Annotated in this window: 59 protein-coding genes, 4 tRNA genes and 1 pseudogene (1 of these 64 running past the window's edge); 34 read left to right on the top strand and 30 right to left on the bottom strand. The window is 67.8% G+C overall.

Annotated features, from left to right (window positions below; all coding sequences use genetic code 11):
• From DMB80_RS05600 to DMB80_RS05565, 9 genes are all read left to right on the top strand, one after another.
• Window positions 1-912, top strand: partial view of a DUF4032 domain-containing protein gene (locus tag DMB80_RS05600; RefSeq protein WP_111508931.1) — the 3' portion only. The gene continues 348 nt to the left of window position 1, outside the view; 912 of the gene's 1260 nt are visible here — the last part of the coding sequence; its start codon lies beyond the left edge, outside the window; the stop codon is at window positions 910-912.
• 83 nt (window positions 913-995) lie between these two features.
• The gene (locus DMB80_RS05595; RefSeq protein ID WP_048423120.1) at window positions 996-1397 is read left to right on the top strand and encodes a TOBE domain-containing protein; all 402 of its coding nucleotides are present in this window, start codon (window positions 996-998) and stop codon (window positions 1395-1397) included.
• Complete coding sequence (gene modA / locus DMB80_RS05590; RefSeq protein ID WP_111508930.1) at window positions 1394-2140, top strand: molybdate ABC transporter substrate-binding protein; 747 nt, start codon at window positions 1394-1396, stop codon at window positions 2138-2140. Before DMB80_RS05595 ends, modA begins: the two co-directional genes overlap by 4 nt.
• Entirely contained in the window at window positions 2137-2952 is an 816-nt protein-coding gene (locus tag DMB80_RS05585) for an ABC transporter permease (RefSeq protein WP_111508929.1), read from the top strand. Before modA ends, DMB80_RS05585 begins: the two co-directional genes overlap by 4 nt.
• A complete protein-coding gene (locus DMB80_RS05580) occupies window positions 2949-4064 on the top strand; it encodes a sulfate/molybdate ABC transporter ATP-binding protein (RefSeq protein ID WP_111508928.1) in 1116 nt (371 codons plus the stop codon). Before DMB80_RS05585 ends, DMB80_RS05580 begins: the two co-directional genes overlap by 4 nt.
• Before the next feature lie 86 nt (window positions 4065-4150).
• Window positions 4151-6454: a putative bifunctional diguanylate cyclase/phosphodiesterase gene (locus DMB80_RS05575; RefSeq protein ID WP_111509048.1), complete on the top strand. Its 2304-nt coding sequence runs from the start codon at window positions 4151-4153 to the stop codon at window positions 6452-6454.
• Window positions 6455-6508: 54 nt separating this feature from the next.
• Window positions 6509-6637: a hypothetical protein gene (locus tag DMB80_RS28785; RefSeq protein WP_276131521.1), complete on the top strand. Its 129-nt coding sequence runs from the start codon at window positions 6509-6511 to the stop codon at window positions 6635-6637.
• Between the two features lie 117 nt (window positions 6638-6754).
• Window positions 6755-7474, top strand: a complete 720-nt coding sequence (locus tag DMB80_RS05570) for a GAF and ANTAR domain-containing protein (protein ID WP_240431025.1) — start codon at window positions 6755-6757, stop codon at window positions 7472-7474.
• 354 nt (window positions 7475-7828) lie between these two features.
• Complete coding sequence (locus DMB80_RS05565) at window positions 7829-8626, top strand: SigB/SigF/SigG family RNA polymerase sigma factor (protein WP_111508927.1); 798 nt, start codon at window positions 7829-7831, stop codon at window positions 8624-8626.
• Window positions 8627-8719: 93 nt separating this feature from the next.
• Here the strand turns inward: DMB80_RS05565 and DMB80_RS05560 are convergent, their stop codons facing one another.
• From DMB80_RS05560 to DMB80_RS05545, 4 genes are all read right to left on the bottom strand, one after another.
• Complete coding sequence (locus DMB80_RS05560; protein ID WP_046363077.1) at window positions 8720-9085, bottom strand: STAS domain-containing protein; 366 nt, start codon at window positions 9083-9085, stop codon at window positions 8720-8722.
• Window positions 9086-9219: 134 nt separating this feature from the next.
• Window positions 9220-10116 (bottom strand): sucrase ferredoxin, encoded by an 897-nt coding sequence (locus DMB80_RS05555; protein ID WP_111508926.1) that lies wholly within the window; start codon window positions 10114-10116, stop codon window positions 9220-9222.
• Window positions 10116-11318, bottom strand: coding sequence for a cupin domain-containing protein (locus tag DMB80_RS05550; protein ID WP_111508925.1), 1203 nt, complete (start codon window positions 11316-11318; stop codon window positions 10116-10118). Before DMB80_RS05550 ends, DMB80_RS05555 begins: the two co-directional genes overlap by 1 nt.
• Window positions 11319-11327: 9 nt before the next feature.
• On the bottom strand, window positions 11328-11573 hold the full coding sequence (locus tag DMB80_RS05545) for a hypothetical protein (RefSeq protein ID WP_048423115.1): 246 nt from the start codon (window positions 11571-11573) through the stop codon (window positions 11328-11330).
• 232 nt (window positions 11574-11805) lie between these two features.
• Between DMB80_RS05545 and DMB80_RS05540 the strand changes: the two genes are divergently transcribed.
• A complete protein-coding gene (locus DMB80_RS05540) occupies window positions 11806-13077 on the top strand; it encodes a L,D-transpeptidase (protein WP_162938416.1) in 1272 nt (423 codons plus the stop codon).
• A gap of 5 nt (window positions 13078-13082) precedes the next feature.
• On the opposite strand, the gene DMB80_RS05535 is transcribed toward DMB80_RS05540, so the two are convergent.
• From DMB80_RS05535 to DMB80_RS05485, 11 genes are all read right to left on the bottom strand, one after another.
• Entirely contained in the window at window positions 13083-14771 is a 1689-nt protein-coding gene (locus DMB80_RS05535) for an FAD-dependent oxidoreductase (RefSeq protein ID WP_240431024.1), read from the bottom strand.
• Window positions 14764-15021, bottom strand: a complete 258-nt coding sequence (locus DMB80_RS05530) for a UBP-type zinc finger domain-containing protein (protein WP_111509045.1) — start codon at window positions 15019-15021, stop codon at window positions 14764-14766. The genes DMB80_RS05535 and DMB80_RS05530 overlap by 8 nt, the downstream gene beginning before the upstream one ends.
• 2 nt (window positions 15022-15023) lie before the next feature.
• Window positions 15024-15470 (bottom strand): thioredoxin, encoded by a 447-nt coding sequence (trxA, locus tag DMB80_RS05525; protein ID WP_111508923.1) that lies wholly within the window; start codon window positions 15468-15470, stop codon window positions 15024-15026.
• Window positions 15471-15483: 13 nt separating this feature from the next.
• A complete protein-coding gene (gene clpB / locus DMB80_RS05520; protein WP_111508922.1) occupies window positions 15484-18108 on the bottom strand; it encodes an ATP-dependent chaperone ClpB in 2625 nt (874 codons plus the stop codon).
• A complete protein-coding gene (locus DMB80_RS05515) occupies window positions 18090-18407 on the bottom strand; it encodes a chaperone modulator CbpM (RefSeq protein WP_111508921.1) in 318 nt (105 codons plus the stop codon). Before DMB80_RS05515 ends, clpB begins: the two co-directional genes overlap by 19 nt.
• A complete protein-coding gene (locus tag DMB80_RS05510; RefSeq protein ID WP_111508920.1) occupies window positions 18404-19333 on the bottom strand; it encodes a DnaJ C-terminal domain-containing protein in 930 nt (309 codons plus the stop codon). The genes DMB80_RS05515 and DMB80_RS05510 overlap by 4 nt, the downstream gene beginning before the upstream one ends.
• Before the next feature lie 7 nt (window positions 19334-19340).
• Window positions 19341-19865, bottom strand: coding sequence for a nucleotide exchange factor GrpE (locus DMB80_RS05505; protein ID WP_111508919.1), 525 nt, complete (start codon window positions 19863-19865; stop codon window positions 19341-19343).
• Window positions 19866-19868: 3 nt separating this feature from the next.
• Entirely contained in the window at window positions 19869-21752 is a 1884-nt protein-coding gene (gene dnaK / locus DMB80_RS05500; RefSeq protein ID WP_111508918.1) for a molecular chaperone DnaK, read from the bottom strand.
• 219 nt (window positions 21753-21971) lie between these two features.
• The gene (locus DMB80_RS05495) at window positions 21972-22268 is read right to left on the bottom strand and encodes a putative quinol monooxygenase (protein ID WP_111508917.1); all 297 of its coding nucleotides are present in this window, start codon (window positions 22266-22268) and stop codon (window positions 21972-21974) included.
• Between the two features lie 485 nt (window positions 22269-22753).
• Window positions 22754-25399 (bottom strand): DUF4236 domain-containing protein, encoded by a 2646-nt coding sequence (locus tag DMB80_RS05490; RefSeq protein ID WP_111508916.1) that lies wholly within the window; start codon window positions 25397-25399, stop codon window positions 22754-22756.
• 167 nt (window positions 25400-25566) lie between these two features.
• Window positions 25567-25641, bottom strand: a tRNA-Val gene (locus tag DMB80_RS05485).
• A gap of 106 nt (window positions 25642-25747) precedes the next feature.
• On the opposite strand from DMB80_RS05485, the gene DMB80_RS05480 reads away from it, so the two are divergent.
• The 8 genes from DMB80_RS05480 to DMB80_RS05445 all read left to right on the top strand — a co-directional run bounded on the left by DMB80_RS05480 (window position 25748) and on the right by DMB80_RS05445 (window position 28214).
• Window positions 25748-26002, top strand: coding sequence for a hypothetical protein (locus DMB80_RS05480; RefSeq protein WP_111508915.1), 255 nt, complete (start codon window positions 25748-25750; stop codon window positions 26000-26002).
• A gap of 96 nt (window positions 26003-26098) precedes the next feature.
• Window positions 26099-26171 (top strand) — tRNA-Gly (locus DMB80_RS05475).
• Window positions 26172-26199: 28 nt separating this feature from the next.
• Window positions 26200-26273, top strand: a tRNA-Cys gene (locus DMB80_RS05470).
• Between the two features lie 12 nt (window positions 26274-26285).
• Window positions 26286-26360, top strand: a tRNA-Val gene (locus DMB80_RS05465).
• Between the two features lie 201 nt (window positions 26361-26561).
• On the top strand, window positions 26562-26897 hold the full coding sequence (locus DMB80_RS05460; RefSeq protein ID WP_162938415.1) for a hypothetical protein: 336 nt from the start codon (window positions 26562-26564) through the stop codon (window positions 26895-26897).
• Window positions 26898-26946: 49 nt separating this feature from the next.
• Complete coding sequence (locus tag DMB80_RS05455; RefSeq protein WP_413783408.1) at window positions 26947-27240, top strand: hypothetical protein; 294 nt, start codon at window positions 26947-26949, stop codon at window positions 27238-27240.
• Window positions 27241-27343: 103 nt separating this feature from the next.
• Window positions 27344-27544, top strand: coding sequence for a three-helix bundle dimerization domain-containing protein (locus DMB80_RS05450; protein WP_111508913.1), 201 nt, complete (start codon window positions 27344-27346; stop codon window positions 27542-27544).
• Window positions 27545-27788: 244 nt separating this feature from the next.
• Entirely contained in the window at window positions 27789-28214 is a 426-nt protein-coding gene (locus DMB80_RS05445; RefSeq protein ID WP_111508912.1) for a hypothetical protein, read from the top strand.
• On the opposite strand, the gene DMB80_RS05440 is transcribed toward DMB80_RS05445, so the two are convergent.
• Window positions 28207-28569, bottom strand: a complete 363-nt coding sequence (locus DMB80_RS05440) for a helix-turn-helix domain-containing protein (protein WP_111508911.1) — start codon at window positions 28567-28569, stop codon at window positions 28207-28209. The genes DMB80_RS05445 and DMB80_RS05440 overlap by 8 nt on opposite strands.
• A gap of 78 nt (window positions 28570-28647) precedes the next feature.
• Between DMB80_RS05440 and DMB80_RS05435 the strand changes: the two genes are divergently transcribed.
• The 5 genes from DMB80_RS05435 to DMB80_RS05415 are packed head-to-tail and all read left to right on the top strand — an operon-like array spanning window position 28648 to window position 31446.
• Window positions 28648-29133: an SRPBCC family protein gene (locus DMB80_RS05435; protein ID WP_111508910.1), complete on the top strand. Its 486-nt coding sequence runs from the start codon at window positions 28648-28650 to the stop codon at window positions 29131-29133.
• A 31-nt stretch (window positions 29134-29164) separates the two neighbouring features.
• Entirely contained in the window at window positions 29165-29893 is a 729-nt protein-coding gene (locus DMB80_RS05430; protein ID WP_111508909.1) for a Clp protease N-terminal domain-containing protein, read from the top strand.
• A 36-nt stretch (window positions 29894-29929) separates the two neighbouring features.
• Window positions 29930-30364, top strand: coding sequence for a PPOX class F420-dependent oxidoreductase (locus DMB80_RS05425; RefSeq protein ID WP_111508908.1), 435 nt, complete (start codon window positions 29930-29932; stop codon window positions 30362-30364).
• Between the two features lie 60 nt (window positions 30365-30424).
• Window positions 30425-30919 (top strand): hypothetical protein, encoded by a 495-nt coding sequence (locus DMB80_RS05420; RefSeq protein WP_111508907.1) that lies wholly within the window; start codon window positions 30425-30427, stop codon window positions 30917-30919.
• Window positions 30904-31446 carry a GNAT family N-acetyltransferase gene (locus DMB80_RS05415; RefSeq protein WP_240431023.1) on the top strand — a complete coding sequence of 181 codons (543 nt, stop codon included), beginning with the start codon at window positions 30904-30906 and terminating at the stop codon, window positions 31444-31446. Before DMB80_RS05420 ends, DMB80_RS05415 begins: the two co-directional genes overlap by 16 nt.
• Here DMB80_RS05415 and zapE read toward each other — a convergent pair.
• On the bottom strand, window positions 31422-32471 hold the full coding sequence (gene zapE, locus DMB80_RS05410; RefSeq protein ID WP_111508906.1) for a cell division protein ZapE: 1050 nt from the start codon (window positions 32469-32471) through the stop codon (window positions 31422-31424). The genes DMB80_RS05415 and zapE overlap by 25 nt on opposite strands.
• A gap of 34 nt (window positions 32472-32505) precedes the next feature.
• On the opposite strand from zapE, the gene DMB80_RS05405 reads away from it, so the two are divergent.
• The 4 genes from DMB80_RS05405 to msrB are packed head-to-tail and all read left to right on the top strand — an operon-like array spanning window position 32506 to window position 36588.
• On the top strand, window positions 32506-33288 hold the full coding sequence (locus DMB80_RS05405; protein WP_111509043.1) for a pyrimidine reductase family protein: 783 nt from the start codon (window positions 32506-32508) through the stop codon (window positions 33286-33288).
• A 23-nt stretch (window positions 33289-33311) separates the two neighbouring features.
• Window positions 33312-34862 carry an alpha/beta fold hydrolase gene (locus tag DMB80_RS05400; RefSeq protein WP_111509042.1) on the top strand — a complete coding sequence of 517 codons (1551 nt, stop codon included), beginning with the start codon at window positions 33312-33314 and terminating at the stop codon, window positions 34860-34862.
• A 37-nt stretch (window positions 34863-34899) separates the two neighbouring features.
• Window positions 34900-36168 (top strand): arabinofuranan 3-O-arabinosyltransferase, encoded by a 1269-nt coding sequence (gene aftC / locus DMB80_RS05395; RefSeq protein WP_111509041.1) that lies wholly within the window; start codon window positions 34900-34902, stop codon window positions 36166-36168.
• Window positions 36169-36177: 9 nt separating this feature from the next.
• Window positions 36178-36588 carry a peptide-methionine (R)-S-oxide reductase MsrB gene (gene msrB, locus DMB80_RS05390; RefSeq protein ID WP_111508905.1) on the top strand — a complete coding sequence of 137 codons (411 nt, stop codon included), beginning with the start codon at window positions 36178-36180 and terminating at the stop codon, window positions 36586-36588.
• On the opposite strand, the gene DMB80_RS05385 is transcribed toward msrB, so the two are convergent.
• The 4 genes from DMB80_RS05385 to hemE all read right to left on the bottom strand — a co-directional run bounded on the left by DMB80_RS05385 (window position 36577) and on the right by hemE (window position 41655).
• Window positions 36577-38343 carry a putative bifunctional diguanylate cyclase/phosphodiesterase gene (locus DMB80_RS05385; RefSeq protein ID WP_121497466.1) on the bottom strand — a complete coding sequence of 589 codons (1767 nt, stop codon included), beginning with the start codon at window positions 38341-38343 and terminating at the stop codon, window positions 36577-36579. The two genes, msrB and DMB80_RS05385, sit on opposite strands and share 12 nt — an antisense overlap.
• A 182-nt stretch (window positions 38344-38525) precedes the next feature.
• The gene (gene hemQ / locus DMB80_RS05380) at window positions 38526-39230 is read right to left on the bottom strand and encodes a hydrogen peroxide-dependent heme synthase (RefSeq protein WP_111508903.1); all 705 of its coding nucleotides are present in this window, start codon (window positions 39228-39230) and stop codon (window positions 38526-38528) included.
• 23 nt (window positions 39231-39253) lie between these two features.
• Complete coding sequence (locus DMB80_RS05375) at window positions 39254-40594, bottom strand: protoporphyrinogen oxidase (protein ID WP_111508902.1); 1341 nt, start codon at window positions 40592-40594, stop codon at window positions 39254-39256.
• Complete coding sequence (hemE, locus tag DMB80_RS05370) at window positions 40591-41655, bottom strand: uroporphyrinogen decarboxylase (protein WP_073684558.1); 1065 nt, start codon at window positions 41653-41655, stop codon at window positions 40591-40593. Before hemE ends, DMB80_RS05375 begins: the two co-directional genes overlap by 4 nt.
• A gap of 85 nt (window positions 41656-41740) precedes the next feature.
• On the opposite strand from hemE, the gene DMB80_RS05365 reads away from it, so the two are divergent.
• Together DMB80_RS05365 and DMB80_RS05360 are read left to right on the top strand one after the other, a co-directional pair.
• Window positions 41741-42322: a DUF3000 domain-containing protein gene (locus DMB80_RS05365; protein ID WP_046366792.1), complete on the top strand. Its 582-nt coding sequence runs from the start codon at window positions 41741-41743 to the stop codon at window positions 42320-42322.
• A gap of 6 nt (window positions 42323-42328) precedes the next feature.
• Complete coding sequence (locus DMB80_RS05360; RefSeq protein WP_111508901.1) at window positions 42329-43606, top strand: HRDC domain-containing protein; 1278 nt, start codon at window positions 42329-42331, stop codon at window positions 43604-43606.
• A 14-nt stretch (window positions 43607-43620) separates the two neighbouring features.
• On the opposite strand, the gene dxs is transcribed toward DMB80_RS05360, so the two are convergent.
• The 4 genes from dxs to DMB80_RS05340 all read right to left on the bottom strand — a co-directional run bounded on the left by dxs (window position 43621) and on the right by DMB80_RS05340 (window position 50151).
• Window positions 43621-45534: a 1-deoxy-D-xylulose-5-phosphate synthase gene (gene dxs / locus DMB80_RS05355; protein WP_111508900.1), complete on the bottom strand. Its 1914-nt coding sequence runs from the start codon at window positions 45532-45534 to the stop codon at window positions 43621-43623.
• Between the two features lie 28 nt (window positions 45535-45562).
• On the bottom strand, window positions 45563-46888 hold the full coding sequence (gene nhaA, locus DMB80_RS05350; protein WP_111508899.1) for a Na+/H+ antiporter NhaA: 1326 nt from the start codon (window positions 46886-46888) through the stop codon (window positions 45563-45565).
• 63 nt (window positions 46889-46951) lie between these two features.
• A complete protein-coding gene (locus DMB80_RS05345; protein WP_111508898.1) occupies window positions 46952-48160 on the bottom strand; it encodes a class I SAM-dependent RNA methyltransferase in 1209 nt (402 codons plus the stop codon).
• On the bottom strand, window positions 48157-50151 hold the full coding sequence (locus tag DMB80_RS05340) for an APC family permease (RefSeq protein ID WP_046366317.1): 1995 nt from the start codon (window positions 50149-50151) through the stop codon (window positions 48157-48159). Before DMB80_RS05340 ends, DMB80_RS05345 begins: the two co-directional genes overlap by 4 nt.
• Before the next feature lie 119 nt (window positions 50152-50270).
• Here DMB80_RS05340 and DMB80_RS05335 point away from each other — a divergent pair, with 119 nt between their 5' ends.
• Together DMB80_RS05335 and DMB80_RS05330 are read left to right on the top strand one after the other, a co-directional pair.
• The gene (locus DMB80_RS05335; RefSeq protein WP_111508897.1) at window positions 50271-50942 is read left to right on the top strand and encodes a potassium channel family protein; all 672 of its coding nucleotides are present in this window, start codon (window positions 50271-50273) and stop codon (window positions 50940-50942) included.
• 42 nt (window positions 50943-50984) lie between these two features.
• Window positions 50985-51650 carry a potassium channel family protein gene (locus tag DMB80_RS05330; protein WP_046366315.1) on the top strand — a complete coding sequence of 222 codons (666 nt, stop codon included), beginning with the start codon at window positions 50985-50987 and terminating at the stop codon, window positions 51648-51650.
• A gap of 6 nt (window positions 51651-51656) precedes the next feature.
• On the opposite strand, the gene DMB80_RS05325 is transcribed toward DMB80_RS05330, so the two are convergent.
• Both DMB80_RS05325 and DMB80_RS05320 read right to left on the bottom strand, forming a co-directional pair.
• A complete protein-coding gene (locus DMB80_RS05325; protein WP_240431022.1) occupies window positions 51657-52361 on the bottom strand; it encodes a DUF3159 domain-containing protein in 705 nt (234 codons plus the stop codon).
• The gene (locus DMB80_RS05320; RefSeq protein ID WP_046366313.1) at window positions 52358-52729 is read right to left on the bottom strand and encodes an OB-fold nucleic acid binding domain-containing protein; all 372 of its coding nucleotides are present in this window, start codon (window positions 52727-52729) and stop codon (window positions 52358-52360) included. Before DMB80_RS05320 ends, DMB80_RS05325 begins: the two co-directional genes overlap by 4 nt.
• Window positions 52730-52864: 135 nt before the next feature.
• Here DMB80_RS05320 and DMB80_RS05315 point away from each other — a divergent pair, with 135 nt between their 5' ends.
• A complete protein-coding gene (locus DMB80_RS05315; protein WP_111508896.1) occupies window positions 52865-53581 on the top strand; it encodes an alpha/beta hydrolase in 717 nt (238 codons plus the stop codon).
• On the opposite strand, the gene DMB80_RS05310 is transcribed toward DMB80_RS05315, so the two are convergent.
• Both DMB80_RS05310 and dut read right to left on the bottom strand, forming a co-directional pair.
• The gene (locus tag DMB80_RS05310) at window positions 53578-54330 is read right to left on the bottom strand and encodes a DUF3710 domain-containing protein (RefSeq protein ID WP_111509039.1); all 753 of its coding nucleotides are present in this window, start codon (window positions 54328-54330) and stop codon (window positions 53578-53580) included. The genes DMB80_RS05315 and DMB80_RS05310 overlap by 4 nt on opposite strands.
• Window positions 54317-54781 (bottom strand): dUTP diphosphatase, encoded by a 465-nt coding sequence (gene dut / locus DMB80_RS05305; RefSeq protein ID WP_111508895.1) that lies wholly within the window; start codon window positions 54779-54781, stop codon window positions 54317-54319. The genes DMB80_RS05310 and dut overlap by 14 nt, the downstream gene beginning before the upstream one ends.
• A 25-nt stretch (window positions 54782-54806) precedes the next feature.
• Here dut and DMB80_RS05300 point away from each other — a divergent pair, with 25 nt between their 5' ends.
• Window positions 54807-55286, top strand: coding sequence for a DUF3093 domain-containing protein (locus DMB80_RS05300; RefSeq protein ID WP_111508894.1), 480 nt, complete (start codon window positions 54807-54809; stop codon window positions 55284-55286).
• An 89-nt stretch (window positions 55287-55375) separates the two neighbouring features.
• Here the strand turns inward: DMB80_RS05300 and DMB80_RS05295 are convergent, their stop codons facing one another.
• The gene (locus tag DMB80_RS05295; RefSeq protein WP_046366510.1) at window positions 55376-55678 is read right to left on the bottom strand and encodes a DUF4193 domain-containing protein; all 303 of its coding nucleotides are present in this window, start codon (window positions 55676-55678) and stop codon (window positions 55376-55378) included.
• A 179-nt stretch (window positions 55679-55857) separates the two neighbouring features.
• Between DMB80_RS05295 and DMB80_RS28490 the strand changes: the two are divergent.
• Window positions 55858-56027 (top strand): annotated as a pseudogene (locus tag DMB80_RS28490) (envelope integrity protein Cei); the annotation flags it as partial.

Below are 56027 nucleotides of genomic sequence, written 5' to 3'. Positions count from 1 at the left end.
CGTCTTCCCCCTGACGCACCGAAGCACCGGGCCAGGCTGTTCGATGCGATGGCCACGCTGTTGGTGGAACTTCACCGCCACGGCGTGTTCTGGGGCGACTGCTCGCTGGCCAACACGCTGTTCTCCCGCGACGGGCAGGTGTTGCAGGCGTTTCTGGTCGACGCCGAGACCAGCGAAGTCCATCCGAGCCTGTCGAACGGGCAACGCGCCCAAGACATCGACATCACGGTCGAGAACGTGGCCGCGGGCCTGCTCGACGTGGCGGCGCGATTGGGCCGGCCGGACCTGCAGTCGGGCTTCATCGCCGAAGCACTGGCCATCCGGGAGCGCTACGAGGGACTGTGGGAGCTGCTGCATGCGGCGCCGACGTTCGGTTTCGCCGATCGCTACCGGGTGGAGGGCACGATCCGCAAGCTCAACGAGCTGGGCTTCGCCGTCGACGAGGTGTCCCTGCAGCCGGTCACCTCGGGCGCCGACGAGTTGCGTCTGCACGTCGCCGTCGGCGATCGCCGCTACCACGCCACGCAGCTGCAGCGGCTCACCGGCTTGGACGTCGGGGAAGGGCAGGCCCGCATCCTGCTGGGCGATCTGCACGCCTATCAGGGTCAGCTGTGCCGAGAGGCCGGCCATGACGTCGACGAACGCACCGCAGGTCAGCTCTGGGCGATGGAGGTGGCGACGCCGACGATGCATCGAGCACACGCCGCGCTCGGACGGACGGGCACGCCGATTCAGGCCTATTGCGATTTGCTCGAGGTGCGGTGGCTGCTCTCCGAGCGGGCCGGCCACGACATCGGAACCGAGCGGGCGCTGCGCGCCTTGGCCGGCAAGGTGGTGCCCTCGGAGTCGGCGGCGCAGCTGGCCGTGGTCGAAACCCCAACCGAGCCGTTCTCCGTACTCGACGACGAGTAGCCCCCTGCGGCGACGACAGCCCTGAGTATCCGCAGATATGGTTCAATTCACGGAATCTGTCCGTATCTGCGAAAGAAATCCTCATGCCGGCGATCCGAATCAAGGAGGCAGCGACGCTGCTCGGCGTCAGCGATGACACGGTGCGCCGGTGGGTCGACAGCGGCGCCTTGGCCGCGACGACCGACGACGCCGGGCGCAAGGTGATCGCCGGTGCCGACCTGGCCGACTTCGCCGTCCGTCAGGCCGACCCGCCGCCCGATCCGGTGGGGGTGTCCAGCTCGGCCCGCAACCGCTTCGTCGGGCTGGTCACGAAGGTGACCTCCGACCGGGTGATGAGCGAGGTCCAGCTGCAGTGCGGGCCGTTCACGGTGGTGTCTCTGATGAGTACGGAATCGGTCACCCAGCTCGGTCTGGAGCCTGGCGTGGTCGCCGTGGCGGCGGTGAAAGCCACCACGGTGATCGTCGAGACGGCGGGCGATCGATGAGACGAATCATGACGGCCACGCTGATCGCGATGGTCGCGCTCAGCGCCGGATGCTCGTCCCCGCCGCAGAACACGGGACTCACCGTGTTCGCCGCCGCCTCCCTGAAGAACGTGTTCACCGAACTGGGCTCGGCCTTCGAGAAAGAACACGCCGGCACCACCGTCACGTTCAGCTTCGCCGGCTCGTCCGACCTGGTGACCCAGCTGACTCAGGGAGCCGCAGCCGACGTGTTCGCCTCCGCCGATACCACCAACATGACCAAGGCGGTGTCGGCGGGTGTGGTGGCCGGCGAGCCGGTCACCTTCGCAGCCAATCGGCTGACCATCGTGACGCCCCCTGGAAACCCCTCGCGTATAGGCTCTTTCGCTGATCTGGCCCGCCCAGGACAGCAGGTGGTGGTGTGTGCGCCGCAGGTTCCCTGCGGTGCGGCCGCCCAGCGGCTGGAGCAGAGCACCGGCGTCACGCTGCGGCCGGTGAGCGAAGAATCCTCCGTCACCGACGTCCTCGGCAAAGTCACCTCGGGACAGGCCGACGCGGGCCTGGTGTACACCACCGACGCGCGATCGGCCGGGGCCACAGTCGACACGATCGAGTTCCCCGAATCGGCCCGCGCCGTCAACACCTATCCGATAGCCGTGTTGAAGAGCTCCGCGAACGGTTCGGCGGCACAGCAATTCGTGGATCTGGTCACCGGTCCGCGCGGTCGCGAGGCCTTGGCGGCCGCCGGTTTCGCTGCACCATGACCGCGCGGCGGCGGCCCGGCGGCGCGGTTCCCGTCGCACTCCCCTCGTGGATCTACTGTCCGGCTCTGCTCGGCGCGGCGTTCCTGATCGTCCCGCTGCTCGCGATCGTCGCCCGGGTGGACTGGGCGCATTTCATTCCGTTGGTCACCTCCGAATCCGCCACGGCCGCACTGCTGTTGAGCATCAAGACCGCGACGGCCAGCACGGCCCTGTGCGTGGTGCTGGGCGCGCCGATGGCCCTCGCACTGGCCCGCAGCCGCCTGCGCGGCCGATCAGTGATGCGTGCGCTCATCTTGTTGCCGCTGGTGTTGCCGCCCGTGGTGGGTGGGCTCGCACTGCTCTACACCTTCGGCCGGCAGGGCCTGCTGGGCCATCAGCTCGAGGTGCTCGGAGTGCGGATCGCGTTCTCCACGACCGCGGTGGTGCTGGCACAGACGTTCGTGTCGCTGCCGTTCCTGGTCCTCAGCCTAGAAGGCTCGCTGCGCACCGCAGGACAGGGTTACGAGCAGGTGGCCGCGACCCTGGGCGCCGGGCCCACCACGGTGCTGCGCACCGTGACGGTGCCGCTGGTGTGGCCGGGCCTGATCTCGGGTGCCGTGCTCGCGTTCGCCCGGTCCCTGGGCGAGTTCGGCGCGACGCTGATGTTCGCGGGCTCGCTGCAAGGGGTCACCCGGACATTGCCGCTGGAGATCTACCTGCAGCGTGAGGCCGATGCCGACGCCGCGGTGGCGCTCTCACTGCTGCTCATCGCGGTCGCGGCGGTGATCGTGGTGGTCACCGCTGGGCGCCGAGCGGCAGGGTCCCTGCCATGAGTGGTGTGTCCGCCCGCATCGTGCTCGCGCAGCGCGGCATCGATCTCGAGGTCAGCGTGGCCGAGGGCGAGGCGGTGGCGGTGCTCGGCCCGAACGGGGTCGGCAAATCCACGGTCTTGCAGGCCATCGCCGGTCTGGTGCGTCCCGACAGCGGTCGGGTGCAGATCGGCGACGAGGTCGTCACCGATGTGCAGGCGGGGGTGTTCGTGCCCGCCCACCGGCGCGGGGTCGCGCTGCTGGCCCAGCGGCCCCTGCTGTTCCCCCATCTGAGCGTCGTCGCCAACGTCGCCTATCCGCCGAGGTGCCGCGGCCTGTCCCGCCGGGCGGCCGACGAGCGTGCGCGGCAGTGGCTCGACGCCGTCGACGCCGGTCATCTGGCCGCGCGCCGACCTGCGCACCTGTCGGGCGGCCAGGCTCAACGCGTAGCGCTGGCCCGCGCGCTGGCCGCCGAGCCGCGGGTGCTGCTGCTCGACGAGCCGTTCGCGGCACTGGACGTCGGCGCGGCGGCGGCGCTGCGAGGCACGGTGCGCGATCTGCTGCGGCGGGAATCGCGCACCGCGCTGATCGTGACCCACGACGTCCTCGACGCACTCGCCATCGCAGACGTCGCGGTGGTCATCGAGGGCGGCCGTGTCGTCGAGCACGGCCCGGTCCGGTCCGTGCTGACCGCTCCCCGCAGCGATTTCGCGGCCGGCATCGCGGGGATGAATCTGGTGTCCGGCATCGCCGGCCCCGGAACGTTGCGCACGTCCTGGGGACTGGAGCTCGCCGGCACGGGCGACGTGGCGCCCGGGACCGCGGCCGTGGCGCTCTTCTCCCCGGCCGCGGTCGCCGTCCACACGGAATCGCCGCGGGCCAGCCCACGCAACGTCATTGCGACCACGATCGCCGATGTGGTGCTGCGCGGTGACGCCATCCGCATCCGGGGCGCCGATCTGCCCGACGGCAGCCTCGGGCTGGCCGCCGATGTCACCCCGGCGGCCGTGCTGGACCTCGGCCTCGAACCCGGGCGAGACGTCTTCTTCGTCGTCAAAGCGCAGGAGGTCGGGCTTCACGCCGCGCCGCATCGGACGCCGCGAATCGCGCCCGGCGGACCCAGCGATGTGCGCTAGCGTCACATCCCGCGCCCGAGAGATCCACATTTGCTGACAAAGCACGTCGGGCACGCGATAGTAAGCACTATGGGAGCGTTGTGGACATGGGCCGGTACAACCGGCGGGTGATCGCGCTGGTCATCGCGCCGCTGGCGGGCGTGCTCGCCCTCACGGCGCTCCTTGCTGTGGGCGGCCGTGGTGTGGACGCGGGGATCGCCGACGACCTGATCAACCTTGCGCTGCTGGGGTACGCGACCGTGTGCGCGGGGTTGGCCGCCCGGTCGGCGTCCGGTCGCCTGCGGCGGGCGTGGTCGGTGATGACGGTGGCTCTGTCGGCCTGGACGTTGGGCGATGCGACCTGGTTCGTCTACGAGGTGATCCTGCGCTTGGAGGTGCCCGTCCCCTCGATCGCCGACGGCTTCTATTTGATGTTCGCTGCTCTGGCCACCGTGGCGATGACTCAGTTCGTCGCCGAGCCCATGCGCCAGTCACGCGTTCGTGTCGTGCTCGACAGCTTCACCGTGACGTCGTGCCTGTTTCTGCTGGCGTGGATCCTGGTGCTGCACGACGTCTTCGACGCGTATCGCGAGGACCGGGCCGCTGTGGTCGTGGCCTTCCTGTACCCCGTTGCCGACATCGTGATGCTGACCATCGCCGTGGTGACGCTGATGCGGACCACCGGGGGCCAGCGGGTCGCGATCAGCCTGCTCGCCGCGGCCATCGCCGTGATGGCGATCGCCGACAGCGCCTACACCGGGATGGTCGCCGCCGACAGCTACCAGTCGGGAGATCTGATCGATGCCGCGTGGGCCTGGGCCGCGGCCTTGTTCGCCGCGGCGGCGGTGGTCAGTCGCGCGGCGCCGACCCCCCGCGCGCCCGGCCTGCCGTCGCCGTCGAGGGCATCGATCTGGCTTCCCTTCGTCCCGCTGCTGCTGGCCGGAACCATCGGGCCGTTCGTCCTCCTCTCGGGCCTCGAGAGGTTCCTCGTACCGGCTCTCATGGCATCTGTCTGCGTGCGCCAAGCGGTCGCGGCGTGGGAGAACCGCCGGCTGGTGACGGCCGCCGTGGATCACGCCCTGCAGGACCCGCTGACCGGTTTGGCGAACCCGACGATGTTCGGCGAGCGGCTGGCCCACGCCATGATGCTGCGGGCCCGCATCGATCGTTCGGTCGCCGTCCTGGCTCTCGACCTCGACGATTTCCGCCTGGTCAACGAGAACCTCGGCCACGACGCCGCCGACAGCCTGCTGATCGACGTGGGCGAGCGACTCGCCGACTCAGTGCGGCCCGGCGACACCGTCGCCCGCATCGCCGGTGACGAGTTTGCGATTCTGCTCGAAGGCCCCTACGACGCGTCCGACGAGATCGCCCAGAAGGTCAGGGCCGCGTTCGACGTCCCGTTCAGGGTGGACGAGCAGGACATCCTGCTGCGGCCGAGCATCGGCGTGACGGTCGCCTCGATGACCGAGCCCGATCTGGTGCCCGCCACCGTGCAGAGGCGCGCCGTCATCGCCATGCAGGCCGCCAAACGGGTCCGTTCGCGAGACGTGCACACGTTCACCGCCGACATGCTCGCCGCCGACGGCGACCTCGCAGAACAACTCGCCGAACGGCATCAGAGCACCGGCGGCGCAGCCGAGCTGCAGCTGCTCGGCGAACTGCGCAACGCCATCGACAACGACGGGCTCGGCGTCGTCTACCAACCGAAGATCTCTCTCCGCACCGGCGAGATGGTCGGGGTGGAGGCGCTGCTCCGGTGGCCGCATCCCCGCCTCGGCACGTTGCTGCCAGACGCGTTCATCGGCTTGGTCCGCGAGCGCGGGCTCATCCAGCGAGTGACGCGGATCGTGGTGGACCTGGCCCTCGACGATGCGGCGCGGTGGCACGAGCAGGGGCTGCGCATGCCGGTCGCGGTCAACCTCTTCGCGCCGTGCCTGCGCGAGACCGATCTGCCCGAGCTGTTCGATGCCGCGCTGGCGTGCCGCGGGCTGGCCGCTGATCTGATGACCGTCGAGATCACCGAGGACGTCGTGCTCAGCGACATGCAGACCGTGACCGCGGTGCTGGGCCGGTTGCGCGCGCACGGCATCCGCGTGGCGATCGACGACTTCGGCAGCGGCTACTCGTCGCTGTCGTATCTACGGGACCTCCCGATCGACGAGGTGAAACTCGACCGCCACTTCGTCGCGCCTGTCACGACGGATGCCCGGGCCGCCGCCGTGGTCCGCGCGGTGATCGACCTGACGCACGATCTCGGTATCACCGTCGTCGCCGAAGGGATCGAGGACGAGCAGACCTCTGACTGGCTGCGGCGCCACTCCTGCGACATCGGTCAGGGTTATCTGTTCGGCAGGCCCGTCGGGGCCGCGGACATCGCCGTCATGGCCACCTCGGGCACACATGCCTGACGCCTGAGCGGGTATCCGCGCGCCGTGAGCGTGTGCGAAGGAACAGGACGATATGTGCCGGATGACCAACCCTCTGCCCAGGCGGTGACCTGCCCGGTCTGCGGACGGGAGACTCCGGTGGAACCCGAGGAGACCGAGGACGGTTTGCGGTTCACCGTCGCGCCGCACGACGCGGTCGGCTGACCCGTTTCGCATCGCGGCCTGGAAGCCGGGAAACGAAGTGCTCACCCGACCAGGTCGACACGGCGACGTCGACGGGGTACGCCACGGGTGCCTTCCCGCGACGTGAGGAGAGCAGTGGTGTCATCCGACGGTCCCGCCGAGCTGTCGCCGGAGCGGCAGCAGATCTATGAGTTCCTGCACGCTATCGACGACGTCCAGCGCAGCGGGAGCAAAGACCTCGACCCGACGCTGCGTGATGTCAACGAGGTCACCGTCGCCGCGGTACCCGGTGCGCACGCTGCCGGGCTGTCGCTGGTGGACGAGAACCGGCGTGTCACGACGCTCGGCGCGACCGAGGACTACGCCACACTGCTCGACGAGATCCAGAGTGAATACGGCGAAGGTCCCTGCCTGTCTGCGGCGTGGAACAGCGAAATCATCCACATCGACGATCTGGCCGCGGACACCCGATGGCCCCGGTACCGAAGCAACGCGTGCGAACGCACTCCGGTGCGCTCCGTCCTCTCGGTCCGGCTGCACAACGACGGCAACCGGCTGGCCGCACTCAACCTCTATGCGCCCTCCCCGGGCGTCTTCGACGAGGAATCGCTCGAGCAGGCGATGATCTACGCCGCGCACACGACCGTGACGTGGAACCTGTTGCGTCGTCAGCAACAGTTCCGTAATGCGCTCGCGAGCCGGGATCTCATCGGTCAGGCCAAGGGCGTGTTGATGGAACGCTTCGGCATCGACGCCGTCCGGGCTTTCGAGCTGCTGCGCCGGCTGTCCCAGGAGAGCAACACCAAGCTCGTCGACATCGCACACCGCGTGATCGATGCCGGTGTCGGAGGGCACTAGGGAGTCATACGCGCCTGAACTGCACCGGCGCGTTCCTGGCAGCAATTCACAGACCAATTCGCTTGCGCATCCCTTCGCACGCCGTATTGTCGTACGTACGTGCTAAACGTGTGATGTCGCCGCAGCACATCTCAGCCGGAAGCAAACCGGTACCGCGGTGACATACCTACCGCAGTAAGCGCATGTCGAGAATCCGGCGTGACCTCGTTGGTCGTATGCCAATCGCTTGCCGGCGGTCCGCAAGACTTGACGCCGGTTCCGACCGTTCACAGCTCGCCTGAAGAAGCCAGCGAGTCTCTTCGACGTCCTCGGACACCGGACGCGTCCCGTCATGAAGGAAAGGCGTGAATTCTCATGCCTACTCTTGAAAAGCCGATCACCCCTAGCCGTACCACCAGGCATTCAGGCGGTTACGCCGACGTCGCCGACATGTTCCGAGAACTCGCCCTACTCGACGAGGGCTCCACGCTCCATCAACGTCAGCGTGAGGCGATCATCGAGCGTTGCCTCCCGCTGGCCGACCACATCGCCCGCCGGTTCCGCGGCCGTGGTGAAACGCACGACGACCTGGTCCAGGTGGCCCGCGTCGGCTTGCTCAACGCGGTCAACCGATTCGACATCGACACGGCCGACGATTTCCTCGCGTTCGCGGTGCCGACGATGATGGGCGAGGTGCGCCGCTACTTCCGCGACCACGGGTGGGCGCTGAAGGTGCCGCGTCGGCTCAAGGAACTCAACATCCGCCTCAAGAGCGCTCGGGCGGAGCTGACGCATCAACTCAACCGGGCCCCGTCACCCAGCGAACTGGCCGAATACCTCGGTCTCGACCGTGAACAGGTCATCGAGGGGCTGATCGCCGCCGACGCATACTCGACTCGCTCGACCGAGCAGGAGATCACCTCCGAGGGCGACGGGTTGACGATGATCGAAACGCTGGGCGGGCCGGATCCGAACCTGCAGAAGGTCGTCGACATCAACACGGTGCGTCCGCTGATCCTGGGCCTACCGGAACGGGACCGCCTCGTACTGAAGATGCGGTTCTTCGACAACAAGACCCAATCGCAGATCGCCGACGAGATCGGGGTCTCTCAGATGCACGTGTCGCGACTGCTCGCACGCGCACTGTCGACCATCCGAGAAAAGGCCAGCTGAGGAGTGCAGTGGCCTGCTGCCGTGAACACGGCAGCAGGCCACTGGCTTCTGTCAAGAATTGTGTTGCGGGAAGGTCGCTTTCGCGGAGACTGTTCAGCGCTTGACGGCGTCGAACGCGTCCTCCAGGGTGGCGTGCAGCGCGAACAGCTCCCCCAGGCCGATCAACCGCATCGGCCTGCTGGTGGCGGGCCCGTCGGCAACGACCATGAATTGCGTTGTGTCGCCGCATTTGTCATGGGCGTCGACCAACAACCCCATCCCGACTGAGGCCAGAAAGTCCAGCGCGGCGAGGTCGACGATCATCGCCGACGGTTTCTTCTTGAGAGCCGCGTCGATCTGACGATCGAGCGCGCCGATTGTGAGCATGTCGAGGTCACCGACGCAGCGGATGACCACGACAGAGTCATGCCAGGAATCAGTGACTATGCAGGGCGACGGGGTCTCCGCCGGATCTGGCATGGATGGAATGGACGACATGGCAAACTCCCGATCGCTGAGGCTGAAGCGTGCGTCTCACGGGCTGCTGAGTCTGAACCAAAACGATGGGGCGCGTCATGATCAGTGTATACGTGTTTACGCGAATCACGTGACGGTCACGGCGAGCTGATCGTGCCGATCGAGTCGAGGGCGAACGTGCGGACCCGACCTGCGACTGTCGCGCGGCACATCGAGATCAGCGGTTCCGACAGCCGCTCGATCAGCACCACCTCGACCGGTCCGCGTGCTCCGTCGAGCACCACCCGGATGGAGGCCTCCTGGTGGTCGACCGATAGCGGCGACAGCGCGTCGATGCGGTCCTCCCCGAGGCTGTCGCGGGCGAAATACTGTGCGGCTTGCACGGCATGCGGCAACGAGGTCCGTCCCCGCAGGAACCGGTTGTCCAGGGTGCCGGCGAAGTACTTGTCGATGAGACCGGCGGCGTCCGTGCCGTCGACGCGGCCATAGCAGAGCCCTTCGGGCAGCACCAACATCGTCGCCGCGAATCGGTCTCCTCCGAGATGTGAACACTCCCAGGTGATGTCCGGGTAGCGGGCCGCGATCGCCGCCACCGCCCCTCGGCCGCGGACGGCGCAGCACTGGTCGTGGCGGCCATGCGCGCACACGATGACGACCGGCTCGGCGCAGCGCGTCCCGTCACTGCCGTCGAGCGCGAGTTCGAGGTAGCTGCTGGGATCGGCGACCTCGCCCTGATAAAGCGCCTCGGAGCCCTCGTCGGAGAACGCCAGATACCAGCGCCACCGCGGGGACGCGGCGCGGCGTCCCGGCTTCCGGATCGCGGCGACGCGCATGCCGGCAGCCTCGAAGCGTCGGGCGACGGCGCGGCCGAGCACGGGGTCAATGATCGACGGCGAGTTCAGGAACGCCGACGGCCCCCACCCGCCACTGAGCTCCAGAAGTGCCCACGCGTGGCCGGCGCTGGCGGTGCCGTACATCGGGTCGCCGCGTGTCAGTGCCTGATCGCTGCACGGTATCCGTTTGTCGGAGCCCATCAGGCGGCCACGACCACGGCCTCGCGCAGCAATCTGCGCACGAGCACCGTGCCGTCGTGGGCGTCGAGTCCGGGCAGTGTGGACGCGTCGAACGTCGCCCCGGACAGCAATGCCTCCATCGCCGGCCCGCACAACGCCGGGAACGACATCGTGCGGTCCGGTAGCCGCAGACGCACGCGTCCGTCGGCCTCGGTGAGTGTCGCCCACAATCCGCGGCGCCACCGCACGCGTGTGGTCTCGGCGGCGCGCGCGGCGTCTAGTGTCGCCAGCGGGGCCACGGCCACCGGCCGGGTTCGGTCGGCGTGGCGGCGGGCCAACCGGGCAGCGACACCGTCGCTGAGTTCGTCCGAGCGGTCGCCGACGGTGACGGCGAGCGAGGCCAGCACTTTGGTGGCCAGCGCGGCAGTCTCGGCGGAATCGGCCGGGTTCACGCCCATCGGAAGCGATGCCCGGAATTCGGCGGTGTCGGCCAGGGTGTCGACGAGGGCCCGGAGCACGTCCACGCCCGTCGTCGCCGACACCCCGATCGTGAGGTGAATCGACGTCGTGTCCTCGGAGACCGCGGAATGCAGCCAACCGCGGGGAAGATACAGCGCGTCGCCGGCGGTCAGCGTCGTGTCGATCACCGGCGCGTCTCCGACACGCGCGGCGATCGCCTCGCGGTGGTCGGTCCACGGCTGATCCGGCAGCGGATCGGGGTGGACCGGCTCGTGCACGATCCACCGCTTGGCGCCGCTGACCTGCAGAACGAACACGTCGTGCACGTCGTAATGGGCGTCGAAGCCCCGGTTCCCGGGTGGGGTGATGTAGGCGTTGGCCTGGACGGGGTGGCCGAGGTCGTCGACGGCGTCGCGGACGAAATCGATCAGCGGGGGCCACAGCCGGTGCAGCCCCTGCAGCACCAGGGTGGCCCCGGACGCCAGCTGCGCGAGCACCCGGGCCGAATCGGCCTGGTCGGGCATCTCGGCGCCGAACCCCGCCGCGTCGACGTAACACTCTCGTGCCAGGAGGGAGCCCTCTTTGGCCATGCGTAGGAACGGCGCGCGTACCCCGCGACTGGTGATCAGCTCGTCGACCGCTGCCGGAGACAGCAGGTCGGTGAAGTCACGGCGCAGCGCGTCGGACCTACTCAGAAGGGGTCGACGACCCCAGTACTGCGCCGCGAAGACGTCGGTGTCGACTGCTACGCAGCGAGTCAGCACGCAAACGTCCTAGGCGGTGCCGTCCGCGCCGCCGTCGTGGCCGCCGGGGTTCGAGCCGCCATCAGCCGGACCCTCGCCGCCCGCGGTGCCGTCGGCGCCGCCGTCGTGGCCGCCGGGGTTCGAGCCGCCGTCAGCCGGACCCTCGCCGCCCGCGGTGCCGTCCGCGCCGCCGTCGTGGCCACCCGGATTCGAGCCGCCGTCAGCCGGACCCTCGCCACCGGATTCAGTGGTGATGTCGTCGTCATCGAGTGCCATTGTCGTCACCTTTCCGCGCCGCTGCGATGAGCCGCAGCCTACCGCGCGAGGCAGGACTGCCCGCCCTGATCGGTAACCAAACCAGCCGGTCGGGCACGCGAGATCACAGAGCGCGGCACAGGGGGTAACGATCAGGGCGCGCCGCGCGCAAAGCGCCACCGGCCCAGTAGGATCGGGCCATCGATCCGACGTGGGATCGCCTGGCCATTCGCCGCTAAACACTGGAGAACGCTTGAGGTCTGATCGTCGTGCCCGCATCGCCTGCCTGGCCACGCTGCTCGCGGTGGTCGCCGCGTTCGGCATCGTCTCGTCGAGCTCGCAGCGCTGCAGTGACGGGTGTCAGGCTCTGGCCGCCGGCAGTACCTCCGCGTTCGCCCCGCCCGCTCCCCCGTCGCCGACGGAGCCGGCGCGCCTCATCGTGACTCCGGGCGCGGGCGCCGAGGACATCAAACCCGATACCCGCGTGCTGGTGGCGGCGGTGAGCGGAACGCTGGAAAGCGTGTCGATGGTCAACGACGCGGACAAAGAGATCCCCGGGGTGCTGACCCCGGACGCGAAGGCGTGGAAGCCGACCGTGCAACTCGGCTACGGCCGCACCTACACGATGACGATTACCGGACACGGCCCCGGCGGCATGCCGACCCGGCAGACGTCGAGCTTCAGCACGGTCGATCCCAGCGAGCAGACGTCGGTCTACCTCAACACCGTCGGCTATGCGCCGATCCAGGACGGGGGCACCTACGGGGTCGGCATGGTGATCGTGGCCCACTTCGACGAGAGCGTCGACAAGGCGGCCGCCGAGCGGCAGCTGCGGGTGCGTACCGATCCGCCCGTGCAGGGCAGCTGGTACTGGGTGGACGACCAGACCGCGCACTGGCGCCCGCAGCGCTACTACGCGCCCGGCACGAAGGTCAGCGTCGAGGCGAACATCTACGGCGACGAACTGGGCGACGACCTCTACGGCGCCGAGGATCAGAAGGTCGGCTTCGTGATCGGCGACGCGCACGTCTCGATCGCCGACGACACCACCAAGCAGGTGAGCGTGTTCGACAACGGCAAGCTGGTCCGCACGATGCCGACGTCGATGGGCATGGGCGGCACGGAAACCATCGGCGGCAACACGCTGTCGTTCTGGACGCCGCCGGGGGTCTACACGGTGATCGACAAGGCCAACCCGGTGATCATGGACTCCTCCACGTTCGGGCTGCCGGTCAACAGCCGGCTGGGCTACCGCGAGACGATCCCGTGGGCGACCAAGATCAGCTCCGACGGCATCTATCTGCATCAGCTGAACTCGACGGTGTGGGCGCAGGGCAACACCGACACCAGCCACGGCTGCCTGAACCTCAACAGCGACAACGCCCGGTGGTTCTACGAGTTCTCGCGGCCCGGGGACGTCGTGGAGGTGCGCAACACCGGCGGGCCGGCGCTGCGGCTCGATCAGAACGGCGACTGGACCCTGCCGTGGGCGGAGTGGGTGAAGGGCAGCGCGCTGAAGCAGTAGATGGGTCAGGGCAGAAGGTACTGCTCCACCTGCCGGACGGCTATCGATCCCTCCCCGACGGCCGAGGCCACTCTTTTCACCGAACCACTGCGCACGTCGCCGACCGCGAAGATCCCGGGGCGGCTGGTTTCCAGCATCATCGGTTCCCGGTCGACGCGCGCCACTGCTCCGCCACTGGCCGCAGTGCACGCCGCGGAGCCGGTGGTGATGAAGCCGTAGCCATCAAGCGACACAGAGCCCTGCAGCCATGCCGTGTTGGGCGCAGCGCCGATGAAGACGAAGAGCGCCGTGGTGTCGATGTGTTGCCGCTCGCCCGACCGATTGTCCTCAGCGACAACCGTTTCGACCTGCTTGCTGCCCTCGACGTCGCGGACCTCGGTATGCAGGCAGACGGTGATCCGGGGATGCCGTTCTATCTGGTCGACGAGGTAGCGCGACATGTCCTTGCCCAGGTCGTCGCCGCGGATCAGCAGGTAGACCCGAAACACCCGGCTTGCCAGGAACACCGTGGCCTGGCCCGCGGAGTTCCCTCCCCCGACGACGACCACCGGGCCCGCGCCGCACAGCAGAGCTTCCTGGAAGGTGGCGGCGTAGTAGACCCCGCTTCCCTCGAACCTCTCGATCCCCGGTACGGGTAGCTTGCGGTACCGGGCACCGGTTGCCAATATCACGGCCCTGCCGACGACGACCGAGCCGTCGGCGAGCCGAATGAGGTGCTGCCCGTGATCGGATTCCAGACCTTGCGCCTCCGCGGAGATCATCAGATCCGCTCCGAACTTGTCGGCCTGGATCATCGCCCGTTCGGCCAGCTCCGCACCGGAAAGGCCGCTGGGGAAACCGAGATAGTTCTCTATTCTCGATGATGTACCGGCCTGGCCGCCCGCGGCGATCGCTTCGGCGGCGGCGGTGGTGAGGCCGTCCGAGGATCCATAGACCGCAGCTGCCAGGCCCGCGGGGCCCGCACCGACGATGACGAGGTCACGTTCGTCGTGGACGACAGAGGGCGACGGAAGACCCACCCGTCGCGCGAGCTCACTGTTGGGCGGGTTGCGCAGGACCTCGTCACCCCAGATCACCACCGGGGTGTCACTCGGTGCGATTCCGAACCGCTGCAACAGGCGCTCTGCGTCTCTGTCGCGTTCGAGGTCAAGCCACCGGTGCGGCAGCCTGTTTCGGGCGGCGAACTCCCGTAACCGCGTGGTGTCGGGGGAATAGCAGGACCCGATGATCCAGAAGCCGGTGCCCTCTTCGATCAGCATGGTGCGGCGGGTCAGAAAGGCCCGCAGGATCAGATCACTGAGCGCGGGATCTTCGGCGACGAGAGTGCGGACCATCTGTGCGGGAACGACAAGGACTTCGCCCGCCTCCGCGACCTCGGCGGTGTAGAACGCGGCTTGCCCTTCGAGGTCACCGAGTTCGCCGAGGAACCGCCGGGGACCGTGGACGCGAATGGTCCGCTCTTCGCCCAGTGGGTCGACGGAGACGACGGCGACTTTTCCGGACAAGATGACGTAGAAGTTCTCCGACGGTGCGCCTTCGCGCACCAAGATCTCGCCGCGTGATACCTCCCGGCGTTCTCCGCCCGTCTCGAGAGTCGCGATCTGCATCTCGCTCAGCCGCGGGTACGCACCGTAGATGTCCGGGGTTTCGGAAAGCGACGCCGACACCGACTCGGCCGCTGTTGTCTCAGACATAGTTCTCGTGGACATAGCACCAGCGCCAATCCGCCTCCATTGCAGCCACGATGGGATGGCCGTCGTCGTGCGCGTGCCCCCTCGCATGACGCATCGGCGACGAATCGCAGCAACCGACATGCCCGCAGGTGAGGCAGAGCCGCAGGTGCACCCAGGGCGTCCCGAGCCGCAGGCACTCCTCGCATCCCGTCGAACGTGGCGAGACCTGCCTGATGGCAGCGATATCCGGGTCGAATCCGATGGTTGTCATCATCAGCCTTTCGTCGAAGTGTCTTTGGCCAGAACTTGATCGAGCCATGACCGAAGAACGGCGACGGGTGCGGCGCCGGATTGGCGCGCCACCGTCTCGCCGTGGTCGACGACGAGCAACGTCGGCACTCCCTGTACCGAAAAACGTTGCGCAGTCGCCGGTGCCTTGTCGACATCGACCTTCACCAGTTTGAGTTGGCCGGCGCGTTCTCCCGCGAGCTTCTCCAGTGCGGGACTGACCATTCGGCACGGTCCGCACCAGGTGGCCCACAGGTCGACGAGTACGGGGACATCGGCTGTGTCGACGACATCTGCATAGTCCTGATCACCGGCGTTCACCACCCACGGCAACCATTGATGACAGTTGCCGCAGCGCGGTGTGCCGTCGGCGACAGCAGGCACCCGGTTTCGCTTCCCGCAGTGCGGACATGTCACGACATCGGCGTGCATGTTCTCCCTCTCGTCAGGCCGCCGCGGCGGGCGCTGAGTAGGTGACGGACACATCTCCGTTGTCGACCGCGACACGGATGACGCCGCCCGCCGCGACGTCGCCTCGCAGCAGCGCGCGTCCGATTTTCGTTTCCACCTCGTGTGCGATGTAGCGGCGCAGAGGCCGCGCGCCGTACACCGGGTCGTAGCCACGCTCGGCGATCAGCCGGCTGGCATCCGGTGTGATCTCGAGCTGAATATGCCTGTCCGCCAGACGTCTCCTGAGGTCGTCCAGCTGTAGCTCGAGGACCCGCTCGATCTGCGCGATCGCCAGCGGCGTGAACAGGACGATGTCGTCGACACGGTTGAGGAACTCGGGGCGGAAATGACCCCGCAAGTCGGCCATCACCCGTTCCCGCGCGTCGGGCTTGATCTCGCCGTCGCCGGTCACCCCGTCGAACAGATAGTGCGATCCGATGTTCGAGGTCATGATGACCACCGTGTTGCGGAAGTCGACGTGGCGCCCCTGCGCATCGGTGAGTCGACCGTCGTCGAGCACCTGCAGCAGCGTGTTGAACACATCGGCGTGCGCCTTCTCGACCTCATCGAACAGCACCACCGAATACGGCTTACGCCGCACCGCCTCGGTGAGCTGACCGCCCTCGTCATACCCGACGTATCCCGGCGGCGCGCCGACCAGCCGGCTCACGGTGTGCCGTTCCTGGTACTCGCTCATGTCGAGTCGGACGATGTTGTCTTCACTGTCGAACAGTGCTGCGGCAAGGGTTTTGGCGAGTTCTGTCTTGCCCACACCCGTCGGCCCCAGGAAGATGAACGATCCGATCGGGCGTCGTGGGTCGCGAATCCCCGACCTCGCGCGGATCACCGCGTCGGCCACCAATTGCACGGCCTCGTCTTGGCCGATCACCCTTTCGTGCAGGATCTCGTCGAGTCGGAGCAGCTTCTCCCGTTCACCCTCTTGCAGCCGCGAGACCGGGATACCCGTCCAGACGGAGACGATTTCGGCGATTTCGTCCTCGGTGACCACTTCGCGCAGCAGTCGCCGTTGGCCCTGCTTGGACCTCAACTGCTCCTCGGCGGTCTCCAGTTTGCGCTCGACGTCGCGCATCTCGCCGTAGCGCAGTTCCGCGGCGCGATTGAGGTCGTAGCTTCGCTCTGCGTCGTCGGCGTCGCGTCGCAGCTGCTCCAGTTGCTCCCGCAATTCCTGCACACGCTTGATGGCCTGCCGCTCGGCGTCCCACTGCGCATGCATGGAGTCGGCTTCCGCGCGCAGATCCGCCAGTTCCCTCCGGAGTTCCTCCAGTCGGCTCTCGCTCGCCGGATCGGCCTCCTTCGACAACGCTGCTTCTTCGATTTCCAGCCTGGTGACACGGCGGCTGATCTCATCGAGTTCAGCAGGCATCGAATCGATCTCGGTACGCAGCCGCGCGCATGCTTCGTCGACGAGATCGATTGCCTTGTCGGGGAGGAACCTGTCGGTGATGTACCGATGCGACAGTGTGGCGGCCGCCACCAGCGCGACGTCCTGGATCTTGACGCCGTGGAAGACCTCCAGACGCTCGCGCAGGCCGCGCAAGATCGAGATGGTGTCCTCGACGTCGGGCTCATCGACCAGCACGGTCTGGAACCGGCGCTCCAGCGCGGCGTCGTTCTCGATGTGCTTGCGGTATTCGTCCAGAGTGGTTGCGCCGATCATGTGCAGCTCGCCGCGAGCCAGCATGGGCTTGAGCATGTTTCCGGCGTCCAGCGATCCCTCCACGGCGCCCGCGCCGACCACCGTGTGCAGCTCGTCGACGAAGAGCAGGATGCGACCTTCGGCCGCCTTCACCTCCGACAGCACCGCCTGCAGCCGTTCCTCGAATTCGCCGCGATACTTGGCCCCCGCCACCAACGAGCCCATGTCGAGAGAGAAGATCGTCTTGTCTCGCAGACCCTCCGGAACATCGCCGCGGACGATGCGCTGCGCAAGACCCTCCACGATCGCCGTCTTGCCCACACCCGGATCACCGATCAGCACCGGATTGTTCTTCGTCTTGCGACTCAGGATCTGGATCACCCTGCGGATCTCGGCGTCCCGGCCGATCACCGGGTCCAGCTTGCCCGACTGCGCCTCGGCGACGAGGTCCCGGCCGTACTTCGCCAGCGCCTCGTAGGAACCCTCCGGCGTCGCAGAGGTCACCCGCTGATTGCCCCGCACGGCCGTCAGGGCCGACAGAAAAGAATCGCGAGTCACATTGTGCTGTGCCAATATTCGCCCCGCGGCGGTCGACGTGCCCTCCTCGGCGAGCGCCATCACCAGGTGTTCCACCGAGACGTAGTCGTCCTTGAGCCGCTTGGCTTCCCGCTCGGCCGTGTCGAGCACATTCGCCAGGCGCCGGGTGACAGACACCTGACCCGGTGACACGCCGGGCCCGCTCACCTTGGGTCTGCGCTCCAATTCTCGTTGCAGATCTGCGCGTAGCCTCTCGACGTCGACGTCGGCAGCGGTGAGCAGCCGCGGCACCAAGCCGTCGGGTTGGTCGATCAGTGCCGCCAACAGGTGCTCGCCGTCGACTTCGGTATGACCCATCCGGGTCGCGATGGTCTGCGCCTCCTGGAGCGCCTGCTGCGATTTCTGCGTCAGTCTGTTGACGTCCACACGAATGTCCTTCCTCGCCGTGACGCTGATTCCAGTTCATCGATGCGGTCGAGCAGCTCGAGCACGAGCCCGATCGCTGCGTAGTTGAGGCCCAGCCCGGCGCGGAGTCGATGAATTCGGGCCACGGCGGCCACCCCGGACGGATCGAACCGCGGCTCGCCCCCGACATCCGGTGTGCAGGGCAACAGCCCGAGCGCAGCAAGCCGTCGAAGCATGTCCGGGTGGACGCCACATCGACGGGCCATCTCGTCGAGCGACAAGCCCGGCCTGCGCACCAGCGCGTACCGCGGCGCCGTCATCGGGACCTCCTGGGGTCGAACGTCGACTCGGTGGCGAGTTGCTCGAACAGCTCACGCTCCCGGGCAGTCGGCTGGGCCGGCACCACGATTTTGATCTCGGCGTAGAGGTCCCCTGGTTCACCTTTGGGATTGGGCATTCCCTCGCCGCGGAGTCGCAGTCGTCGACCGGTGGACGAGCCGGCAGGCACTTTCACCTTCGCCTCGCCGCCCGGCGTTCGCACCGCGACGGTGGCGCCGAGCGCCGCTTCCCACGGCGATACCGGCAAGTCGGCGATCACGTTGCGCCCGTCCAGGCGGAAGTGCTTGTGCGGCATGATGTGCACGACCAGGTAGAGATCACCAGGTGTGCCGTCACCGCTCCCCCGGCCCCCCTCTCCGGACAGCCGGATACGTTGTCCGTCGACGACGCCGGCCGGGATGTTGACGGTGTAGGTGCGGTCACCGATCGAGAGCTGCCGTCTACCCCCGCGGTAGGCCTCCTCGACGGTCAGGTCGAGCTGTGCCTCTTGGTCAGCCCCCGGGACAGGCCCGAAGCCACCACTGCCCCCGAAGATGTCGCCGAAGAGATCCTCGAAGTTGACGCTGGCCCCGCCGCCGAAACCGCCCGTGCTGTATCGCGTCCGCCGCCCGCCCTGCGCACCGCGGGACCCGCCGAACCCACCGACCCCTGCCCCGGCCCGTGCCTGTTCTTCCCAATCGTCTGGGACGTGACGGTAATCGTCACCGAACCGGTCATACCGCTTGCGCGTCGCCGGGTCGGACAGGGCGTGATAAGCCTCGTTGATCTCCTTGAACCGATCCTCCGCGCCGGGGTCCTTGTTGACGTCGGGATGGTACTTGCGCGCCAATGAGCGGAACGCCTGCTGAATCTGGTCGGGCGTGGCATCCCGGGACACCCCGAGGGCTTCGTAGTAGTCGCGGGCCACTTAACGGTCACTCCTCACGCCGGCTGACCACGACGGCCGCCGGCCGAAGCTGATTGCCGCTCTCCCCGTATCCCGGACGCAACACCTCCATGACGGTGCCGGGGGCGGTGTCGGAGACGTTGACCACGCCGACCACCTCATGACGCTGGGGGTCGAAGGGCACTCCAGTTTCGTCGTCCCGGGGGTAACCGAGTTGGTCGAGGACCTTCACGGCCTGGTGCAGGATGGTCCGGATGCCTTCGATCACTGCGTTCGGCTGCCCGCCGTCGTGGGCGAGGGCACGTTCGAGATCGTCGACGATGGGAAGCCAGGCGCCGGCTACGCGCGACCGCTCCATGGCCCGTTCCCGGTCGAGTTCACGGGCATGGCGCTTACGAAGGTTGTCCACGTCGGCGACCGCGCGCCGCCAGCGGTCCTCGAGCCGCGCCAGGTCAGTGTTCGAATCCCCCTCCGGTGCAACCTTTTCGGGTTGTGCGTCCGGCGAACCGGCAAGGTCGCCGTCAGTCCTCTGCTGCTCCTGGGGGCCGGCCATCGGCTAGCTCCGGTCGAATTCGGCGTCGACCACGTCGTCATCCGCCGTTGGCGCCGCGGACCCGTCGCCCGGTGCGTGGCCGTTCGTGCCCGCCGTCTGAGAGGGCTGCAGCCCGTACAGCATCTGCTGGAGTTCGGAGGTCAACTGCGTCAGACGATCGATCGGCGCCTCGTCGTTGAGGGCCTGCCGCGCGTCAGCGATGAGCATCTCGGCGCGGCCGCGGTCGTGGGGCGCGACGGAGTCGCCGAGTTCTGTGAGTCGGCGCTCCAGCCGATAAGCGGCCGAATCGAGTTCGTTCCGCGCTTCGACGACCCTGCGCAACTCCTCGTCCTCACGGCGGTGCGCCTCTGCTTCGCGGACCATTCGCTCGACCTCACTCTGGTCGAGGTTGGACTGCTCGCTGATCGTGATCGATTGCTCGGCGCTGGTGTCCTTGTCGCGTGCGGTGACGTTGAGGATGCCGTTGGCGTCGATATCGAAGATGACCTCGATCTGCGGCTCGCCGCGCGGCGCGGGCCGGATGTTCTCGAGGTTGAACCTGCCGAGAACCCGGTTGTCTCGGGCCAGTTCACGCTCACCCTGGAGGACCACGATGTCCACCGCGGGTTGATTGTCCGCAGCGGTGGTGAACACCTCGCTGCGCCGGGCCGGGATCGTCGTGTTGCGTTCGATAATCTTCGTCATCAGCCCGCCCGCGGTCTCGACCCCTAGAGACAGGGGTGTGACGTCCAGCAGCAGAACGTCGGAGACCTCGCCCTTGAGCACACCCGCCTGTATCGCGGCACCCATCGCCACGACCTCGTCGGGATTGACACTCATGTTCGGGTCCTTGCCGCCGGTGAGCCGACGGACGAGGGCCTGGACGGCGGGGATGCGAGTCGACCCGCCGACCAGGATGACCTCGTCGATATCGTTCGCCGTGACCTTGGCGTCCGACATCGCCTGCTTCACCGGGCCCATGGTCCGTTCGACCAGATCGTGAGTCAGGTCGTCGAACTTGGACCGGTTGACGGTCATCGTCAAGTGCTTGGGCCCGTTGGCGTCCGCGGTGATGAACGGCAAGTTCACCTGAGTCTGTGCCACCGAGGACAATTCGACCTTCGCTTTTTCCGCCGCCTCGAAAAGCCGTTGCAGCGCTTGCGCATCCGATCGCAGGTCGATGTTGTTCTCCCGCTTGAACTCGTCGGCGAGGAAGTCGACGAGCCTGCGGTCGAAGTCGTCACCTCCGAGGTGGGAATCGCCGGCTGTCGCGCGGACCTCGACGACACCGTCGCCGACATCGAGGAGGCTGACGTCGAACGTGCCGCCGCCGAGATCGAACACCAGGACCGTCTCGTGGCCCTTCTTGTCCAGCCCGTAGGCCAGCGCGGCTGCCGTCGGCTCGTTGATGATGCGCAGCACCTCGAGGCCGGCGATCCGACCTGCGTCCTTGGTGGCGTTGCGCTGGGCGTCGTTGAAGTACGCCGGGACGGTGATGACCGCTTGCGTCACCCGCTCACCGAGGAATTTGCCCGCGTCGTCGGCGAGCTTGCGGAGTACCTGGGCGCTGATCTCTTCCGGTGAGTACAGCTTGCCGCGCACATCGAAGCGCGCTTCGCCGTTGGGCCCCTCGACGACATCGAAGCTGACCGCTTTCGCTTCCTCCGAGATCTCGCTGAACCGGCGGCCGATGAACCGCTTCGCCGAGTAGATGGTGCCCTTGGGATTCATGATCGACTGTCGCCGCGCCAGCTGGCCGACCAGCCGTTCACCACCTTCGGTGAACGCGACGACGGAAGGCGTTGTGCGCGCGCCTTCCACGTTGGGAATGACCACGGGTTCGCCGCTCTGCCAGGCCGCGATCACTGAGTTGGTGGTGCCCAGATCGATACCTACTGCTGTTGCCATGCCTCACTCCTGTCGATTGCCGGTGCTCGAAAGCAGCCGCAGTGCCTGAATGCGCCGCTGAGGTCGCCGAGGAGAAGCCGCCGTCGAAATTCGTTGATTGCGATGGTTGCCGTGGTGAGACCAGTCTTGGCCCCTCACCCGGTCATCGCTTGGCCCTCGCGTGTCCAAATAGCTCGCGCCGATCTGCCCTGCGGGTGCAGCCCGCCGGCCGCCGATGGGTCAGGGCTTCTCGGCGATGATGTCGAGTTCGTTGATCTCCGGTGGCGACGCGAACAGCTCATCGGCCTTGTCCTGGAGCGCTTTCCCGACCGGACCGTCGAGATGAGCCTGCCGGGCAGACTCATCGGGGAAGGCATCGATGATGCCGAAGGTGGACGGGCCGAATTGGACCGCGAACCATGGTTTCGTATTGGGTTCCTGTCGGACCAGGGGCAGCGCCGAGGTGAGGAAGTCCTCGACGTCACTCTCCTTGCCGGGTTTGGCCTCCAGCCGGACCAGTAGAGCTTTGGTAGCCATGGTCTTTCCTCTCTCGTGGTGAATATCGGGGAGCGGGACGGGATCATGGGGGCGGCCCGTTCCCAAGGCTGCGCGACGCGGGTACCGATTCCCTGGGCCCGTCGGGGTGAAAGTGCGAGCGCCGATTCGGCCCGGTGCATCAGTTCAGCGAGCCGGGTCAGGAAGCTTGCTCCAATACCCCGCCGATGGGGCCGAAACGGCTTGTCGGGGCACCCGCCATCGGGCCAGATGGGCCACACACTGACGAGGCGTCATCACGTGACGATTCGATCCTTCGATAGCATCACTGAACACACTCAGTGATGCCATCCTGAACGAGTGGCATCGGTTAGTGGCAGTATCGCGCTGACATACGAGACGCCAACCTGGGGAGTACTCGTTGACGTCCAAGTGTTACGCAGTTGGGGAAGAGTGGGATCGACCGGGCAGTCTCGGCAACGACGCCTGACCGACTATCTCGGGATCAAACCCTCGCGACTGCCGCTCTAGTCGTACCAGGGGTCGTGCTCGGGGTCTTTGTCCAGCTCGCTGGCCCTCCACGTTGGTCGCCAGTAGGCATCATCTTCGATTTCTCGTTGTCGCCGGCGGGCGTTGTGTTCGTCGATTTGCCGTTGCCGCTCAAATGCTTTGAGCTCGGCCTCCCGTATAGCCTCGTTAAGTCGTGTAGTACCTTCGGCCGCACCAACTATGGGTATACCGAGGGTGCGCGCGGAGGTGTGGCGCGAGTCTGTCGCGTCCGGGGTATCCGTCGCTAGCCACAGAACCGTTTTGGTGACTTTCACCGCCAGTTTTGCGCCATACGTCTCGGCGCGCCCGCGCAACGCCTCGATCTCGTCGCCGTCGCCGACGATCGCAATGCGGATCCCTCTGAGATAGCGGGCCTCTTCTGGAGGTTCAGATTCGGCGCACGATCGAATGACCTCGTTTATGTCGTGGGCGAGTTCTGGCAGACCGAGCGCTTCGGCGAGTAGGTACATCTCTCGGCGTCGGACTGGTTCCAGCAGTGCCCAATCCGTCTCCTTGACGTCAACGAAAGCCTTATCCCAAGCCTGTCGGTGCAACCCGCGCAGTTGAGAACCTGTGAGTCTGGTGCGGCGGGCTTGGCGTGTAAGGGTGTCTGCTTCTTCGTAGGTAAGGCGGCCATCCTCCACGGCTTCGGCCAGCAGCGAGAGGTACTTTTCGGTCTCGACAAGGTCGCCGTCGCGGTTGTTCGGCGATTGGGGAAACGAGTCGAGCAGTGACGCGATCGATGCCCTCGTCAGGGGCACAGGCCGACAACTGATCGGGCACGGCGCATAGGGCGGCGGTTTTGTAGCCGGAAGAGTTTTTGTCAGATGCAAAGGCGTCGGCGTCGTCCGCAATAACCAGAGCAGCACGTCGCGCGCGGCGCGTGCGTCGCCTAGCGCCGTGTGTTGGTGATCGTGCCAATTACCCGTCGCCGTTTTGTACATCGTGAACAGGCTAAATGCACGACCGTCGAGTTGGCGCCGCGATGTCTGCCAGGTGCAGATACCAACTACCGGTGGCAACGACAGGCCTGCCCGCCGTGCCTCGGCGGCGAGAAACCCGTCCTCGAAATCGAGCTTATGCGCCACAAGCACTGTTCCGCTTATGAAAGCGAAGGCCTCCCGCAGCACCTGCTCGGCGCTCGGCGCACCGATAAGGTCCGCGTCGTCAATTCCGTGCTTTTCACGAGCTCCAGCGCTTGAGCCCGGATTGTTGACTAACGTGGCGAACTCGTCGATCACGGTCCCGTCGGCAGTGAACTTCACGATTCCAACCTCAATGATGCGGTCCACATCGGGGTCGAGGCCGGTCGTTTCTATGTCGAGAGCGGCAAAGACGGCTTCTGTTGCAGGCTCACCGTTCGAGATTCGTGTGAGCTGCGCACGCAGAAATCCGCCGCCATTCCCCTTCAACGGTTGATCCCCGCCTGAGTTGCTGTGGATGCTTGGCGCTGCGGCACGTTTCGGTTTGGGCTGAGGCGGCCCTGGTGGCTTTGCATTACGTTGCTTCGGCGGTTGCGGTGGAGTAATAGAACGCGCGGTCTTCACTGGTGCCGCGACAGTTGGCGAGAGGGACAGGACCTGTGCGATGGGTTCGGCTGCGTCCTTGCGCGATATTTGGAGGTCCCAACGCAAGCCTTGCGTGCTCGCAAGATCAATTGTCCCGTATAGCATTATCGGCAGCACCGGGTTGTCCTTATACCGCCTGTCGGGGCCACCTCTAACGTTTACGTAGCGCCAGGTGTGGTCAACCTGAATAGCGTCGCCGGGAGGCGGGGAGTTTTCGATGAACCGTGTTTGCCCCGGCCGGATGCTGAAACGCGAGTAGGCGGCATCGCTGAAGCTCTTGCCCTCACGAACCAGGATGCGATCCGGCAAGAAGTACAGTGCAGCCTTGCCGGCCGTGAGTGTCGGTACCGCGATATTGGTGGCGAGCTCGGAGGGGCCGGATGTGTTGGCAGTCGCCACTATTCGATTGACTACGTTGCTGGCTCCCGCATTCGTCTTGAACTGCTGAGTCGTCGTGACTGCACCGGTCTGCACTTCTCGCCACAGTTTTTGCGAGCCGGCCAGCCACCCCCATTGGTCCACAACCGAGTTAAACCAGGTCGCCGGGGCATCATTGACGTCGTAGAACAAGACGACTTTGCGGCGCGCCTGCTCCCATATGATCAACCACGCGCAGGCAGGACCGAGCACCGCCCAAACAGCGATGCCCCAAGGCATTCCGACCAGCAAGCCCAAAACGAACACGGCGATAGCCGCAGGCCATCCCAACCGCAGCCGGCCCGATACCGAGTTGAGCTGGTCGACGACATCGCCGCCGCCCGTCGGCTCCATTGCCAGGACCTCGGCGCCCGTGGTGTCTTCCATGACGATTCCACTGGGCCGATAGGCCGGCAATCGATTATCTGGCAAGTGGCTGGCACCATTCGACAGAACAGCGCCACTGCCGCCGAGCGTCGCGCGGTAGTAGATGCCGTTGCTGCCAACGGTCACATAATTGCCGCGCGGTCCTGTTCCGACGCGGAATCCAGGTACCCCGGCACTGACACCCAGCCCCGACTCACTCAGATTGAACCGGAATGGTCCAGCTTTGACGGTCTTACGAAGATAGAAGCCCACTCGTCCCCCCAGACGATGACAGCAACCTTTTGTCGCGCTATGACGCTATCGCACGCGGTTCAGATGCGCGGAGACATTGCGGCAAACGCGAAATTTGCGGATTCCGAAGCCGCGACCAGCCCCGAGAAATCACCGACCGGTTGGCCCGTGAAACCTGCAATTACTGGTGGTGGTCCCGGCTGGTTTCGAACCAGCGACCTTCCGCGTGTGAGGCGGACGCTCTCCCACTGAGCTACGAGACCGGACGGGCCAGAACATTAACACGCGGGTCCACGTCGATGAGAATCCGTCGCCTCACGTGCCGCCGTCTGGCAACCTGACAGCGTTTCCACAGGCGGCTTCACGCGGATGTCAGGCCTGCTCACCGCCGCCGCGTCGACGGTCTGCGCGCTTACTGCCGCCAAGCCGCGGGCCGCCGCCCTGCTCGGCGACGGCCGAGACGTCCCGATACGTCCCGCCGGCTCCCCCTCCCGGTCGCCCGCACGGGCGACACCACCCTCGGAGGGCGGCAGGAGTCGGCGCAGCGAAGCATCGGGGATGCGGCGCTCGAACCCCGCCGGCCACGGATTCACGCTCTCGCGCCAGGCATACACCCTGATCTGACGCTCGCGGCGCCTCGATCAGTAGGTGATTTGTGTACGCCCAACTGCGTGGACTATCGTCGTGCATCGCAACGGACGATGAACTCGGCCGTAGCACGCGGATGTAGCGCAGTTGGTAGCGCATCACCTTGCCAAGGTGAGGGTCGCGGGTTCGAATCCCGTCATCCGCTCGAAGGTGCACTGGCATCAAAGCCCAGCGGTGGAGTGGCCGAGTGGTGAGGCAACGGCCTGCAAAGCCGTGCACACGGGTTCGATTCCCGTCTCCACCTCCAAGGTGTTTCCCGGCGCGATTAGCTCAGCGGGAGAGCGCTTCCCTGACACGGAAGAGGTCACTGGTTCAATCCCAGTATCGCGCACCACATCTCGTCATCAGTTTGAATGCGATCTTGCCCCCGGGTAGGTCGACCGCCTGAGTCACTTCTCGGCGCGTTCTCGTCATCATCCCGTCCTGTAGCTGTCCGTCGCGCGCAGCGTGGGCACCGTGCCGACAGTTTCTGGCACCCCGCTGTGAACTTCCCAAAGTCTCGTCGCGGCCATCAGTGGATCGCCAGGCAATCGGGGTGGTTCTTCGCAAGTTGGCTGCACATCATCGATGGCACACCCGCCGGGAGCTCCGCTGCCCGGCCGACACCCTCGACCAGGAGATCGACATGCCCAACCGCCTCATCGCCGCGACCGCCGGCCTGCTCACCGGGGCAGCCATGCTCACCGCCTCGCTCAGCGGCGCCGCCATCTCCCAAGCCTCCAGCGGCGTCGACCAGCAGGGCACCTACCCCAAGGCCAGCACCTACGACGGCGTCCAGGGCGGCATCGCCCTGTGCTCGCAGCACGGCATCAAGATGCCGTGCGGACCCAACTTCACCCCCGGCATCACGAAGGCGAACAACCAGGGCTGAGCGCCCCTTCTCCCCACCGGCCCATCGAACATATGATCGAACGGTGGGTCTGCAACAGATCGGCCATGGCGGGCAGCCCCTGCGGACGGTGTTCCGCAGGGTGCACCCGCCTTGCGCCGTTTTGGTCGACCTCGTCGCGATGTTCCCGCGCGAACCGCACAGCGCCGGTCGCTACCACCCCCACGGACTACAGATGGACACCGTCGTCGAGGGCCGACTCTCGTGCTGGGGCCTGGGCGAACAGGGGGGCTGGTGGGGGCTGGTCACCTACACCGTCAGCTTCGGCGGAGACAAGCAGTCGGTGACGCATTGGGTGCCCGCCTGGGTGCTGAAGATGAAGTAGCCCTTTGATGTTCACCACATGTGCGCGCTGTTGTCCCTGCACGGTCACCTGAGAATGGCAACAGCCGATTGACGAAGGCTGTCCACCAGACGAAGCTGAGCCGGTGATCGAGTTGAGTGAGCAGCAGATCATCGACCAGCTGGCTCAGCGCCTGGCCGATGCCCACGAGTCCGTCGCCCCCGACCGTGTCGCCGCAGTCGTGCACCAGGAGTACTCGCGTTTCACCGGCAGCCCCATTCGCGACTTCGTGCCCCTGTTCGTCGAGCGGAACGCCAGGGCGGAACTGAGCCGGCTCGGCTGCTGACACCCGGATCGTTATCGATTTTGTAGCAGAGATCTACCTGACTATTAGGCCGCTCTCAGGTTGGGCTCCTAACGTCATCGACATCAGCTTCTGACAAGACATCCCCGATACGCTCGGCCCGCCACCAACCCCCCTCAGGTGGCGGGCCGAGATCATGTCGGGGCACCCGGAAACCCCGCGTCGCCGAGCAGCGACCGGCTAGTGTTGGCGATCCAGCAACCAACCGGCGACCAGAGGGTGGGACATGATTCGCGAGATGGCGGCGTCGACGCTGATCGGCCTGGCCGCACTGAGCGCGGCACCGGTGGCCGCGGCTGATCCTGGCCCCATGTATTTCGACGAGCCGGGGCACTACGCCAACGACGTCCCCGGGATGATCTACGACGCGCATCTGACGGCGCCGTGCACCAACATGGGGCGCTTCACCTTCGGGCGCGGTCCGGGCGGCGAGGCGCTGCAGTGCCGCTGGATCCCCAATCAGTGGCCGCCGGTGTACACCGGCTTCTGGCAGGCCACCTACGACCTCAAGGGCGTGCAGGACATCGGGGCGCAGTGCCCCAGCCCGCAGTCGGCGGCCCAGGCACCCGATGGGCGTCCGCTGGTGTGCGTGGGCGAGCAGGGATGGCAGGCAGGCATCTACAACCGCGAGGGCTTCACACCGATCAACTAGCAGAGCTGCGCAGAGTGCGGCTCGGCTCGGTACCGAAGATCTCCTTGTAGGCGCTGCTGAATCGGCCCGGATGGGTGAACCCGCAGCGCCCCGCGATCGAGGTGACGGTGTCACGCGCGGGGTCGGCGGATTTCAACTCGCGGTGGGCGCGCTCGAGGCGGATCCGGCGCAGGTACTCCAGCGGTGTGACGCCCACGTGCTCACGAAACGCGTACTGGATCGCCCGTGGTGTCACGTCAGCCGCCGCGGAGATGTCGCGGATGGTGATGTCGTACTGCGCATTGTCATGGATGAAGTCCAGCGCACGGCGCAACATCCTGGGGTGATGTGTGTTGGTCTTTTCATCAGGCCGCATAGTAGAAATCGGTTTCCCGGACTTCCGTTGAAACGAAACTTTTCCGTGATTCACGCCACTGCATGCCACGATCGACCCATGACCGATCGCATCGAAGTGTCCCGAACCATTGCCGCTGCTCCAGACGCCGTGTTCGCCGTGCTGCGCGACCCTGCGGGCCATGTCGCCATCGACGCGACCGGCATGCTGCAGGACGCGACGGGCGAACCCGTCAGTGCCGTCGGCGACACCTTCGTGGTGCACATGGACCGCGAGGCCCTCAACGACTTTCCGATGGGCCGCTATGACGTCACCGTCGAGATCACCGAGTTCGAGCAGGATCGGCTGATCGCCTGGACGATCCTCGGCAAGATCCGCCCACAGATCGGCCACGTCTACGGCTACCGCCTGGAGCCGAGCGGGCAGGACACGCTGGTCACGTCGTTCTACGACTGGTCGGCGATCGACCAGCAGTGGCGCGAGGCGAAGATCTTCCCGGTGGTGTCGGAACTGGCGCTGCGCGGCACCCTCGGCATCCTCGACCGCACGGTCCGGCGCGGCTACCCCCGGTCAACCCAGGGTTGACGATCCGCATTCGTCAACCTACGGTTGACGCATGTCGCATCCATCCGATGTCCGGATCAGCCATCCCGTTCGCCTCGACGACCTCATCGACGTCATCACCCGTGTCCACGACCAACCGCTCGACCAGCTGACCGACGCGGTGCTGGCCGCCGAGGCGCTCGGCGAGGTCGCCGACCACCTGATCGGCCACTTCGTCGACCAGGCACGCCGATCCGGTGCAAGCTGGACCGACATCGGCAAGTGCATGGGCGTCACCAAGCAGGCCGCCCAGAAGCGATTCGTCCCCAAGTCCCCCACCGATGCCGCGGCGATGGACCCGAACGCAGGCTTCCAGCGCTTCACCCCGCGCGCCCGCGCCGTGATCGTCGAAGCCCAGAACCGGGCCCACGCCGCACACAACACCGAGATCAGCCCGGCGCACCTCGTCCTCGGCCTCGTCGCCGACCCGACCAGCCTCGCGTCCCGCCTGCTGGCCGATCAGGGCCTCGACGCCGAGGCGGTCGAGAACGCAATCACCCTGCCCGCGCCCGCCGACGCGGTGCCCGCGCTGATCCCCTTCGACGCCCGCGCCAGGAAAGCTCTCGAGCTGACATTCCGGCAGGCGCTGCGGCTCGGCCACAACTACATCGGTACCGAACACTTGCTGCTCGCGCTCTACAACGATGAACACGACGACGATGGACTGCACCGTCTCGGCGTCGACATCGACCGTTTCGAACGCGAGCTGCGCGCTGCACTGGAGGCCTTCCAGACCCCGTGAGGGAATGAAATCCGCGGCCGCGCGGTATCACACCGCATGGAACTCAACTCGGCCGCGCGAGAACTCATCGGCCGTGGCGCCGACGCCACCCTGGTGACCCTCAACCCCGACGGCAGTCCCCAGGTCACTGTCGTGTGGGTCGCGCTGCAGTCCACACCCGACGGCGACGAACTGGTGACCGCCCACCTGTCAGAGCACAAGAAGGTGCGCAACGTCCGTCGCGACCCACGTGTCGCAGTGACCATCGTCGCGCCCGGCGGCCCCACCGCAGTGATGCGGCCCTACCTGGCGGTCACCGGGACCGCCCGCATCGTCGAGGGCGGCGCACCCGAACTGCTCGCCGATCTCGCCGAGACGCTGGCCGCGCCCGACGCCGGCTTTCCGCCGGCCGATGCCCCACCCGGCTACCTGACCAGGATCCGCATCGACAAGGTCGGCGGCGTGGGGCCCTGGGTGCCCGCGAAGCCATAACCCCGCCGAAGGCGTCGGCCGGTGTGCGATCATACCAGGACGCCTACGAGGGGATTCGCAATGCGGCGCTGGCTCGTTGTCCTGCTCGCCTCCATCGCCACGCTGAGCGGCGTGCTCGCGCCGCCGGCGGGCGCCGCCGTCATCCCGATCGGGCGGCTGGGTGACACGCTGCGCGTCGAGTTCAAGGGCCTGGTCGCCGATGTCGCAGTCCTCGGTGTCAACCCCTCCCCGGTGCCCCCCGGCTTCGGATATCCGCCTCGCGCCCCGCGCTACCAGGTCTACCGGGCCGACGTCACGATCACCCCGGTGAAGCTCCCCACGCCGTACGCGATGGGCATCACCTTCGGATTTCGCGGCGTGACCCCGACCGGTGACGCGTACGAGCCGCGCAACAGCGACGCCCCCGACGCGCTGCAGTACGGCATGCAGAACGCCCAGGTCGGTCGTGCGTTCACCGGCGGCGTCTGGTGGGACTGCTACCGCGACCTGGTGTCCAACGTGGTACTGCTCGACCGGATCACCGGAGAACGCCTCGCTCAGTGGAACATCAGCTGAGTCTGGAAGTCAGGCCCGCCGACGCCACCCGACTGGACGAACTCGCCGACGTCGCAGCGCGCACCTTCCCGCTGGCCTGTCCCCCGTCGTGCACTCCGGACGACGTCGCCGCCTTCATCGCCGAGAACCTCACCCCCGACCGGTTCGCCGACTACCTCGGCGACCCCGACCGGACGGTGTTCACCGCGACCGAGGACGACCGGATACTCGGCTACGCCATGCTGATCGCGGGCGTGCCCGACGATCCAGACGTCGCCGCCGCGGTGACCGCCCGCCCGGCGGTGGAACTGTCGAAGATGTACGTACTGCCCGACGCCCACGGCGCCGGCGCATCTGCAGCGCTGATGTCCGCCGCGCTGCAGCATGCCGCCAGCACGGCCGCGGCGTCGACATGGCTCGGCGTCAACCAGAAAAACGTTCGGGCACAACGGTTCTACCACAAACACGGGTTCGAGGTAACCGGCACGAAAACGTTCCGGGTCGGCGCCCACCTCGAAGCGGACTACGTGATGGTGCGCCCCGTCTGACCGGCTGCGGTCAGCGCCAGCAGCCGGGACGTCGCCCGCAGGTACTTCTTGCGGAAGCCGCCGGCCAGCATCTCCTCGCTGAACACGGTGTCGAGCTTCGCGCCGGATGCGACCACGGGAACCCCGGCGTCGTAGAGCCGGTCGGTCAGCGACACCAACCTCAACGCGACGTTCTGGTCGTCCAGCGGGTGCACGCCCGTCAGGAACACTTCGGTGACACCCTCGATCAACGTCAGATACCGCGACGGATGCATGGTCGCCAGGTGCGCGCACAGCGCATCGAAGTCATCGAGCGTGGCACCCGACACCCCCGCGGCGCGCTCGGTGACCTCCGCGTCGCTGAGCGGCTCGGGCGCCGGCGGCAGATCCCGGTGCCGATAGTCCGGTCCCTCGATGCGCACTGTCGTGAACATCGCGGCCAGCGTGTTGATCTCGCGCAGGAAGTCCTGCGCGGCGAACCGGCCCTCCCCGAGCTGCTCGGGCAACGTGTTCGACGTCGCGGCGACGGACACTCCCCTGTCGACCAGCGCGGAGAGCAGCCGGGAGATCAGCGTGGTGTTACCGGGGTCGTCGAGCTCGAACTCGTCGATGCACAGCAGGGTGTAGTCGGCGAGCAGCTCGATGCACTCGACGAACCCGAAAACGCCTGCCAGCTGAGTCAGCTCACCGAAGGTCGCGAACGCCTTCTGACCCTCGACGGCGTAATACGACGACGCGAGCAGATGGGTCTTGCCGACCCCGAAGCCGCCGTCGAGGTACACGCCGACGCCGGGCAGCACCTCCCGCTTGCCGAACAGCTTCTTCTTGCCCGCGCGACGCTGCACCGCCTGCTCGCAGAAGCGGCGGCACTCCTGCACGGCGGCCGCCTGCGAGGGCTCCGCCGGATCGGGCCGGTACGTGTCGAAACTGACGTCGGCGAACGTGGGCGGCGGAACCAGCTGAGCGACCAACCGCTCCGGCGTGACGCTGGGACGTCGATCGGTCAGGTGCGCGACCTCACCGGAGGTGATGCTGGACCCGTGCATGCAGGCACCCTATCGGCGTGCTGAGATTCTGCGTATGGGCGACCACGCGGACGGGACGCAGTTCACAGTGCTCGGCACGGTCGGCACGGTCGGCACGATCGACCGAACCGAGCTGACCGCCCGGTACGCCTATCCCGGCGAGCGCTGGGTGCGGGCCAACATGATCGCCTCCGCCGACGGCGGGGCGACCAGCTCCGGCACCTCCGGCGGTCTCGGCGGCGACGGGGACAAAACCCTGTTCTCGGTGCTGCGCGAACTGGCCGACGTGGTCCTCGTCGGAGCCGCCACGGTGCGCGCCGAGGACTACTCCGGCGCGTCCCCCAGCGCCGAGCAGCGCGCCGCCCGCGAGGCCCGCGGACAGGCCGCCGTCCCCCCGATCGCCGTCCTGACCCGATCCGGCTCCGTCGACCCCGATGCCGCCGTCTTCCAGCACACCGAGGTGCCGCCGATCGTGTTCACCAGCGCGGCCGCCGCGCCGCAGACACGACGCGCGCTGGGCGATCTGGCCGAGGTGATCGACGTGTCCGGCTCGGACCCCGAATCCCTGGAGCTGGCGCGAGCGGTGACCGTGTTGGCCGACCGCGGGTTGGGCCGGGTGTTGGCCGAGGGCGGACCCGGAATCCTCGGCCGGCTCATCGCCGACGGCCTGCTCGACGAGTTGTGCCTGACCGTGGCGCCGGTGCTCGTCGGCGGGGCGGCCGGGCGCATCGTCACCGGGGACGGCGACGATCAGGCCCGGTTGCGTCTGCAGCACGTCGTGCGCGACGACGACGGATACCTGTTCCTGCGCTACGCGCGCGCAGCCGCGGCCCAGTGACGGCCATCAGTACTGTGGTCGCCATGCGTCGATCGGTGCCGGCAGTGCTTGCGGTGACGGTGTCGTTGCTCACCGCGTGCTCCCCCGGGTTGGCCGCCAACCCGCGGTACGCCACCGATTCGGGGGCACACCCGCAGGGCGCCGTGACCACGAGCGACAAGCCCGCCGGTCCGCCGCCGATCGAGGTGCCGAAGAACGAGCTGTCCTGGCGTGACTGCACGTCGCGGGTGTTCAGCGCCGCCGCGGTCGAGCCGCCGGCGGGAGTCACGCTCGACTGCGCGAGCTACGACGCCGACCTCGACCCGATCGCCGGGGCCACCGGTTCGGTCAGCATCGGCGTGGTGCGGGCCCGCTCCGCCCAGACGCCCGCGGACGCAGGTCCGCTGGTGATGACGACCGGCTCCGATCTGCCGTCGTCGGTGCAATTGCCCGCCTGGCTGGCCGGTGCAGGCACCGACGTGCTGGCCAAGCACCCCGTCGTCGCCGTCGACCGCCGCGGTATCGGCATGTCGGGCGCCCTGGACTGCCGGGATGTGTTCGACCGCCAGGAGATGTTCGAGCAGGCCCAGTTCCAGTCCGGGGACGACCCCGTGGCCAACCTCGGCGCGATCACGATGACCGCGACCACCAGTTGCACCGACACCATCGCCCCCGGCGACTCGGCCTACGACAACGCCCACGCCGCCGAGGACCTCGAGCGCCTGCGCACCACCTGGGACGTTCCCGCGCTCGCGCTCCTCGGGGTCGGCAACGGGGCGCAGGTCGCACTCGCCTACGCCGGTTCGCACCCCAACAAGGTGGCCCGCCTGGTTCTCGATTCCCCGTTGCCGCTGGGCATCTCGGCCGAGGCCGCCACCGAGCAGCGCGTCAAGGGTGAGCAGGCCTCCCTGGACGCCTGGGCCGCCCAGTGCATCGCCAGCAATTGCCCGCTGCCCGACCCCAAGAACGCCGTCGACACCCTGCTGGCGGCCGCGCGGGCCGGCAACGGGCCGGGCGGCGCATCGGTGGCCGCGGTGGCCGACGCGATCTCCACGGCGCTGGCCTTCCCGCAGGGCAATCGCGTCGACGCGGGCCGGGAACTCGCCCAGGCGATCGCCGACGCCAACGGCGGCGACAGCAATCGGCTCAACAACCTGATCAACACCGCCGACACGTTGCGCCAGACCGACGGGCAGTTCGTCAATTCCTGCAGCGACGCGCTGAACCGGCCCACGCCCGACCGGGTGCGCGAACTCGTCGTCGAATGGGGCAAGCGCTACCCGCAGTTCGGCACCGTCGGGGCCCTGGACATGGTCAAGTGCCTGAACTGGCCCAGCGGCACCGCACCGAAGGAACCCCAGGGACTGACCACGCCGACGCTGCTGCTGGGCGTGCAGAACGACCCCGTCGTCGGCAACGAAGGAGTGGCCGCGGTCGCCGCGACCGCCATCAATGCCGGCTCGACCAACCGGCGGGTGATGTGGCAGGGCATCGGCCACGGCGCGACGATCTACTCGGCGTGTGCGCTGCCGCCGGTGCTCGGCTACCTCGACAGCGGCGCGCTGCCGGCCACCGACACGTACTGCCCGGCCTGACGGCCCGGGTACGTGCCGCTACGGTACGGTGCCTGACGTGCGTGATCTTGTGGTGAAAGCGTTCAGGCCCCGCACGTCCCCGCCCACCACCGCCGCGGTTCTGCGGTCGGTCCTGTGGCCGCTGGCGATCCTGTCGGTGATCCACCGCAGCTACGTGCTGGTGTTCAACCGCTACATCACCGACGATTTCGCGCCGGTCTACCGCGCCGTCATCAACTTCAAGTTCGGCTGGGACATCTACAACGAGCACTTCGACTACGTCGACCCGCACTACCTGTACCCGCCGGGCGGCACGCTGATCATGGCGCCCTTCGGCTATCTGCCCGAGGTGGCCTCGCGCAACTGGTTCATCTTCTTCAACACCGTGGCGATCATCCTGGCCGGCTACTTCCTGCTGCGCCTGTTCGGGTACACGCTGAGCTCGGTGGCGGCACCGGCCCTGCTGCTCGCGATGTTCTTCACCGAATCCGTCACCAACACCTTGGTCTTCGGCAACATCAACGGCGTCATGCTGCTGCTCGAAGTGCTGTTCTTCCGCTGGCTGCTGGACGGCAACCGCAGTCACGAATGGTGGGCCGGGGTGAGTATCGGGCTGACGCTGGTGGTCAAACCACTGCTGGCCCCGCTGCTGCTGCTGCCGATACTCAACCGGCAGTGGCGGGTCCTGGTCACCGCGGCTGCTGTCCCGATCGCGTTCAATCTCGCTGCCTGGCCGCTGATCTCGGATCCGATGAGCTTCGTCACCCGCACGGTGCCCTACATTTTCTCCACCCGCGACTACTTCAACAGCTCGATCCTGGGCAACGGCCTCTATTTCGGCCTGCCGACGTGGCTGATCCTGCTGCTGCGCATCACCTTCGCCGCCCTCGGTGCGGCCGCGCTGTGGCTGCTGTACCGGTACTACCGCACCCGGGACCCGTTCTTCTGGATGCTGACGTCCTCGGGCGTCCTGCTGGTCACCTCGTGGTTGGTGCTCTCACTCGGCCAGGGGTACTACTCGATCGCGCTGTTCCCGTTCCTGATGACGGTCGTGCTGCCGAACTCGGTGCTGCGCAACTGGGTTGCGTGGCTGGCCACCTACGGGTTCCTGACCATGGACCGCTGGCTGCTGTGGCAGCTGCCGTCCACCGGGCGCGCCTTGGAGTACCTGAAGATCACCTACGGCTGGTCGCTGATGGTGATCGTGGTGTTCTGCGTGCTGCTGTTCCGCTATCTGGACGCCCGACGGGACGGCAGGCTCGCCGACGGGATCGACCCGCCCTGGCTCACCTCCGGCAGCCCGTCCGGCACCCGGGTCGCCGAGTAGCCTGGCGGCATGACAGGTCCCAAGCTGCAGCTCACCGACGACCAGTGGCGCGAGCGGCTGAACCCCGAAGAGTTCGCCGTGCTGCGGCGTGCCGGCACCGAGCGGCCGTTCACCGGCGAGTACACCGACACGAAGACCGAGGGCGTCTACCAGTGCCGCGCGTGCGGCGCTGAACTGTTCCGCAGCACCGAGAAGTTCGAATCCCATTGCGGCTGGCCGTCGTTCTTCGACCCCGCCGATTCCGACGCGGTGATCCTGCGCTCCGACGACACCCTGGGCATGCACCGGGTCGAGGTGCTGTGCGCCAACTGCCACAGCCATCTCGGCCACGTTTTCGACGGCGAGGGCTACCCGACCCCGACCGATCAGCGGTACTGCATCAACTCGATCTCGCTGCGGCTCGTGCCCTCAGGTCAGTGATGCTCGGGCGTCAGCCCGTTGACGCCGCTGTTCTTCGAGCAGGGCCAGCATCTCGTCGGCCGGCATCGGTCGGCTGAAGTAGAACCCCTGCGCCACCCGGCAACCGTACTGCCGCAACCGGTCGGCGATCTCCGCGCTTTCCACTCCCTCGGCGACCGGCGTGTGCCCCAGCGCGTGAGTCATCTCGATGACCGCGCGCACGATGGTCGCCGACGGTCCGTGCGTCAGGATCGGCGCGATGAACTCCCGGTCCAGCTTGACCTGGTCGACCGGGAAGTCGCGCAGATACCACAGGGCCGAATAGCCACTGCCGAAGTCATCGAGCGCGACCTGGATACCGCTGGTGCGTAGACGTTCGAGGGCTGACCGGGTGCCCGGCAGGTCGGCGAGCAACCGGTCCTCGGTGATCTCCACGGCGAGCGCCTGCGGCGCAAGCCCGTGCCGGCGCAGAGCTTCTGCAATGTTGGCGCTCAGCGCGGGGTCGCTCACGACGGGGGCGAACACGTTCACCGCGACGGGGATCTCGAAACCCTTGCTGTGCCAGACTGCCGCGTCCCCGAGAGCCAGGTCCAGCACCGCGGTGGTCAGCGACGTCATCAGGCCGGTCTCGTTCACCAGCGGCAGGAACTGGTCAGGACTGAGCAATCCACGGCGGGGATGCGGCCAGCGGACGAGCGCCTCGGCGCCGATGATCTCCTCGGTGAAGAGGTCGTACTGCGGCTGGTACACCACCCGCAGTTCGCCGTGTTCGATGGCGTGCCTGAGCTCGACCAGGATCGGCGGTGGGCCTGAGTCGGCCCGGCCGGCGATGTCGGCGCGCAGCTTGCGGTTCTCGCCGAGGATCACGAACTGTCGGATGGTCACGGCGATCACGATGACGGCGACGGCCACGAACACCGGCCCCATTCCGGCGATCAGCACCGGGGTGCACAGCACCGCCGACAGCAGCACCGGCACGTACGGCAGCCAGCCTGACACCGGGGCCGACGGTGCGTCGGCCCCGTCGGAGCCGGTCTGCCGCGCGCGCACCGCCGCGGCTGCGATCAGCAGGAAGCCCGTCGCCCAGCCGGCCGCCAGGTGGTGCTGACCGTCGTAGGTGCCGGTTGCGGTCAGATAGGCGAAGGCCACGTCCGAGAACGCGATACCGGACAGACCCGCGGTGAGCAGTGCCATCTGTCCGCGCCGCACCGCAGACGACCGCGACAACATCAACCCGGCGATGGTCATCAACGCGATGTCGGTCACCGGGTAGACCAGGGCCATGGTCACCGACAGCGCGTCGTTGCCCCGCGCCGCGTACACCGCACCCAGCCAGATCACCCACACGGCACCGAAGATCGCGGCCGCGACGATCAGCCCGTCGATCACGACCCGGAGCTGCGTACCGGGCGGGGCCGCGGCGAGCATGACGGTCAGACACAGTCCGGCACCAACCAGGAACAACAGGAAGCCGGCGTCCGCTAACGACGGCGAGGCCACCCCACCGACGACCAGGTCGTAGTAGGACCACACCGCCTCGCCGGCGGCCCACCCGAACAGACCGGCCGCCATGAACGCCCAGGCTGTGCGATCAGGACCGCGGAGTGAGCACGTCGCCCACGCGGCACAGCACCCGGCGATCAGGGCGAAGACGGCGAGACCGACGTCGTCGAGGACGCGGATGACCGTCGGGCCACCCCAGCCGAACCACAGCCAGGCGCCGTAGGCCGCACCGACACTGAGCGCGCCGGCCGCCACCCCCCTGGTCTTCGGCATGGGGGGATATTAGCAATGGACAGCGGCGGGCAAAACTGCGTTGAGCGGGAAAAGAGTCATTTGCTGGAACAGTATTTTCCGGATAAAGCAGGGCATAAAGACTCTACGAAGTGGATCGACGCGGCTGTCAATAATTTGCAGAATCCGCCGGGGATACGTAAAAGATTCACCAGCCAGCAAAATCAGGGCAACGCGTTGACCAGGTGCTCGACCGAAACGCGCGGCCCGGTGTAGAACGGCGTTTCCTCTCGGACATGACGGCGCGCGTCGGTTGCACGCAGGTCACGCATCAGATCGACGATGCGATGGAGTTCCGGCGCTTCGAAGGCCAGCAGCCACTCGTAGTCACCCAGCGCGAAGGCGGGCACCGTGTTGGCGCGGACATCCTTGTAGCCGCGCGCGGCCATGCCGTGCTCGGCCAGCATCCGCCGGCGCTCCTCGTCGGGCAGCAGGTACCACTCCAGGGACCGGACGAACGGATACACGCAGATGTAGGCGCCCGGCTCCTCGCCGGCCATGAACGCCGGCACGTGACTCTTGTTGAACTCCGCCGGACGGTGCAGCGCGACATTGCTCCACACTGGCGTCGAGGCGCGGCCCAGCGTGGTGGTGCGACGGAAATCGGCATAGGTGGCCTGCAGCGCCTCCACGTTGTCGGCGTGGGTCCAGATCATGAAGTCGGCGTCGGCCCGCATGCCGGCGACGTCGTAGATCCCGCGCACGACGACACCGTTGTCCTGCTGCTGCTTCAGGAACGCCTCGGTTTCGTCGACGACTGCGGCTCGCGCGTCGTCACCGTCGGCCAGCACCCCGGGCTTGACCGCATACACCGAGAACATCAGGTAGCGGACGGTGGAGTTGATCGCGTCGAAGTCGAGCTTGGCCATGGCGTCTATCGTGCCACGGCGCCTTATCGAGCCACGATCGCCGCCACTGCCCTGGTGGCGGCCGCCACGCAGGCCGGCACCCCGATGCCGTCGAGGTAGGCACCGGCCACCGCGAGCCCCGACGGCAGCCCGGCCCGCAGTTCGGCGACCAGGTCGGCGTGCCGCGGTCCGTACTGCGGCATCGCGTCGAGCCAGCGCACCACCTTGCTGTCCTCCGGGGTCACCGTGGTGCCGAACAGCGTCGCCAGGTCCTGCTCAGCCCACGTCAACAGCTCTTCGTCCCCCGCCCGCCGGGCGAGGTCGTCACCGAAGCGGCCATAGGACAGCCGAACCATCTCGACGCTGCCGCGCCGACCCCACTTGCGCGACGACAGTGTCACCGCCTTGGTGTGCAGACGACCGCGACCGGCGACCAGCACCCCGGATTGCTCGGGAAGCGGGGTGCCGCCGGGCAGCGCCAGCGCCACCACCGCCGCCGAGGCCACCTCGATGCGGCGCGCGGCGGCGACAGTGCGCGGCGCCAGGTCGCCGAGCAGGGCCGGCAGCCGCGGCGCGGGCACCGCCAGCACCACCGCATCAGCCGGCCAGCGCGCCCCCTCGTCGTCGAGCACATCCCAGCCGTGGGGCGCCGGACGGACGCTGCGCACCGCGACCTGCGCCCAGGTCAGGCCGGACCGGCGCACCAGCTCGTCGATGAGGACGGCGTAACCGCCGTCGATCGCGCCGAACACCGATCCCGGCTGCGGCGGCGGTAGCGCGGTGGTGACGGCCTCTGTGAGGCTGCGCGCCCCGCGGTCCAGTGCCGTCGCCACCGTGGGCGCGGCCGCGCGCAACCCGATCGTCGCGGCGGATCCCGCGTACACACCGGCCAGCAGCGGGTCGATCGACCGCACCACCACTTGCTCGCCGAATCGGTCGCCGACCAGTTCGGCGACGGTCGGGTCGGCACCGGGTGTCCAGGGCAGCGGTCGGCGGGGCTCGTCGAGCATCCAGCGGATCGTGGCGTCGTCGACCAGCCCGGTCAGCGATGCCGGCCGCGTCGGGATGCCGTTGACGGTGTGCTGCGGCAGCGGATGCAGCCGGCCTTCGCTGTGGATCAGGGGGCGCACCCCGGTGGTGGTCAGCTGCTTGCCCGACAGGCCCAGCTCGCCCAGCAGCGCGGGCACCTCGGGGCGACGGGTGACGAAGGCTTCCGCGCCGACGTCGATCAGTTGCCCGCCGATGCGTTCGGTGCGCAGCACGCCACCGAGCCGGTCCGCCGGATCCAGTAGGGTGATCGACGCATCGGGACCGGCCATCACGCGCAGTCGGTATGCGGCGACCAGTCCCGAAATGCCGCCTCCGACAACGCAATACGTCGTCACAGCTGGTGCACCAGAGCCACGGCCTCGGTGATGACGTCGGGGTCGGTGGCGGGCAGCACGCCGTGACCGAGGTTGAAGACGTGCCCGAGCGCCCCGGCGTCGACCGCGCGCCGCCCGTCGTCGATGACCGCACGCACCGCCCGCTCCACCACGGGCTTACCGGCCAGCAGCACCACCGGGTCGAGGTTGCCCTGCAGCGCGGCTCCCCGCTGCACCCGTGCCGCCGCATCAGTGAGCGAGGTCCGCCAGTCCACCCCGACGACCGCGGGCACCCCGTGCCCCACGACGGCTTCCGACATGGCGCCGAGCAACTCGGCCGTACCGACGCCGAAGTGCGTCATCGGCACACCGTAGCCGGCCAACTCGGCGAACACCCTGGCGCTGTGGGGCAGCACGTAGGTGCGGTAGTCGACCAGCGAGAGGGTGCCGGCCCAGGAGTCGAAGACCTGGATCGCGTCCACACCGGCCTCGATCTGCGTGCGCAGGAACGCGATCGTGACCTCGGTCAGGGACTCCATCAAGGCGTGCCAGGTATCGGTCTCGCCCAGCATCATCGCCTTGGTGTGCTCGTGGTTGCGGCTCGGACCGCCCTCCACCAGGTAGGACGCCAGCGTGAACGGCGCCCCGGCGAAGCCGATCAACGGCACCTGCCCGAGCTCGCGGGTCAGCCGGCTCACCGCCGTCGCCACCGGCGCCACCTGATCGGAATCCAGCGCCGTGATCGCAGCGACGTCGGCGCGGGTGCGGATCGGGTGGTCGATCACCGGACCCACATCGGGCACGATGTCCAACGCAACGCCGGCCGCGCGCAGCGGGACGACGATGTCGGAGAACAGGATTGCGGCATCGACGTCGTGACGACGCACCGGCTGCAGCGTGATCTCGGTGATCAGGTCGGCGTCGAAGCAGGCCTGCATCATGGTGTTCTTGGCCCGCAGAGCCCGGTATTCGGGCAGCGACCGACCGGCCTGCCGCATCATCCACACCGGGGTGCGGTGAGGTTTGCGGCCGGCGACGGCAGCCAGGTAGGGCGATTCGGGCAGCTCGCGGCGCGTGTTCATCGCTGCCCATGCTGCCATGCCCGGTGCGCCCCGAATCGGCGCGCCATGAGCACAGACCTGTGAGAATCGACTACCGTCGATCGGCGTGACCTCCGCCGAACCGGCTCAATTCCGTGAAGCGGTGGCGGCGATGAACGCCACCACCGTGCGGCCGGAGATCGAGCTGGGCCCGATCCGGCCGCCGCAACGCCTCGCCCCGTACAGCTACGCGCTCGGCGCCGAGGTCAAGCACGCCGACGCCGCGGTCGTCCCGGAGCGCTCCGACGGCGACGCGTTCGGCCGGTTGATCCTGCTGCACGACCCCGAGGGCGCCGACGCGTGGGACGGCACGATGCGGCTGGTCGCCTATATCCAGGCCGATCTCGATTCCACCGAGGCCGTGGATCCGCTGCTGCCCGAGGTGGCGTGGAGCTGGCTGGTGGAGGCGCTCGCCGAGCGGGCCGATGAACACACCGCACTCGGCGGCACCGTCACCGCCACCACGTCGGTGCGCTACGGCGACATCTCCGGTCCGCCCCGCGCGCACCAACTGGAGCTGCGGGCGTCATGGACCGCCACCACCTTGGAGCTGGGGCCGCACGTCGAGGCGTTCTGCGAGGTGCTCGAACACGCTGCAGGCCTGCCGCCCGCCGGGGTGACCGACCTGGGTTCGCGGACCCGCGCCTGATCGTCGATGACCGAACCCGACACCGGCGGTGCCCCGCCGGACGCCGACCACTCCGGCGACCCCGAGGCCTCTGAAGCGACGCCGCTGCTGACCCCGCGCGAGGGGGTCCCGAACGTCGCGGTCAGCCGCAGCGAAATCGCCCGCGCCGCAGACCTTCTCGCATCCGGCTCGGGCGCCTTCGCCGTCGACGCCGAACGCGCGTCCGGCTTTCGCTACTCCAACCGCGCCTATCTGGTGCAGATCCGGCGGGCCGGCGCCGGCACCGTGCTGATCGATCCCGTCAGCCACGGCGGCGACTCCGTCGAGGTGCTCGCCCCGTTGGCGCAGGTCCTGGCCGAGGACCAGTGGATCCTGCATGCCGCCGATCAGGATCTGCCCTGCCTGGCGGAGATCGGTATGCAGCCGCCGTCGCTGTACGACACCGAACTCGCCGGGCGGCTGGCCAACCTCGACCGGGTGAACCTCGCCTCGATGGTCCAGCAGCTGCTCGGTCTGGCGCTGACCAAGGGGCACGGCGCTGCGGACTGGTCGAAGCGGCCGCTGCCCGACGAGTGGTTGAATTACGCCGCGCTCGACGTCGAGGTGTTGATAGAACTGCGCGACGCGATCGACGAGCAGCTCACCGCCCAGGGCAAAAGCGACTGGGCGCGCGAGGAATTCGAGCATCTGCGGACGGCCGAGGGCACGCCGACCCGGCGGGATCGCTGGCGGCGCACCTCCGGAATCCACAAGGTCCGTGACCCGCGCGCCCTGGCGGCGGTGCGCGAACTGTGGCTCACCCGCGACCAGATCGCCCGACGGCGCGATATCGCCCCCGGCCGGATTCTGCCCGACGCCGCGATCGTCAACGCGGCCACTGCGGACCCCGACACCGTCGAGAAGCTCACCGCCTTGCCCATATTCGGTGGGTCCAGGCAGCGGCGCAGCGCCGGCGTCTGGCTCGACGCGTTGGCCCGGGCCCGCACCGCGGAGCCGCCGTCCTCGCAGGAACCGGCCAGCGGGCCGCCACCTGCGTCGCGGTGGGCCCGCCGCAAACCGGAGGCCGCCGCGCGGTTGGAGGCGGCGCGGGCCGCGATCAACGAACTGGCACAACAGGTTTCGGTACCGCCGGAGAATCTGCTGGCACCCGAGATCGTGCGGCGGCTGTGCTGGGATTGGGTCGCCACGAACGACACCGCCGCCGCCGTGGAGGCGTTTCTGGACACCACAGCCGCCCGGCGCTGGCAGCGGGACCTCACCGCGCCGGTGTTGACCGCGGCCCTGGAATCGGCACCCGGCGACTAGCGACCGAGCACCGCTCAGTCCAGTTGCTGGCTGACTTCCTTCTCCGCGATGCGGGTGCCCAGCGCCGCCACCCAGCCGGTGATCTGCCGGGCGAGGTTACGCTCGGTCAGGCCCACCTCTGAGAGCACCTCGCCGCGCGAGGCGTGCGCGAAGAACTCCTGCGGCAGCGCGGCGTCACGGCACGGCACGTCGATCTCGGCCCGACGCAGCGAGGCCGAGACAGCCGAACCGACGCCGCCGTGCACCCCGTTGTCCTCGAGGGTGACCACGAGCTTGTGCGCAGCGGCCAGCGTGGTGAGCACCGCGGGCACCGGGAGCACCCACCGGGGATCGACGACGGTGACGCCGATGCCCTGGTTGCGCAGCCGCTCGGCCACCGCCAGCGCCATCGTCGCGAACGGGCCAACCGCGATGACCAGCACGTCGTCGGTGAGACCGTCCGCGGGCTTCGCCAGGACGTCCACCCCGTCGCGCCGTTCGACCGCCGTGATGTCTTGTCCCACATCGCCTTTGGGGAAGCGAATGGCGGTGGGTCCGTCGTTGACGTCGAGGGCCTCGCCCAGCTCCTCCCGCAGCCGGGCGCCGTCGCGGGGCGCCGCCACCCTCATGCCGGGGACCACGCCGAGGATCGACAGGTCCCACATGCCGTTGTGGCTGGCCCCGTCGGGACCGGTGACGCCGGCGCGGTCCAGCACGATGGTCACCGGCAGCTTGTGCAGCGCGACGTCCATCATCACCTGGTCGAACGCCCGGTTCAGGAACGTCGAGTACACCGCGACGACAGGATGCATACCGCCCATCGCCAACCCGGCGGCCGACGTCATCGCGTGCTGCTCGGCAATGCCCACGTCGAAGAAGCGGTCGGGATAGCGCAGCCGGAACGCTGACAGACCCGTCGGACCCGGCATCGCCGCGGTGATCGCGACGACATCGCGCCGCTTGCCGGCTTGCGAGATCAGCGCGTCGGAGAATGTCGACGTCCAGCCGGGACCGGGGATCGTGGTGGCCAGGCCCGTCTCCGGGTCGATGACGCCGCAGGCGTGCATCTGGTCGTCTTCGTCGTTCTCCGCGGGCGCGTACCCCATGCCCTTGCGGGTGACGACGTGCACGACCACCGGCGCGTTGAACGCACGGGCATGCCGGAGGGCGCTCTCCACGGCGTGTTCGTCATGACCGTCGATGGGACCGACGTACTTGAGTCCCAGATCGGTGAACATCACCTGCGGAGACAACGCATCCTTGATACCGGCCTTGATGCTGTGCATGCACTGGTAGCAGAACTCGCCGATCATCGGCACGCCCCGCACCGCTTTGCGGCCTTCCTCGAGCACCCGCTCGTAGCCGGGCTGCAGACGCAGGCGGGCCAGGTGCTCGGCGAAGCCGCCGATCGTCGGCGCATAGCTGCGGCCGTTGTCGTTGACGACGATCACCACCGGACGCTTGGAGGCCGCGATGTTGTTCATCGCCTCCCAGCACATGCCACCGGTCAACGCGCCGTCTCCGACGACGGCGACGACATGGCGATTGCGATGCCCGCTCAGCTCGAACGCCTTGGCCAGACCGTCGGCGTACGACAGCGCCGAGCTGGCGTGGCTCGATTCGACCCAGTCGTGCACGCTCTCCTCGCGCGAGGGGTAGCCCGACAGGCCGTCCTTCTTGCGCAGCGTCTCGAAATCCTGCGCGCGACCCGTGAGCATCTTGTGCACGTAGGCCTGGTGCCCGGTGTCGAACAGGATCGGATCGTGGGGCGAATCGAAGACGCGGTGCAGCGCCAACGTCAGCTCCACGACACCGAGATTGGGTCCCAGGTGGCCGCCGGTCGCCGCGACCTTGTGGATCAGGAAGTGGCGGATCTCCTTGGCCAGCGCATCCACCTGTGCCTGCGACAGGTGCTGAAGATCAGCGGGACCGCGGATCTGTTCAAGCATTGGGCCAGTCTACGCACCGGAGCCCAGATCAGTCGTTGCGACGCTGGTACACATCGGGCACGCCGTCGCGGTCCTCGTCCACCGTTTCCTCCTCGCATATGCGCCGGTAGGTGGCGTTCCTGGTCAGCAGGACCACCGCAGCCAAGCAGGCCGCCAACAGTGATCCAGACAACACTCCGATCTTCACGAATTCGTCACGCTCGGAGCCCATGCCGAACGCGAGATCACCGATCAGCAGAGACACCGTGAACCCGATGCCCGCCAGCAGCGACATGCCGAACACGTCGATCCACCGCAGCGACGGATCGAGTTTCGCCCGGGTCACCGTCGACAGCACTCGGGTGGTGAGCACGATGCCCAGCGGCTTGCCCAGGACCAGACCGGCGATGATGCCCAGCGTGATCGGGTCGGTCAGCGCCCGGCCGAGCCCGTCCAGGCCGCCGATTCCGACCCCGGCGGCGAAGAACGCGAACACCGGGATCGCGAATCCCGCGGAGATCGGCCGCAGCCGGTGTTCGAAGTGTTCGGCGAGCCCTGGCCCGGCGTCGGGTCCCCCGGCGGCCTCACTGCGCAGCACGGGCACCATGAACCCCAGCAGTACGCCGGCGACGGTGGCGTGCACGCCCGACTCGTGCATCAGCACCCAGGTGATGACGGCCAGTGGAATCAGCAACCACCAGGAGCGGATCCGACGCTGCACGCACAGCGCGAACAGCCCGAGCGGTACCAGCGTGGCCGCCAACGCGACCAGGTTGATCTTCTCGGAGTAGAAGACCGCGATGACGGTGATGGCCAGCAGGTCGTCGACGACCGCCAACGTCAACAAGAACGTGCGCAGCGCGGAGGGCAAGTGGGTGGCGATGACAGCCAGCACGGCCACCGCGAACGCGATGTCGGTCGCCGTCGGAATCGCCCAGCCGCGCAGGGCCCCGTCACCGGTACCGGCGTTGATCGCGACGAAGATCAGCGCGGGCACCGCCATGCCTCCGACCGCGGCGGCAATCGGCAGCGCCGCACGGCTCGGGTCACGTAAGTCGCCGGCGACGAACTCTCGCTTGAGCTCCAGACCGACGACGAAGAAGAAGATCGCCAGCAGCCCGTCGGCCGCCCACACCCCCAGCGTCAGATTCAGGTGCAGGCCCAGCACGTGGGGGCCGACCTCGAGATCCCGCAACGAGAAGTAGCTGGCCGACCACGGCGAGTTCGCCCAGACGAGCGCGGCGGCGGCCGCCACCAAAAGGATGACGCCGCCGACGGTTTCCTTGCGCAGGATCTCGCTGACGCGGCTGGTCTCCGCCCAGGAACCGCGGCTGAACAGTCGCCGCCGCAAAGGCACAGGGGTGTCACCGGCCATGAATTGCCTCCTTGGTCGCCGAATCGACGCCGACCAGACTTCCCGGCACACCTGCGGGTAACCCTACCCCCGGGTGAGCACCGCCACACATTCGACGTGATGGGTGAGGGGGAACGAATCGAACACCCGCAGGTTCTCGACCTGGTAGCCACCCTCTCGATACAGGCCGATATCGCGTGCGAAAGAGGCTGCCTCACAGCCGATGTGGATGATCCGGGGCACCTCGGCTGCGGCCAGCGCGGCGATCACGTCGCGGCCCGCCCCGGTCCGCGGCGGATCGAGTACGGCGACGTCGGCGCGGACGGACTGCCCAGCCAGCGCACGGCGCACCGAATCCGTGACCACACTGACGGTGCCGAGGTCGCCGAGCGCGGCACGCGCGGCGCGCGCCGCTCCACGCGATGTGTCGACGGTGAGCACGCGACCGCTCTCCCCCACCGCGTCCGCCAACGCTGCCGCGAACACCCCTGCACCGCCGTAGAGATCCCACGCGGTCATACCCGGCTCGAGTTGCGCCCATTCGGCCACCAATGCGCTGTAGAGCGCCGGCGCGTCCCGGTGCGCCTGCCAGAAGGCGGTCACCGGCACGCGCCACGTCCGCCCTGCAACCCGCTGAACTCCCTCGTAATCACCTTCTCGCACTTCGGTTTTCCGGCCCTTGACCGCCACGACGACGTGCCGGCGCCCGTCGTCGTCGACGGCGACGTGCACCGCGGCGCCGGGAGGCCACCGCTGCTCCGCCACGCCGGACAGCAGCGTGTCGGGCACCTGCGCACAGTCGAGTCGGTGTACGAGATCGGCGCTGTGGTATCGGTGGAACCCGGCCCGCCCGTCGTCCGACACAGCGAGGCGCACCCGGGTGCGCCAGCCGGTGTGACCGGCGTCCCCGACTGCCTCCGCAGCCGCCTCGTCCTCAGCACGCCAGTGATAATTGCCCAGCCGCGCAAGCTGATTGGCGACGACGGCACCCTTGAGACGACGCGCCGCGGCCGGCTCGACGAATGCCAGGTCGCAGCATCCCGAGCCGCCCACACCTGCGATGGGGCACCAGGAGTCGACGCGATCCGGCGACGGCTCGATCACCTCGACCGTCTCGGCGTTCCAGAACTTCTCCCGCGTCGACGACGCGCCGACCAGACGCGCCCGCACCGTCTCTCCGGGCAGTGCGTAGCGCACGAACACCACTCGGCCGTCGTGGCGAGCGACGACGCTGCCACCGTTGGCGGGGCGACCCGTGGTCAGGATCAACTCGGTCGGCGAGTCTGCGCTCAATCGAGGAACCCCTTGCGCGCGTCGCCCGGAGCCGACTGCGGCGCAAGTTTTTTCAGTCGTTCCGACGACGACAGCTGCCACGGCACCGACGTCACCATCACGTTGGGCTCGAACAGCAGCCTGCCCTTGAGCCGCAGAGCGCTCTGGTTGTGCAGCACCTGCTCCCACCAGTGACCGACCACGTACTCGGGGATGAACACGGTCACCACCGTGCGCGGCGATTCCCGGCTGACCCGCTTGACGTAATCGAGGACGGGCCTGGTGATCTCGCGGTAGGGCGAGGCGATCACCTTCAGCGGCACACTGATGTCGCTGGACTCCCACTTGTGCACCAGTTCGCGGGTCTCCGCGTCGTCGACGCTGACGGTGATCGCTTCCAGCATGTCGGGGCGGGTGGCGCGCGCATAGGCCAGCGCGCGCAACGTCGGCATGTGCACGTTGGACACCAGCACCACAGCGTGGTTGCGGCTGGGCAGCACGATGTCCTCCATCTCGGCGGCCCTGGCCTCGAGTTCACGGCTCACCGAGGCGTAGTGCTTGTGGATCAGCTTCATGATGAAGAACAGCGCAGCCATCGCGAGGATCGCGATCCACGCTCCGACCAGGAATTTGGTGAGCACGACGATGATCAGCACCGTTCCGGTGCACAGGAAGCCGATCGTGTTGATGATGCGCGAGCGCATCATCCGGGCCCGCGCGGACGAGTCGGTCTCGGTGCGCAGCAGCCGTGTCCAGTGCCGCACCATGCCGATCTGGCTGAGGGTGAACGACACGAACACCCCGACGATGTACAGCTGGATCAGAGCGGTCACCTGCGCCTGGAACGCCACGATGAACGCGATCGCGCCGAATGCCAGGAACAGGATGCCGTTGGAGAACGCCAACCGGTCACCGCGGGTGTGCAGCTGCCGCGGCAGGAAGCGGTCCTGGGCCAGGATGGACCCCAGCACCGGGAACCCGTTGAACGCGGTGTTCGCGGCCAGGACCAGGATCAGTGCGGTCACCCCCGCGATCAGGTAGAGACCGATCGGGAAGTCGTGGAAGACGGCGTCGGCCAACTGGGCGATCAGCGTCTTCTGCTGGTAGTCCGGCGGCGCCCCGCCGAGCTGTTCCAGTGGACGCTCGGCGATCTGCGCCCCCGTGGCGCGCGCCAGCATGATGATGCCGATGAACAGGGTGATCGCGATGACGCCGAGCAGCAGCAGCGTGGTCGCGGCGTTGCGGGACTTGGGTTTCTGGAACGCCGGCACACCGTTGCTGATCGCCTCGACACCGGTCAGCGCCGCGCTGCCCGAGGAGAAGGCCCGCGCGATCAGGAACACCAGCGCGAACCCCAGGACGTCGCCGTGCTCGGAGTGCATCTCGAAACCCGCCGACTCGGCACGTAAGTGATGGCCCAACACATAGATCTGGAAGAAGCCCCAGCCCAGCATCACGTACATGCCGATCATGAAGGCGTAGGTCGGGATCGCGAACGCCGTGCCCGATTCCCGGATACCGCGCAGGTTCAGCGAGGCCAGCACCAGGATCGCGATGACCGCGAACCACACCTTGTGCTGGTCGACGAACGGTATCGCCGACCCGATGTTGGACATCGCCGACGACATCGACACCGCGACGGTGAGCACGTAGTCGACCAGCAGTGCGCTGGCGACCGTCAGGCCCGCGGTGGGACCGAGGTTGGTGGTCACCACCTCGTAGTCGCCACCGCCCGATGGATAGGCGTGCACGTTCTGCCGATAGCTGGCGATCACGATCAGCATGACCGCGGCGACCACCAGACCGATCCAGGGCGCCATCGAGTAGGCCGACAGTCCGGCGACCGAGAGCACCAGGAAGATCTCTTCGGGGGCGTAGGCGACCGAGGACAGCGCGTCAGAGGCGAACACCGGGAGCGCGATCCGTTTCGGCAGCAGCGTGTGCGCGAGCTTGTCGCTGCGGAACGGCCGGCCCAGTACGAGCCGTCGGGCGGCCGTCGAAAGCTTGGACACGAGTGCCAAGACTAAAGCCCGACGGTCACGAGGCGTTGCAAAGCGGTAGCGTTCCTCAGTGCGCGGGTGGTAACAGCCCTCGAAACCGCCACATTCGGCCCCGCCGGAAAGGACCCGCAGTGCGTGTAGTGGTGATGGGATGTGGCCGCGTCGGCGCGTCGCTGTCCGACAGTCTGGCCAGGATCGGCCACGACGTCTCCGTCATCGACCGTGATGGCACGGCTTTCCACCGCTTGTCTTCCTCGTTCCCGGGCCAACGCGTGCTCGGGATGGGCTTCGACCGTGACGTGCTGATCCGGGCGGGCATCGAGGACGCTGCGGCATTCGCGGCGGTGTCCTCCGGCGACAACTCGAACATCATCTCCGCGCGTGTCGCCCGCGAGACCTTCGGTGTGCAACGGGTGGTGGCCCGCATCTACGACGCCAAGCGCGCCGCGGTCTACGAACGGCTGGGCATCCCCACCGTGGCGACCGTGCCGTGGACCACCGACCGGCTTCTCAACGTCCTGATCCGCGAGACCGAGACCACGAAGTGGCGCGACCCCAGCGGCAACGTCGGCGTCACCGAACTCGCGCTGCACGAGAGCTGGGCAGGACGACGCCTGACCGATCTGGAGGCCGCGACGTCGGGCCGGGTCGCGTTCATCATCCGCTTCGGGGCGGGCCTGCTGCCCGATCCCAAGACGGTGATCCAGGCGGGCGATCAGGTGTACCTGGCGGCGATCTCCGGCCACATCGCCGAGGCGCTGGCCATCGCGGCGCTGCCGCCGAGCGAAGACGCGGAGGGCTGAGGCCGTGAAGACCGCCGGCGACGATTGTGAGGAGCGGCGCAGATGAAAGTAGCGATTGCCGGGGCGGGCGCGGTCGGCCGGTCCATCGCCCGCGAGCTGGTGGAGTCCCACGACGTCACCCTGCTCGAGCGGGACTCCGATCACATCGACGTGGAGGCCATTCCGGCCGCGCACTGGCGGCTCGGTGATGCCTGCGAGCTGAGCCTGCTGGAGGCGGTCAAGCTGGAGGAGTTCGACGTGGTGATCGCCGCGACGGGCGACGACAAGGCGAACGTGGTGCTGAGCCTTCTGTCCAAGACCGAGTTCGCGGTGCCCCGGGTGGTGGCCCGCGTCAACGATCCGCGCAACGAGTGGCTGTTCGACGAATCCTGGGGCGTGGACGTCGCGGTGTCGACTCCGCGCATGCTGGCCTCGCTGGTCGAGGAAGCCGTCTCGGTGGGTGACCTGGTGCGGCTGATGGAGTTCCGCAAGGGTCAGGCCAACCTGGTGGAGATCACGCTGCCCGACGACACACCGTGGGGCGGCAAGCCGGTCAAGCGCCTGGAGTTGCCGCGCGACGCGACACTGGTCACGATCCTGCGCGGCCCGCGGGTGATCGTGCCGGAACGGGACGAACCCCTCGAAGGTGGGGACGAGCTGCTGTTCGTGGCCGTGGCCGAGGTCGAAGACGAACTGCGCGAACTGCTCCTGCGCCCCCAGCAGCGCTGAGCGCGCTCAGCGCTGCTCGGCCACGCTGTCGTCGCTGTCGTCACTGTCAACGCTGTCAGCCGGCTCCCGCACCGCACGGCGAGCCGCACGGATCGCGCCGTAGGTGACCAGGGCGGCGATCGCGGTCAGCGGCCATCCCATCGCGATCCTCGCCACTCCCAGCCAGCCGGTCTGATCTTCGTCGTAGAGGTGCTGCTGCACGAGGAAGCGAGCCGCGAACACCGCCACCCAGACGAGGGTGGCCACGTCGAACGCGTACACCGCGCGCCGCACGTCGCGCCAACCGCGATCCTGCGTCTGCACCCAACCCCAGATGTAGCCGACGATGGGCCGGCGGATCACCACGGAGACGGCGAACACCACGGCCCACAGCAGCGAGGTCCAGATGCCCAGCAGGAAATAGCCTTTGGACGCGCCCACCAGATAGGCGATCAACGCACTGATACCGACGCCGAAGAATCCGGAGATCGCCGGCTGCACGGAGTCCTTGCGGATCAGCCGCCAGATGAGGATCAGTGTCGCGACGCCGAGCGCCGCGCCGATGGCGGGTAGCAGCCCGAAGGCCGTCGACACCGGGACGAACACCAGGACCGGCAGCGACGAGTAGATCAGGCCGCTGATGCCGCCCATCTGCTCCAGGACGGCAGCGCCGCGCGCCGGTGCGCTCTCTGGTGTGACCTCGGTGCCCGGTTCGTCGCCGGGTGCGCTCACTTCTGGATCTCGTAGTGGGGGTTGTAGATCGCCTTGGCGCCGTTGTCGAGCTTCCCGACCCGGCCGTGCACCTTCAGGGTGCGACCCTGCTCGATACCGGGGATGCGGCGCTGGCCCAGCCAGACGAGCACCACGGAGTCGGTGCCGTCGAACAATTCGGCCTTCACCCCGCCGGAGCATCCCTTGCCGTTGCATTCGACGCTGCGCAGCGTCCCGATCATGGTCACCTCTTGACCGCGCTGGCAGTCGATCGCCTTCTGCGCCCCGGTGCTCTCCACGTCGTCGCTGAGTTCTTCGACGTCGAGCTGCTCAGGGTCTTCGGTCAACCGACGGGTGAGCCGTCGCAGGTAACCCTCGGCCGTGGCCATGGCTTCTCCTGACCTCTAACACGTTTTGCTGGTGGTACTCCAACCGAACGCCACGGTAGACCTGTTGGTTCCCAGATGCGAACGCCGCGGCGGGGCCGCGAGTGAGCGAATTCCACGACGAGGCACGATCGAAACATGACGGTCGATCTGCACGGTGTCACGACTGTGCTCCTGCCCGGCACCGGCTCCGACGACGACTTCGTCCACCGAGCGTTTTCGCCGGCATTGCACCAGCTCAGCGCGGTGGTGGTGACCCCCGCGCCGCAACCGCACCGGCTCATCGACGGCTACCTCGACGCCCTTGCCGATGCCGCCCGCGCCGCCGCGGCCCCGATCGCGGTGGGTGGGGTGTCGATCGGCGCCGCCGTCGCCGCGGCGTGGGCTCTGTCACACCCGCAGAATGTCGTCGCAGTGCTCGCGGCACTGCCGGCGTGGACCGGTGAGCCCCACACCGCGCCGGCCGCCCAGGCCGCACGGGCATCGGCGGCGCTGCTGCGCCGCGACGGGTTGACGCCGACCACCACGGCGATGCAGGCGTCGAGCCCGGCGTGGCTGGCCGAGGAGCTCACCCGGTCGTGGGCCGCGCAGTGGCCGGCCCTCCCGGACGCCATGGACGCGGCCGCCCGCTACGTCGCACCCACCGTCGGCGAATTCGAGGGGCTCGGCGCGCCGATGGGAGTGGTGTCGGCGACCGACGACGCGGTCCATCCGTTGCAGGTCGGACTCGAGTGGGTGGCCGCCGCGCCCCGCGCGGCGCTGCGCACGGTGACGCTGGCCGACATCGGCGCCGACCCGGCGACACTGGGCGCGGCGTGCGTCGCCGCGCTGGCGGCGGCGCAGCGCGACGACTAGCCGCCGGTGATGGTGCGCAGCTGCTGCATCGCCGAACCCTGCGCGGCGCGACGCGCCCCGTCGGTGGGCGGCTGCGGCGGCTCGGGCTGCTGCTGTTGTTCGGGTGCGGCCTGCGCCTGCTGCGCGGCGGCAGCCTGCTCGGTGGCGGCCCGCAGCTGCTCGGCCATCAGCTCAGGCAACGCGACCGGCAGAGGAGTGCGTACCGGCAGCGGGGTGTCGCCGCGGCGGACCACGGTGTCGGCGAGTGCTTCCCGGGCCTGGTCGACCAGTGCCCGGATGCTCTCCTCCGGGCCGTTGACCACGCAGCGGATCATCCAGCGATAGCCGTCGACGCCGATGAAGCGGACGACGGCGGGACCGCCCGAGCCCACCACTTCGCGGCCCCACGGACCGTCCTCGATGCTCACCTTGGGGACGTCCTTGCGCAGCGACTCAGCCAGCTCGGAGGCCACTTCACGCCACAGGCCGGTCGATTTCGGCGCGGCATAGGCGGCGACGGTGAATCGGCCGTGCGGCGTCACCACCCAGACCGCGCTGGGCACGCCGGTCTCGTTGATCTCGACCTGCACCTGGCCCGCCTCGGGCATCGGGATCAGCACCGAGCCCAGGTCCAGCCGTGCGATGGCCGCCTGCTCGGGATCGTCGAAATCGTCGATGTCGAACGGGCCTTCGAGTTCCTCGTCGGCTTCCACTGCTACCACCTCAGCGCTTGTCGGTACGTCTCTGCGGCCATCGTCACAGACTGGCATGCCCGCCGGAAGATCCGTGGCCACCCGAGCCGCGGGTCGTGTCGGCCAATCCCGCCTCGTCGAAGGAGTCGACCTCCACCAGCTCGGGCAACTCCACCCGCTGCACCAGCAGCTGGGCGATCCGGTCACCCCGGTGCACGACGATGGCAGTTCGCGGATCGAGGTTGATCAGCGACACCTTGATCTCACCGCGATACCCGGCGTCGATCGTCCCCGGGCTGTTAACGATCGAAAGACCAACGCGCGCAGCCAATCCCGACCGCGGGTGAATCAGCCCGACCATGCCGTGCGGTATCGCGACGGCAATCCCGGTGCCGACCAGCGCCCGCTCCCCCGGGGCCAGCTCGACGTCGACGGCACTGAACAGGTCGACGCCGGCGTCCCCGTCATGGGCCCGTTCGGGCATCGGCAGTTCCGGATCCAGGCGAACGACCGGCAGGGAGGTGGGCACGGCGTCAGAGATTACTCTTGGCCGCGTGTCCGACACGCACACCACCGCCCGCAGCGTTCGCTACCGCGAACGGCTCTGGGTGCCGTGGTGGTGGTGGCTGCCTGGTCTGGGGCTCGCCGCCCTGATCGCGCTCGAGGTCAATCAGGGCGTCCCGGCGCTGCCGCTGTGGCTGCCCTATGCGCTGCTCCTTCCCGTCGCCGCCGTCGCCTTGCTGTGGCTCGGCCGGGTGGAGGTGTCGGTCGTGGACCCCGGGACCGGTAACGCCGAACTGTGGGTGGGCCGGGCACACCTGCCCGCCTCGGTGATCACCCGCTCGGCGACGGTGCCCAAATCAGCGAAATCGGCGGCGCTGGGCCGACAACTCGACCCGGCCGCCTACGTCGTCCACCGCGCATGGGTGGGTCCGCTGGTGCTGCTCGTGCTCGACGACCCCGACGACCCGACGCCGTACTGGCTCGTCAGCGCTCGCCACCCCGACAGGGTGCTCGCCGCGCTGAACTCCTAGAGGGTCAGGCCGCGCAGTCTGGCCTGACTTTCCCCCGCAAGCGGGAGGTGCCCCCACAACGCGGCTCGTCCCTCACCGCTTGATCGTCGTCAGGCCGCACAGTCCGAGCAGATCATCACGCCGTTCTTCTCACTGGCCAATCGGCTGCGGTGATGCACCAGGAAGCAGCTCGAACACGTGAACTCGTCCGCCTGCTTCGGGATCACCCGTACGGACAGTTCTTCACCTGACAGATCGGCACCAGGCAGTTCGAACGATTCGGCGGTCTCGGATTCGTCGACGTCGACGACAGCAGACTGAGCTTCGTTGCGGCGTGCCTTCAGTTCCTCGAGGGAATCCTCGGAAACATCGTCGGTCTCTGTGCGCCGTGGGGCGTCGTAATCGGTAGCCATGGCCTATCCCCTCCGTGAAGCTCATTGCAGCGTTGGTTTTGTACCAGCGTCGAACGCTTCCACCAAATGATTCGTGCCCGGAATGACCCCTGATCTAATGTGATTTGCGTCACATCGACGCCGGTCAACGTGTCGATGCCGGTCGGAAGGCCGGGCCAACGGCCTCTAGAGTCTGTGCCGTGGTCGCGCAAATCACCGAAGGCACCGCGTTCGACAAGCACGGGCGCCCGTTCCGGCGGCGGAACTTCCTGCCGGGAGCCTTGATGTTCGCAGCACTCGCCGTGGCCGCGCTACTGGTCTGGGTGATCGCGCTGTCCCAACCGCCGGAGGTGCGGGAAGTGGCGGTGTG

It is taken from the genome of Mycobacterium kyogaense, assembly GCF_003254575.1.
GTDB lineage: Bacteria > Actinomycetota > Actinomycetes > Mycobacteriales > Mycobacteriaceae > Mycobacterium > Mycobacterium kyogaense.
This window is presented reverse-complemented; position numbering and strand designations above follow the sequence as displayed.

Bases quoted from the DNA above. Each gene is read 5' to 3' on its own strand.
- DMB80_RS05595 (WP_048423120.1), top strand. From the start codon at position 996: ATGCCGGCGATCCGAATCAAGGAGGCAGCGACGCTGCTCGGCGTCAGC.
- modA (WP_111508930.1), top strand. From the start codon at position 1,394: ATGAGACGAATCATGACGGCCACGCTGATCGCGATGGTCGCGCTCAGC.
- DMB80_RS05585 (WP_111508929.1), top strand. From the start codon at position 2,137: ATGACCGCGCGGCGGCGGCCCGGCGGCGCGGTTCCCGTCGCACTCCCC.
- DMB80_RS05580 (WP_111508928.1), top strand. From the start codon at position 2,949: ATGAGTGGTGTGTCCGCCCGCATCGTGCTCGCGCAGCGCGGCATCGAT.
- DMB80_RS05575 (WP_111509048.1), top strand. From the start codon at position 4,151: ATGGGCCGGTACAACCGGCGGGTGATCGCGCTGGTCATCGCGCCGCTG.
- DMB80_RS05565 (WP_111508927.1), top strand. From the start codon at position 7,829: ATGCCTACTCTTGAAAAGCCGATCACCCCTAGCCGTACCACCAGGCAT.
- DMB80_RS05560 (WP_046363077.1), bottom strand. From the start codon at position 9,085: ATGCCAGATCCGGCGGAGACCCCGTCGCCCTGCATAGTCACTGATTCC.
- DMB80_RS05555 (WP_111508926.1), bottom strand. From the start codon at position 10,116: ATGGGCTCCGACAAACGGATACCGTGCAGCGATCAGGCACTGACACGC.
- DMB80_RS05545 (WP_048423115.1), bottom strand. From the start codon at position 11,573: ATGGCACTCGATGACGACGACATCACCACTGAATCCGGTGGCGAGGGT.
- DMB80_RS05535 (WP_240431024.1), bottom strand. From the start codon at position 14,771: ATGTCTGAGACAACAGCGGCCGAGTCGGTGTCGGCGTCGCTTTCCGAA.
- DMB80_RS05530 (WP_111509045.1), bottom strand. From the start codon at position 15,021: ATGACAACCATCGGATTCGACCCGGATATCGCTGCCATCAGGCAGGTC.
- trxA (WP_111508923.1), bottom strand. From the start codon at position 15,470: ATGCACGCCGATGTCGTGACATGTCCGCACTGCGGGAAGCGAAACCGG.
- DMB80_RS05515 (WP_111508921.1), bottom strand. From the start codon at position 18,407: ATGACGGCGCCGCGGTACGCGCTGGTGCGCAGGCCGGGCTTGTCGCTC.
- DMB80_RS05505 (WP_111508919.1), bottom strand. From the start codon at position 19,865: ATGGCCGGCCCCCAGGAGCAGCAGAGGACTGACGGCGACCTTGCCGGT.
- dnaK (WP_111508918.1), bottom strand. From the start codon at position 21,752: ATGGCAACAGCAGTAGGTATCGATCTGGGCACCACCAACTCAGTGATC.
- DMB80_RS05495 (WP_111508917.1), bottom strand. From the start codon at position 22,268: ATGGCTACCAAAGCTCTACTGGTCCGGCTGGAGGCCAAACCCGGCAAG.
- DMB80_RS05480 (WP_111508915.1), top strand. From the start codon at position 25,748: ATGTCAGGCCTGCTCACCGCCGCCGCGTCGACGGTCTGCGCGCTTACT.
- DMB80_RS05445 (WP_111508912.1), top strand. From the start codon at position 27,789: ATGATTCGCGAGATGGCGGCGTCGACGCTGATCGGCCTGGCCGCACTG.
- DMB80_RS05440 (WP_111508911.1), bottom strand. From the start codon at position 28,569: ATGCGGCCTGATGAAAAGACCAACACACATCACCCCAGGATGTTGCGC.
- DMB80_RS05435 (WP_111508910.1), top strand. From the start codon at position 28,648: ATGACCGATCGCATCGAAGTGTCCCGAACCATTGCCGCTGCTCCAGAC.
- DMB80_RS05430 (WP_111508909.1), top strand. From the start codon at position 29,165: ATGTCGCATCCATCCGATGTCCGGATCAGCCATCCCGTTCGCCTCGAC.
- DMB80_RS05425 (WP_111508908.1), top strand. From the start codon at position 29,930: ATGGAACTCAACTCGGCCGCGCGAGAACTCATCGGCCGTGGCGCCGAC.
- DMB80_RS05420 (WP_111508907.1), top strand. From the start codon at position 30,425: ATGCGGCGCTGGCTCGTTGTCCTGCTCGCCTCCATCGCCACGCTGAGC.
- zapE (WP_111508906.1), bottom strand. From the start codon at position 32,471: ATGCACGGGTCCAGCATCACCTCCGGTGAGGTCGCGCACCTGACCGAT.
- DMB80_RS05405 (WP_111509043.1), top strand. From the start codon at position 32,506: ATGGGCGACCACGCGGACGGGACGCAGTTCACAGTGCTCGGCACGGTC.
- DMB80_RS05400 (WP_111509042.1), top strand. From the start codon at position 33,312: ATGCGTCGATCGGTGCCGGCAGTGCTTGCGGTGACGGTGTCGTTGCTC.
- msrB (WP_111508905.1), top strand. From the start codon at position 36,178: ATGACAGGTCCCAAGCTGCAGCTCACCGACGACCAGTGGCGCGAGCGG.
- DMB80_RS05385 (WP_121497466.1), bottom strand. From the start codon at position 38,343: ATGCCGAAGACCAGGGGGGTGGCGGCCGGCGCGCTCAGTGTCGGTGCG.
- hemQ (WP_111508903.1), bottom strand. From the start codon at position 39,230: ATGGCCAAGCTCGACTTCGACGCGATCAACTCCACCGTCCGCTACCTG.
- hemE (WP_073684558.1), bottom strand. From the start codon at position 41,655: ATGAACACGCGCCGCGAGCTGCCCGAATCGCCCTACCTGGCTGCCGTC.
- DMB80_RS05360 (WP_111508901.1), top strand. From the start codon at position 42,329: ATGACCGAACCCGACACCGGCGGTGCCCCGCCGGACGCCGACCACTCC.
- dxs (WP_111508900.1), bottom strand. From the start codon at position 45,534: ATGCTTGAACAGATCCGCGGTCCCGCTGATCTTCAGCACCTGTCGCAG.
- nhaA (WP_111508899.1), bottom strand. From the start codon at position 46,888: ATGGCCGGTGACACCCCTGTGCCTTTGCGGCGGCGACTGTTCAGCCGC.
- DMB80_RS05330 (WP_046366315.1), top strand. From the start codon at position 50,985: ATGAAAGTAGCGATTGCCGGGGCGGGCGCGGTCGGCCGGTCCATCGCC.
- DMB80_RS05320 (WP_046366313.1), bottom strand. From the start codon at position 52,729: ATGGCCACGGCCGAGGGTTACCTGCGACGGCTCACCCGTCGGTTGACC.
- DMB80_RS05315 (WP_111508896.1), top strand. From the start codon at position 52,865: ATGACGGTCGATCTGCACGGTGTCACGACTGTGCTCCTGCCCGGCACC.
- DMB80_RS05310 (WP_111509039.1), bottom strand. From the start codon at position 54,330: ATGCCAGTCTGTGACGATGGCCGCAGAGACGTACCGACAAGCGCTGAG.
- DMB80_RS05295 (WP_046366510.1), bottom strand. From the start codon at position 55,678: ATGGCTACCGATTACGACGCCCCACGGCGCACAGAGACCGACGATGTT.